The sequence below is a fragment of the Streptomyces sp. HUAS YS2 genome (assembly GCF_033343995.1).
Classification (GTDB): Bacteria; Actinomycetota; Actinomycetes; order Streptomycetales; family Streptomycetaceae; genus Streptomyces; species Streptomyces solicathayae.
This window is the reverse complement of sequence record NZ_CP137573.1, coordinates 846,321-903,486: the sequence shown is the minus strand read 5'-3', so window position 1 is coordinate 903,486 and position 57,166 is coordinate 846,321. Positions and strand designations below refer to the sequence as shown.

The 57,166-nt window shown below is 73.1% G+C and carries 50 protein-coding genes (2 of these 50 only partly in view); 28 read left to right on the top strand and 22 right to left on the bottom strand.

Features of this window, described 5'->3' with window-relative positions:
* Both R2D22_RS04270 and R2D22_RS04265 read left to right on the top strand, forming a co-directional pair.
* Positions 1–749, top strand: partial view of a PIG-L deacetylase family protein gene (locus R2D22_RS04270; RefSeq protein WP_318101329.1) — the 3' portion only. The gene continues 13 nt to the left of window position 1, outside the view; 749 of the gene's 762 nt are visible here — the last part of the coding sequence; its start codon lies beyond the left edge, outside the window; the stop codon is at positions 747–749.
* Positions 750–813: 64 nt separating this feature from the next.
* Positions 814–1,650 (top strand): enoyl-CoA hydratase/isomerase family protein, encoded by an 837-nt coding sequence (locus R2D22_RS04265; protein WP_318101328.1) that lies wholly within the window; start codon positions 814–816, stop codon positions 1,648–1,650.
* 42 nt (positions 1,651–1,692) lie between these two features.
* Here R2D22_RS04265 and R2D22_RS04260 read toward each other — a convergent pair whose 3' ends face one another.
* The 3 genes from R2D22_RS04260 to R2D22_RS04250 all read right to left on the bottom strand — a co-directional run bounded on the left by R2D22_RS04260 (position 1,693) and on the right by R2D22_RS04250 (position 4,522).
* Positions 1,693–2,472 carry a VOC family protein gene (locus tag R2D22_RS04260; RefSeq protein WP_318101326.1) on the bottom strand — a complete coding sequence of 260 codons (780 nt, stop codon included), beginning with the start codon at positions 2,470–2,472 and terminating at the stop codon, positions 1,693–1,695.
* A 134-nt stretch (positions 2,473–2,606) separates the two neighbouring features.
* A complete protein-coding gene (locus R2D22_RS04255) occupies positions 2,607–3,521 on the bottom strand; it encodes an SDR family oxidoreductase (protein WP_318101324.1) in 915 nt (304 codons plus the stop codon).
* A 41-nt stretch (positions 3,522–3,562) separates the two neighbouring features.
* Positions 3,563–4,522 (bottom strand): NAD(P)/FAD-dependent oxidoreductase, encoded by a 960-nt coding sequence (locus tag R2D22_RS04250; protein ID WP_318101323.1) that lies wholly within the window; start codon positions 4,520–4,522, stop codon positions 3,563–3,565.
* Between the two features lie 79 nt (positions 4,523–4,601).
* On the opposite strand from R2D22_RS04250, the gene R2D22_RS04245 reads away from it, so the two are divergent.
* The 17 genes from R2D22_RS04245 (at position 4,602) to R2D22_RS04160 (ending at position 24,504) form a co-directional block, all read left to right on the top strand.
* Positions 4,602–5,198, top strand: a complete 597-nt coding sequence (locus R2D22_RS04245) for a helix-turn-helix domain-containing protein (RefSeq protein WP_318101322.1) — start codon at positions 4,602–4,604, stop codon at positions 5,196–5,198.
* Between the two features lie 80 nt (positions 5,199–5,278).
* A complete protein-coding gene (locus R2D22_RS04240) occupies positions 5,279–6,247 on the top strand; it encodes an NADPH:quinone oxidoreductase family protein (RefSeq protein ID WP_318101320.1) in 969 nt (322 codons plus the stop codon).
* Positions 6,244–7,443, top strand: coding sequence for an acyl-CoA dehydrogenase family protein (locus R2D22_RS04235; protein WP_318101318.1), 1,200 nt, complete (start codon positions 6,244–6,246; stop codon positions 7,441–7,443). The genes R2D22_RS04240 and R2D22_RS04235 overlap by 4 nt, the downstream gene beginning before the upstream one ends.
* A complete protein-coding gene (locus R2D22_RS04230; RefSeq protein WP_318101317.1) occupies positions 7,440–8,525 on the top strand; it encodes an acyl-CoA dehydrogenase family protein in 1,086 nt (361 codons plus the stop codon). The genes R2D22_RS04235 and R2D22_RS04230 overlap by 4 nt, the downstream gene beginning before the upstream one ends.
* 90 nt (positions 8,526–8,615) lie before the next feature.
* Positions 8,616–10,223: an ABC transporter substrate-binding protein gene (locus tag R2D22_RS04225; protein ID WP_318101316.1), complete on the top strand. Its 1,608-nt coding sequence runs from the start codon at positions 8,616–8,618 to the stop codon at positions 10,221–10,223.
* Positions 10,224–10,258: 35 nt separating this feature from the next.
* A complete protein-coding gene (locus tag R2D22_RS04220; protein WP_318109568.1) occupies positions 10,259–11,224 on the top strand; it encodes an ABC transporter permease in 966 nt (321 codons plus the stop codon).
* Complete coding sequence (locus R2D22_RS04215) at positions 11,217–12,053, top strand: ABC transporter permease (protein ID WP_318101315.1); 837 nt, start codon at positions 11,217–11,219, stop codon at positions 12,051–12,053. Before R2D22_RS04220 ends, R2D22_RS04215 begins: the two co-directional genes overlap by 8 nt.
* Positions 12,054–12,145: 92 nt before the next feature.
* Entirely contained in the window at positions 12,146–13,153 is a 1,008-nt protein-coding gene (locus tag R2D22_RS04210) for an ABC transporter ATP-binding protein (protein WP_318109567.1), read from the top strand.
* Positions 13,146–13,805 carry an ABC transporter ATP-binding protein gene (locus tag R2D22_RS04205; protein WP_318101314.1) on the top strand — a complete coding sequence of 220 codons (660 nt, stop codon included), beginning with the start codon at positions 13,146–13,148 and terminating at the stop codon, positions 13,803–13,805. Before R2D22_RS04210 ends, R2D22_RS04205 begins: the two co-directional genes overlap by 8 nt.
* Before the next feature lie 639 nt (positions 13,806–14,444).
* Complete coding sequence (locus tag R2D22_RS04195; protein ID WP_411977122.1) at positions 14,445–15,800, top strand: hypothetical protein; 1,356 nt, start codon at positions 14,445–14,447, stop codon at positions 15,798–15,800.
* Complete coding sequence (locus R2D22_RS04190; RefSeq protein WP_411976971.1) at positions 15,797–17,116, top strand: VWA domain-containing protein; 1,320 nt, start codon at positions 15,797–15,799, stop codon at positions 17,114–17,116. Before R2D22_RS04195 ends, R2D22_RS04190 begins: the two co-directional genes overlap by 4 nt.
* Positions 17,117–17,128: 12 nt before the next feature.
* Positions 17,129–18,253 (top strand): ATP-binding protein, encoded by a 1,125-nt coding sequence (locus R2D22_RS04185; protein WP_318101312.1) that lies wholly within the window; start codon positions 17,129–17,131, stop codon positions 18,251–18,253.
* On the top strand, positions 18,250–21,060 hold the full coding sequence (locus tag R2D22_RS04180) for a DUF5682 family protein (RefSeq protein ID WP_318101311.1): 2,811 nt from the start codon (positions 18,250–18,252) through the stop codon (positions 21,058–21,060). The genes R2D22_RS04185 and R2D22_RS04180 overlap by 4 nt, the downstream gene beginning before the upstream one ends.
* A gap of 162 nt (positions 21,061–21,222) precedes the next feature.
* Positions 21,223–22,074, top strand: coding sequence for a phosphatidylinositol-specific phospholipase C/glycerophosphodiester phosphodiesterase family protein (locus R2D22_RS04175; protein WP_318101310.1), 852 nt, complete (start codon positions 21,223–21,225; stop codon positions 22,072–22,074).
* Positions 22,075–22,256: 182 nt separating this feature from the next.
* Positions 22,257–22,451 carry a hypothetical protein gene (locus R2D22_RS04170; RefSeq protein ID WP_318101309.1) on the top strand — a complete coding sequence of 65 codons (195 nt, stop codon included), beginning with the start codon at positions 22,257–22,259 and terminating at the stop codon, positions 22,449–22,451.
* 138 nt (positions 22,452–22,589) lie between these two features.
* Positions 22,590–24,173 carry a hypothetical protein gene (locus R2D22_RS04165; RefSeq protein ID WP_318101307.1) on the top strand — a complete coding sequence of 528 codons (1,584 nt, stop codon included), beginning with the start codon at positions 22,590–22,592 and terminating at the stop codon, positions 24,171–24,173.
* 106 nt (positions 24,174–24,279) lie between these two features.
* Complete coding sequence (locus R2D22_RS04160) at positions 24,280–24,504, top strand: hypothetical protein (RefSeq protein WP_318101305.1); 225 nt, start codon at positions 24,280–24,282, stop codon at positions 24,502–24,504.
* Positions 24,505–24,591: 87 nt separating this feature from the next.
* Here the strand turns inward: R2D22_RS04160 and R2D22_RS04155 are convergent, their stop codons facing one another.
* From R2D22_RS04155 to R2D22_RS04135, 5 genes are all read right to left on the bottom strand, one after another.
* Positions 24,592–25,389, bottom strand: a complete 798-nt coding sequence (locus tag R2D22_RS04155) for a VOC family protein (protein WP_318101304.1) — start codon at positions 25,387–25,389, stop codon at positions 24,592–24,594.
* Positions 25,390–25,486: 97 nt separating this feature from the next.
* A complete protein-coding gene (locus R2D22_RS04150; protein ID WP_318101303.1) occupies positions 25,487–26,755 on the bottom strand; it encodes a phosphodiester glycosidase family protein in 1,269 nt (422 codons plus the stop codon).
* A gap of 61 nt (positions 26,756–26,816) precedes the next feature.
* Positions 26,817–27,182, bottom strand: coding sequence for a DUF779 domain-containing protein (locus R2D22_RS04145; RefSeq protein WP_318101302.1), 366 nt, complete (start codon positions 27,180–27,182; stop codon positions 26,817–26,819).
* A gap of 68 nt (positions 27,183–27,250) precedes the next feature.
* Positions 27,251–28,558 (bottom strand): phosphoribosyltransferase family protein, encoded by a 1,308-nt coding sequence (locus tag R2D22_RS04140; protein WP_318101300.1) that lies wholly within the window; start codon positions 28,556–28,558, stop codon positions 27,251–27,253.
* Positions 28,507–29,703 (bottom strand): CapA family protein, encoded by a 1,197-nt coding sequence (locus R2D22_RS04135; RefSeq protein ID WP_318101299.1) that lies wholly within the window; start codon positions 29,701–29,703, stop codon positions 28,507–28,509. The genes R2D22_RS04140 and R2D22_RS04135 overlap by 52 nt, the downstream gene beginning before the upstream one ends.
* 92 nt (positions 29,704–29,795) lie before the next feature.
* Between R2D22_RS04135 and R2D22_RS04130 the strand changes: the two genes are divergently transcribed.
* Both R2D22_RS04130 and R2D22_RS04125 read left to right on the top strand, forming a co-directional pair.
* Positions 29,796–30,173: a PadR family transcriptional regulator gene (locus R2D22_RS04130; protein ID WP_318101297.1), complete on the top strand. Its 378-nt coding sequence runs from the start codon at positions 29,796–29,798 to the stop codon at positions 30,171–30,173.
* Positions 30,170–30,802 (top strand): hypothetical protein, encoded by a 633-nt coding sequence (locus R2D22_RS04125; RefSeq protein ID WP_318101296.1) that lies wholly within the window; start codon positions 30,170–30,172, stop codon positions 30,800–30,802. Before R2D22_RS04130 ends, R2D22_RS04125 begins: the two co-directional genes overlap by 4 nt.
* A 6-nt stretch (positions 30,803–30,808) precedes the next feature.
* Here the strand turns inward: R2D22_RS04125 and R2D22_RS04120 are convergent, their stop codons facing one another.
* Together R2D22_RS04120 and R2D22_RS04115 are read right to left on the bottom strand one after the other, a co-directional pair.
* The gene (locus R2D22_RS04120) at positions 30,809–31,474 is read right to left on the bottom strand and encodes a response regulator transcription factor (RefSeq protein ID WP_318101295.1); all 666 of its coding nucleotides are present in this window, start codon (positions 31,472–31,474) and stop codon (positions 30,809–30,811) included.
* The gene (locus tag R2D22_RS04115; protein ID WP_318101293.1) at positions 31,465–32,622 is read right to left on the bottom strand and encodes a sensor histidine kinase; all 1,158 of its coding nucleotides are present in this window, start codon (positions 32,620–32,622) and stop codon (positions 31,465–31,467) included. Before R2D22_RS04115 ends, R2D22_RS04120 begins: the two co-directional genes overlap by 10 nt.
* Positions 32,623–32,777: 155 nt before the next feature.
* Between R2D22_RS04115 and R2D22_RS04110 the strand changes: the two genes are divergently transcribed.
* From R2D22_RS04110 to R2D22_RS04100, 3 genes are all read left to right on the top strand, one after another.
* Positions 32,778–34,025 carry a serine hydrolase domain-containing protein gene (locus R2D22_RS04110; RefSeq protein WP_318101292.1) on the top strand — a complete coding sequence of 416 codons (1,248 nt, stop codon included), beginning with the start codon at positions 32,778–32,780 and terminating at the stop codon, positions 34,023–34,025.
* Between the two features lie 104 nt (positions 34,026–34,129).
* Entirely contained in the window at positions 34,130–34,300 is a 171-nt protein-coding gene (locus R2D22_RS04105) for a hypothetical protein (protein WP_318101290.1), read from the top strand.
* A gap of 237 nt (positions 34,301–34,537) precedes the next feature.
* Positions 34,538–36,931, top strand: a complete 2,394-nt coding sequence (locus R2D22_RS04100; protein WP_318101289.1) for an excinuclease ABC subunit UvrA — start codon at positions 34,538–34,540, stop codon at positions 36,929–36,931.
* 30 nt (positions 36,932–36,961) lie between these two features.
* Here the strand turns inward: R2D22_RS04100 and R2D22_RS04095 are convergent, their stop codons facing one another.
* From R2D22_RS04095 to R2D22_RS04055, 9 genes are all read right to left on the bottom strand, one after another.
* On the bottom strand, positions 36,962–37,324 hold the full coding sequence (locus tag R2D22_RS04095) for a YrdB family protein (RefSeq protein ID WP_318101288.1): 363 nt from the start codon (positions 37,322–37,324) through the stop codon (positions 36,962–36,964).
* Positions 37,325–37,400: 76 nt separating this feature from the next.
* A complete protein-coding gene (locus R2D22_RS04090) occupies positions 37,401–38,984 on the bottom strand; it encodes a GMC family oxidoreductase (protein ID WP_318101287.1) in 1,584 nt (527 codons plus the stop codon).
* A complete protein-coding gene (locus tag R2D22_RS04085) occupies positions 38,984–40,546 on the bottom strand; it encodes an APC family permease (protein WP_318101286.1) in 1,563 nt (520 codons plus the stop codon). Before R2D22_RS04085 ends, R2D22_RS04090 begins: the two co-directional genes overlap by 1 nt.
* A 42-nt stretch (positions 40,547–40,588) precedes the next feature.
* The gene (locus tag R2D22_RS04080) at positions 40,589–42,061 is read right to left on the bottom strand and encodes an aldehyde dehydrogenase family protein (RefSeq protein WP_318101284.1); all 1,473 of its coding nucleotides are present in this window, start codon (positions 42,059–42,061) and stop codon (positions 40,589–40,591) included.
* Between the two features lie 96 nt (positions 42,062–42,157).
* Complete coding sequence (locus R2D22_RS04075; protein ID WP_318101283.1) at positions 42,158–43,294, bottom strand: aromatic ring-hydroxylating oxygenase subunit alpha; 1,137 nt, start codon at positions 43,292–43,294, stop codon at positions 42,158–42,160.
* A gap of 10 nt (positions 43,295–43,304) precedes the next feature.
* Positions 43,305–44,459 carry an N-methyl-L-tryptophan oxidase gene (solA, locus tag R2D22_RS04070; RefSeq protein ID WP_318101282.1) on the bottom strand — a complete coding sequence of 385 codons (1,155 nt, stop codon included), beginning with the start codon at positions 44,457–44,459 and terminating at the stop codon, positions 43,305–43,307.
* A 23-nt stretch (positions 44,460–44,482) separates the two neighbouring features.
* Positions 44,483–46,927: a GcvT family protein gene (locus tag R2D22_RS04065; RefSeq protein ID WP_318101281.1), complete on the bottom strand. Its 2,445-nt coding sequence runs from the start codon at positions 46,925–46,927 to the stop codon at positions 44,483–44,485.
* On the bottom strand, positions 46,924–48,009 hold the full coding sequence (locus tag R2D22_RS04060) for an S-(hydroxymethyl)mycothiol dehydrogenase (protein WP_318101280.1): 1,086 nt from the start codon (positions 48,007–48,009) through the stop codon (positions 46,924–46,926). Before R2D22_RS04060 ends, R2D22_RS04065 begins: the two co-directional genes overlap by 4 nt.
* Positions 48,010–48,221: 212 nt before the next feature.
* Positions 48,222–48,965 (bottom strand): IclR family transcriptional regulator, encoded by a 744-nt coding sequence (locus R2D22_RS04055; RefSeq protein ID WP_318109566.1) that lies wholly within the window; start codon positions 48,963–48,965, stop codon positions 48,222–48,224.
* A gap of 266 nt (positions 48,966–49,231) precedes the next feature.
* On the opposite strand from R2D22_RS04055, the gene R2D22_RS04050 reads away from it, so the two are divergent.
* Positions 49,232–49,552 (top strand): bifunctional 3-phenylpropionate/cinnamic acid dioxygenase ferredoxin subunit, encoded by a 321-nt coding sequence (locus tag R2D22_RS04050; protein ID WP_318101279.1) that lies wholly within the window; start codon positions 49,232–49,234, stop codon positions 49,550–49,552.
* A complete protein-coding gene (locus R2D22_RS04045) occupies positions 49,549–50,718 on the top strand; it encodes an NAD(P)/FAD-dependent oxidoreductase (RefSeq protein WP_318101278.1) in 1,170 nt (389 codons plus the stop codon). The genes R2D22_RS04050 and R2D22_RS04045 overlap by 4 nt, the downstream gene beginning before the upstream one ends.
* A gap of 30 nt (positions 50,719–50,748) precedes the next feature.
* Here R2D22_RS04045 and R2D22_RS04040 read toward each other — a convergent pair whose 3' ends face one another.
* Positions 50,749–52,383, bottom strand: a complete 1,635-nt coding sequence (locus tag R2D22_RS04040) for an amidohydrolase (protein WP_318101276.1) — start codon at positions 52,381–52,383, stop codon at positions 50,749–50,751.
* A gap of 42 nt (positions 52,384–52,425) precedes the next feature.
* On the bottom strand, positions 52,426–53,910 hold the full coding sequence (locus tag R2D22_RS04035) for an APC family permease (protein ID WP_318101275.1): 1,485 nt from the start codon (positions 53,908–53,910) through the stop codon (positions 52,426–52,428).
* A gap of 173 nt (positions 53,911–54,083) precedes the next feature.
* Here R2D22_RS04035 and R2D22_RS04030 point away from each other — a divergent pair, with 173 nt between their 5' ends.
* On the top strand, positions 54,084–54,797 hold the full coding sequence (locus tag R2D22_RS04030) for a TetR/AcrR family transcriptional regulator (protein ID WP_318101274.1): 714 nt from the start codon (positions 54,084–54,086) through the stop codon (positions 54,795–54,797).
* A gap of 67 nt (positions 54,798–54,864) precedes the next feature.
* On the opposite strand, the gene R2D22_RS04025 is transcribed toward R2D22_RS04030, so the two are convergent.
* Positions 54,865–55,782: an esterase/lipase family protein gene (locus R2D22_RS04025; protein ID WP_318101273.1), complete on the bottom strand. Its 918-nt coding sequence runs from the start codon at positions 55,780–55,782 to the stop codon at positions 54,865–54,867.
* 258 nt (positions 55,783–56,040) lie between these two features.
* Here R2D22_RS04025 and R2D22_RS04020 point away from each other — a divergent pair, with 258 nt between their 5' ends.
* A protein-coding gene (locus tag R2D22_RS04020) for a PucR-like N-terminal domain-containing protein (RefSeq protein ID WP_318101272.1) crosses the window boundary here: on the top strand, positions 56,041–57,166 show its 5' portion. 95 nt of this gene lie beyond the right edge of the window; only the first 1,126 of its 1,221 coding nucleotides appear in the window; it begins with the start codon at positions 56,041–56,043; the stop codon falls past the right edge of the window.

Here is a 57,166-nt window from a genome sequence, read left to right as displayed (position 1 = left end):
CCGAAGCGACCCCGCCCGCGCTCGACCCGATGCCCGGCGACTGGCGACGCGCGCTCGCCGTCGTCGCCCACCCCGACGACCTGGAGTACGGCTGCGCCGCGGCGATCGCGGACTGGACGGACGGCGGCCGGGAGGTCGTCTACCTGCTCGCCACCCGGGGCGAGGCGGGCATCGACACCCTCGACCCGGCCGAATGCGCCGCGGTCCGCGAGCAGGAGCAGCGCGCGAGCGCGGCGGTCGTGGGCGTGGACACGGTGGAGTTCCTCGACCACCGGGACGGCGTGATCGAGTACGGGCTCGGCCTGCGCCGGGACATCGCGGCGGCGATCCGCCGGCACCGCCCGGAACTCGTGATCACGCTCAACCACCGCGACACCTGGACCCCAGGGCCCGGCGGCCCCTGGAACACCCCCGACCACGTGGCCGTCGGCCGCGCCACGCTGGACGCGGCGGCCGACGCGGGCAACCGCTGGATCTTCCCGGAGTTGACGGAGCAGGGCCTGGAGCCGTGGAACGGCGTCCGCTGGGTGGCCGTCGCGGGTTCCACCACCCCCACGCACGCCACGTCCGCCGCTCCCGGCATGGAGCGCGCGGTCGAATCCCTGCTGTGCCACCGCGCCTACATAGAGGCGCTGACCGACCAGGCGCCGGAGGAGTACGTCCGCGAGTTCCTCACCGGCATCGCGGAGCGCACGGCCGCCCGCTTCGACGGCGTCCCGGCCGTGTCGTTCGAGCTCTTCGCCCGCTGATCCCGTTGCCGTGCGCGCCCCGCACCCCTAACCTGACGCTCCATCAGGAGGGGGGTGGGGCGCGGTGATCGACACGCTGGACCGGGAGATCCCGGCGGGGGAGGAGCGGCTCCGGTTCGAAGTGACCGAGGGCGGCGTCGGGGTGCTCACGCTGTGCCGGCCCGAGAAGCTCAACGGGTGGAGCTGGGAGGCGAGTCGGCAGCTCGGTGTGTTCGCCGACCGGATCCGGTTCGACCCGTCCGTGCGGGTCGTCCTGCTCCGGGCTGAGGGGCGGGCGTTCTGCGCCGGGATCGACGTCACCGCGCCCGGCGGGGCGATCACCGGTGATTCGGCCGCCGAGCGGACGCACCGCTACGACGAGGGCATCCGCTGGGTCCACGAGCGCTTCGCCGCCTTCGCCCGGCTGCCGCAGCCGATCGTGGCGGCCGTGCAGGGCTACTGCCTCGGCTTCGGGTTCGAACTGGCGCTGATGGCGGACGTCAGGATCGCCGCCGACGACGCGAGGTTCGCGCTGCCCGAGGCCGGGATCGGCGTGGCCGTCGACGCCGGCGGAGACCTGCGGATCGCCCGCGACGCGGGGGCCGGCTGGGCCAAGTACCTGGCCCTCACCGGCCGTCGCGTCGACGCCGCCACCGCCGAACGGCTCGGCCTCGTCCAGCTCGTCACGCCGCCCGACGGCCTCGACACGGCCGCCCGGGACACCGCCGCGGCCATCGCCGCGAACGCGCCGCTCGCCGTCCGTGCGATCAAGCGGAACATCGACGCCTTCGCCGACCACGGCATGGCCGCCGCCCTCGACCGCGCCGCCCTCGCCGCGGCGCTCACCCTCACCTCGGACGACGCGAGGGAGGGCTACGCGGCGAAGGCGGCCCGGCGCCCGCCCGGATTCACCGGCGCCTGAGGGGCCAGGGGTGTCTTCCGGCGTGATCCGGAAGACACCCCCTTACATCCGCGGGTCCGGCTTCAGGACGGCGAAGGGGGCGCCGAACGGGTCGGCGAACCAGGCGATCCGACCCACCTCCGGCACGTCCGCCGCGGGCATCAGCACCGTCCCGCCGTTGCCCTGGACCGCCTCGGCCGTCCGGTCCGGGTCCATCACCGTGAAGTACGGGATCCAGCTCGGCTTCATCCCCTCGCCCTGGAGCTCGGCCGCCCCGCCGAACGACGTGTCCTCCTGGTCGCCCTCGGCGGTCGAGATCACCCGGTACGTCATCCCCGGCGCCGCCATCTCCGACCAGCGCCAGCCGAACAGGCCGCGGTAGAAGGACAGCGCGGCCTGGGGGTCGGGGACGTGCAGCTCGACCCAGAGCAGCGTGTTGTTCTCGGAGGTCCGGTCCAGGCCCTTGACGGCGCCCGGCTGCCAGACCGCGAACTCGGCGCCGGCCGGGTCGGTCATCGCGGCCATCCGGCCCGCGTCCATCACGTCCATGGCGGGGACGCGCACCTTGCCGCCGCCCTTCTCGGTCGCCTGCGCCGTGGCCTCCGCGTCGGGTGTCTGGAAGTACACCGTCCAGGCCGAACTCGCGCCCTCGTCGGTCAGCGGCCCGAGCGCGGCGACCGTCTTCCCGTCCTGCTGGAAGAACCCGTAGCCGCCCGCGTCCGGGCCGGCGGACGTGAAGTCCCAGCCGAAGACGGCGGTGTAGAACGCGGCGGCCGCGTCCGTGTCCGGGCTGCCGAGATCGATCCAGCTGGGGGAGCCGGTGCTGAAGTCCGTACCGAGCATGTGGTGCGCCCTGCCTTCCGCTGTCGTGTCGTGTGGTGTCGTGCTCTGTCCCGCCGCCCCCGGCGAATCCTTTCCGCCGCAGCCCGCTCGCGCAGCCCCGGCGTCCCGCATTCACACGCACGGCCGAGCGCGCGTCAGTCCCCGTCCCGCCCCCGCCCCAGCTGTTCACGGAGGGGGACCACCGGGTCGTTGACGATCGTCCGGCGCTGCCAGTTCGCCCCGTCCACGACCATCGTGTGGCCGCTGACGAACCGGGCGTACGGCGATGCCAGGAACGTCGCGGCCCACCCCAGCTCGCGCGGCAGGCCCACCCGCAGCGCGGGCTGCCTGCGGCCCGGGTCCGGCGCCCGGTCCAGGCCCGCGCGGATGTCCGGCGTCATGTCCTCGTGCGGCATCAGCCCGGGCACTAGTCCGTTGACCTGGATCCCGTACGGGCCCCACTCCACGGCCAGCGTCTCCACCAGGCTCTTCACGCCCGCCTTGGCCGACGCCGAGTGCACGAAGCCGGGCCCGCCGGTCCACGCGTACGACGCGCCGACGGCGATCACCGACGCCGGTGTCCCGGCGGCCAGGTGCCGGCGGGCGAACTCGCGGGTCGTGAACCAGGCGCCGGTCAGCGTGATGTCCACGACCGCCCGCCAGCCGTTCGGCGTCAAGTCCTCCGCCGGGACAGGGAAGTTCGCGGCGGCGTTGCTCACCAGTACGTCCGGCCGCCCGACCCCGGCCTCGCAGGCGTCGAGGGCCGCCGCGACCCGCTCCGGATCACGGACGTCGCACACGGCCGTCGCCACCCGCGTCCTGCCGACCGCCGCCAGCTCCGCACGGGCCCGGGCCAGCCGGTCCGCTGAGCGGCCCACGATCATCAGGTCCGCCCCCAGCCGGGCGAACTCCGCGGCGATCGCCTTTCCGAGGCCGGAGCCGCCCCCGGTCACCAGCACGGTCCGCCCCTCGTACGTCCCCGCCGGGAGCGCGCTCGCCCCGGGCGGGGGAGGGGCGGGCAGGCCGGGCAGGTCGTTCGGTTCGCTCGTCTCACCCGATGCGCTCGTCATGGCGCATCGATAGCGCGGACGGCCGGAGATCTGAAGAGCCGTCAGCCCACCACCGCCGTCTTCCGGTCCAGGTCCTCCTCCAGCAGGTCCATGTTGACCGCCACGCCCGCCCGGTACCCGCCGCTCGCCGCGTTGACGACCTGCTCCGCGGCCCCGACCGCGTTCCCCGCCGCCCACACGCCCGTCACACTGGTCCGACCGGTCGCGTCCACGGCCGTGAACGTTCCCATCGGCGTGTCCTCGGTCGCCGCGCCGAGCGCCCGCAGCAGCCCGTCGCGCGGCACGAAGGCCGGTCCGACGAACACCACGGAGCGCTCCACCACCCGGCCGTCCGCCAGCCGCACCCCGGTCAGCCGGTCGTCGGCGACGACCAGCCCGGACACCTCGCCCTCCACCGTCCGCACCCCCGCCGCCGCGAGCCGCCGCCGGTCCTCCTCGCCGACCGAGTCGTACGTGTGCGGGAAGAAGACCACGTCGTCGGACCACTGCGTCACGAGCAGCGCCTGGTGCGCGCCGAGCACCGGATGCGCGATCACACCGAACGCCCGGTCCCGCACCTCCCAGCCGTGGCAGTACGGGCAGTGCAGTACGTCCCGGCCCCAGCGCTCCGCGACCCCGTCGAACGGCGGCAGCTCGTCCACCAGGCCCGTCGTCACCACCAGCCGCCGGGTAGGGACCGTCCGGCCGTCGGCGAGCGACACGACGAACCCGCCCGCCCCGTCCGGCACCGCGCCGACCGCTTCGCCGGCCGTCCACTCCACCCCGTACGCGGCGATCTCCCGCCGCCCGGCGGCCAGGAACTCGGCCGGGCTCATTCCGTCCCGGGACAGGTACCCCTGCATGTGCGCGGCCGGGGCGTTGCGCGGCGCGCCGGCGTCGATCACCAGGGTCGTACGCCGGGACCGCCCGAGGACCAGGGCCGCGCTCAGGCCGGCGGCCCCGCCGCCGACGACCACGACGTCGTACCGCTCACCTGCCGCATGTGCGTTGTCTGCGTTCATGCCCCCGAGCCTGCGCCCGGGGCTATCGAGATGACAAAGAATGTTGCCGTTTCCGCAAGTGTCCCTGCACCATGGACCCATGACCGACACCCCCCGCGAGGACCCCCGTATCGACGACGTGCTCACGGAGGTCGGCCCGCGGCTGCGCCGCATCCGGCGTGCCCGGGGTGCCACCCTCGCCGATCTCTCCACCTCCACCGGCATCTCGGTGAGCACCCTCTCCCGCCTGGAGTCCGGGCAGCGTAGACCCAGCCTGGAGCTGCTGCTCCCGATCGCCCGCGCCCACCAGGTGCCGCTGGACGAACTGGTCGGCGCGCCGCCGGTGGGCGACCCCCGGGTGCGCGCCGAGCCGATCGTGCGGCACGGGCGCACGATGTACCCGCTGACCCGGCAGCCCGGCGGCCTCCAGGCGTACAAGGTGGTCCAGGAGAAGGCGACGGAGAAGCCGGATCCGCGGGTCCACGAGGGGTACGAATGGCTCTATGTGCTCTCCGGGAGGCTGCGGCTGGTGCTCGGCGAGCACGATGTCGTGCTGGCCGCCGGCGAGGCGGCAGAGTTCGACACGCGGGTGCCGCACTGGTTCGGGCCGACGCCGGACGGGCCGGTGGAGTTCCTGTCGCTGTTCGGTCCGCAGGGCGAGCGGATGCATGTGCGGGCGCGTCCGAAGAAGTCCTGAGCGGCATGTTCCATGACTGGCAAGCGACCGCTTAGTATGCGATCGACCGCGTAGTACGGACGACCGCCCGGAGGATCCCGATGCAGGCATGGCGAGTGCACGAGAACGGCGAGCCGGGCGAGGTGATGCAGCGGGACGAAGTCGACCGCCCCACCCCCGGTCCGGGGCAGGTCCTGCTCCGGGTGCTCGCCGCCGACGTCAACTTCCCCGACGCGCTGCTCTGTCGGGGCCTGTACCAGATCCGCCCGCCGCTGCCCTTCACCCCCGGGGTGGAGGTCTGCGCCGAGACCGAGGACGGCCGCCGGGTCATCGCCACGCCGGCCCTGCCGTACGGCGGCTTCGCCGAGTACACCGTCGCCGACGCGGCGGCGGTGCTCCCGGCCCCCGAGGCCCTCGACGACGCCGAGGCGGCCGCCCTGCACATCGGCTACCAGACCGCCGTCTTCGGACTGCACCGCCGCGCCGCGCTCCAGGAGGGCGAGACGCTGCTGGTGCACGCCGCCGCCGGCGGCGTGGGCAGCGCGGCCGTGCAGATCGGCAAGGCCACCGGCGCGACCGTGATCGGCGTGGTCGGCGGGCCGGAGAAGGCCGCCGTCGCCCGTGCGCTCGGCTGTGACGTGGTGGTGGACCGGCGTACCGAGGACGTCGTCGCCGCGGTCAAGGAGGCCACCGGCGGGCGCGGCGCGGACGTGGTCTTCGACCCGGTCGGCGGCGAGGCCTACACGCAGTCCACGAAGGTCGTGGCCTTCGAGGGCAGGATCGTGGTCGTCGGCTTCGCGAGCGGCTCGATCCCGTCGCCCGCCCTCAACCACGCCCTCGTGAAGAACTACTCGATCCTCGGCCTGCATTGGGGCCTGTACAACATCAAGGACCCGGCCGCCGTGCTGCGCTGCCACGAGACGCTCACCGAGTACGCCGCGAAGGGCCTGGTGAAGCCGCTGGTCAGCGAGCGGGTGCCGTTCGCCGGGGCCGCCGACGCCGTGCAGCGCGTCGCCGACGGCGTCACCACCGGCCGCCTCGTCGTCCTGCCGGACGGAGCCGCCCGATGATCCCTGCCGCGCCCGACGCCACCGAACTGATCGCCCGTGCCCGGAAGTTGCTCGCTGAGCACTCCCCGGCCACCACCTCGCGGATCGACTTCCTCCGAGCCCGCTTCGACGCCGGACTCGCGTGGGTGCACTACCCCGTGGGCCTCGGCGGCCTTGGCGCCCCGCGCGCGCTGCAGGCCGTCGTCGACGCCGAACTCACCGCCGCCGGCGCCCCCGACAACGACCCGCGCCGGATCGGCATCGGCCTCGGCATGGCCGCGCCGACCGTCCTCGCGTACGGCTCCGAGGACGTCAAGGCGCGGTTCCTCAGGCCGCTGTGGACCGGCGAGGAGGTGTGGTGCCAGCTGTTCAGCGAGCCCGGCGCCGGCTCCGACCTGGCCGCGCTCGGCACCCGCGCCGTACGGGACGAGCAGTCCGGCGACTGGATCGTCGACGGGCAGAAGGTGTGGACCTCCAGCGCGCACACCGCCCGCTGGGCGATCCTCATCGCCCGCACCGACCCGGACCTGCCCAAGCACCGCGGCATCACCTACTTCGTCTGCGACATGACCGACCCCGGCGTCGAGGTCCGGCCGCTGCGCCAGATCACCGGCGAGGCCGAGTTCAACGAGGTCTTCCTGACGGGCGTGCGGATCCCCGACGCACACCGCCTCGGCGAGGTCGGCGACGGCTGGCGGGTCGCCCAGACCACCTTGATGAACGAGCGGGTCTCCATCGGCGGCGGCCGCCTCCCGCGCGAGGGCGGCATGATCGGGAAGGCGGCGGCGACCTGGCGCGAGCGCCCCGAACTGCGCACCCACGACCTGCACCAGCGGCTGCTCGACCTCTGGGTGGACGCCGAGGTCGCCCGCCTCACCGGCGAACGGCTGCGCCAGCAGCTCGTCGCCGGCCAGCCGGGTCCCGAGGGCAGCGCCATGAAGCTCGGCTTCGCCCGGCTCAACCAGCTGATCAGCGGCCTGGAGGTGGAACTCCTCGGCGAGGAGGGCCTGTTGTACTCCGACTGGACGATGGTCCGACCGGAACTCGTCGACTTCACCGGGCGCGACGCCGGCTACCGCTATCTCCGCGCCAAGGGCAACTCGATCGAGGGCGGCACGACCGAGGTGCTCCTCAACATCGTGGCCGAGCGCGTGCTCGGCCTGCCCGCCGAGCCCCGCAACGACAAGGACGTCCCGTGGAAGGAGCTCGCGCGATGACGGACCTGCTGTACTCCGACACCGAGGACGACCTGAGGGCCGCGGTCCGCGCGCTGCTCACCGACCGGGCCGGGCCGGACGTGCTGCTCGGCCGGATCGAGACCGGCAGCCCGTACGTCCCCGGACTGTGGCGGGCCCTCGCCGCCGACATGGGCGCCGCCGGACTCCTCGTACCGGAGAAGCTGGGCGGCCAGGGTGCGAGCCACCGCGAGGCGGCCGTCGTCCTGGAGGAGCTGGGCCGCGCGGTGACCCCCGTCCCGTACCTGACCTCCTCCGTCGTCGCGACCGAGACGCTGCTCGCGATCGAGGACCCGCGCGAGCGGGTCACCGGGCTGCTCGCCGACCTGGCCGCCGGCCGGACCGTCGCGGTGCTCGCCGTCCCGCTGTCCGCCGCCCCGGACGCCCGGCCGGCGACCGGCGGCCGGGTCACCGGCGTCGCTGACGCCGCCGTCGCTGACGTCCTGCTCGTGCCGCGCGCCGACGGTCTGTACGCGGTCCCCGCCGCCGAGGCCGTGATCGAACCGCAGACCCCGCTGGACCTGACCCGCCCGCTGGCCGCCGTGGACGCCGACGCGGCGTCCGGGGTCCGGCTCGCGGACCGGGCGGCCGCCGACACGGCGATCCGGCGCGGACTGCTGGCCGGCGCCGGGCTGCTCGCCTCCGAACAGCTGGGCCTCGCCGCCTGGTGCCTGGAGGAGACCGTCCGGCACACCAAGGAGCGGTTCCAGTTCAACCGGCCGGTCGGCTCCTTCCAGGCGCTCAAGCACCGGATGGCGCAGCTCTGGCTGGAGATCGTGAACGCTCGGGCCGCCGCCCGGGCCGCCGCGGACGCGCTGGCCACCGGCAGCCCGGACGCCCCGCTCACGGTGGCCGTCGCCCAGGCGTACTGCTCGAAGGTCGCGGTGCATGCGGCCGAGGAGTGCGTCCAGCTGCACGGCGGCATCGGCATGACCTGGGAGCACCCGGCGCATCTGGCGCTCAAGCGGGCCAAGTCCGACCAGATCGCGCTCGGTTCCGCGGGCAGCCATCGGGCCGTGATCGCCGAGCTGGCGGAGCTGCCGGCGCCGGTGCCCTCGCCGTAAGGGGCCCGGTCCGAGCGCACCCCTCTACATGCTGTTTAATTGCGACCTATTCGCAATAACAGTTGATCTTCAATTAGGGGTGTGGCGCGCATGACCGCCCGATCCATACGCGGCACGGCCGCCGCGGTGCTGGCCGGAACCCTGGCCCTGACCGCGGCGGCCTGCTCGAACCCGGGCGGGTCCGCCGCCGGTTCCGGCGGACGCCAGGACTCCGTGGTCGTCGGCATCGCGTACGAGCCCGAATCGCTCAGCCCGCTCCTCGGCTACGGCAAGGACGGCAACTCCAAGATCTTCGACGGGCTGCTCGCCCTCGACGCCGACATGAAGCTCCGGCCGGCGCTCGCCGAAGCCCTGCCGCGAGTGAGCGCCGACGGCCTCACGTACACGTACCGGCTCCGCAAGGGCGTCACCTTCAGCGACGGCGCGCCGTTCACGGCGAGGGACGTCGTCTTCACGTACAGGACGGTGCTCGACCCGAAGACCAACTACGCGTCGCGCGCCGAGCTGGACGCCCTCGAGGACGTCCGGGCGATCGGTGACGACACCGTCGTGCTCACCCTCAAGTACCCCTACGCGCCCTTCGCGCAGCGCACCGTCCTCGGCATCGTGCCCGAGCACATCGCGGGCCGGCAGGACGTCAACACCGGGCCGTTCACCACCAGGCCCGTCGGCACCGGCCCGTACGTCCTCGCCGGCTGGTCCAGGGGCGAGAAGATCAGCTTCAGGGCCAACCCCCGGTACTGGGGCGGCGAGCCCGCCGTGAAGAACTTCACCATGGCGATCGTCAAGGACGACGACGTGCGCGCCACCCGGCTGCGCTCCGGCGACCTCGACGGCGCGATCCTGCCGCCGAACCTCGCCGAGGGCTTCGCGGGCGACCGTACGAAGAAGACGTACACGGCCAGGACCTACGACTACCGCACCGTCACGCTGCCGACCCACAACAAGGTCGCCGGCGACATCGCGATCCGCCGTGCCCTGGACATCGCCGTCGACCGCCGGGCCATGGTCGACTCCCTCCTCCAGGGCGCCGGCAAGCCCGCCTTCGGGCCGGTCCCCACCGACAGCGAGTGGTTCGCCAAGGGCACCGAGCGGCCCCACGACCTCGCCGGAGCGCGGAAGATCCTCGACGAGGCGGGCTGGAAGCCCGGCCCGGACGGCATCCGCGTGAAGAACGGCGTGCGCGCCGCGTTCCCGCTCTGGTACCTCTCCGGCGACAAGCTCCGCCAGGACCACGCCCTCGCCTACGCCTCCGACGCCAAGAAGGCCGGCATCGAGATCAGGACCCAGTCCGGCACCTGGGAGGTCATCGAGCCGCGGATGAAGGACGACGCCGTCCTCGCCGGCGGCGGCGCCCCCGGCGACCCCGACTTCGACCAGTACCCGCTGCTCACCTCCACCCTCGCCGGCGACGGCTTCAACAACATGGCCCGGTACGACAACCCCGTCGTCGACAAGGCCCTCGTCGACGGGCGCCGGACCGACGACCCGGTGCGGCGGAAGGCCGCGTACGACACCGTCCAGCGCGAACTGGTCAAGAACCCCGGCTACACCTTCCTCACCCACGTCGACCACGTCTACGTCATCGACGACGCCTGGCGCGGCCTCACCACCCAGGTCGAGCCGCACGACCACGGCCTGGCCTCCGGCCCCTGGTGGAACGTCGAGGACTGGACCCCGAAGAGCGCCGAGAAGTGAGCTCCCGTCACCTCGGGCGACTGCCCTGGGCGGCGATGGCGCGCATGACGGGACGGCGGGCCCTGTTCGCCGTCCCCGTCCTCGGCGCGGTCACCTTCGCCGTCTTCGCCGTCGCCGCCGCCTCGCCCTTCGATCCCGTCAAGGCGTACGCCGGCACCGCCGGACTCACCGCCTCCCAGGAGAACCTCGACCAGCTGCGCGCCAACCTCGGCGTCGACCGGCCGCTCCTCGCCCGCTGGTGGGACTGGCTCACCTCCGCCCTCGCGGGCGACCTCGGCGACTCGGCCGTGCTGCGCCAGCCCGTCGCCGACGTCATCGGCGAGCGCGTCGGCTGGTCCGTGCTCCTCGCCGCCACCGCCTTCCTCGTCGCGATCCTGCTCGGCACCGCCCTCGGCGTCCTCGCCGCGCGCCGCCCCGGCGGCCTCCTCGACCGGTCCGTCGGCTCCCTGGCCTACACCCTGGAGGCCGCGCCCGCGTTCTGGCTCGGCCTGCTCGCCATCTGGTTCTTCTCCCTCAAGCTCGGCGCGCTGCCGGCCGGCGGACTCACCGACACCGCGAGCGACACCGTCACCGCCGGCCAGGTCGCCCGTCACCTGGTCCTGCCCGCGGGCGTCCTCGGCCTCGCCCAACTGCCCTGGTTCTTCCTGTACGTCCGGCAGGGCGTCAGCGACGCGCTCGCCGAGGACCCCGTGCGTGGCGCCCGCGCCCGCGGCCTGTCCGAGCGGACCGTGCTCCTCGGGCACGCGCTGCGCTCCGGGATGCTCCCCATGCTGACCCTCGTCGGCTCCCGTGTGCCCGAACTGATCACCGGGGCGCTGCTCGTCGAGACCGTGTTCAGCTGGCCCGGGATCGCCGCCGCGACCGTCCAGGCCGCGGTCTCCGTCGACTTCGCGCTGCTCGCCGCGCTGACCGTCATCGCGACGGCCGCCGTGCTGGCCGGGAACCTGCTCTCCGACCTGTTGTACGGGCTCGCCGACCCGAGGGTGGGCTTCGATGGCTGACACGCATCGGCACCGGGCGCGGCTGTGGACCTCCGCCGGCGTCGTCGGCGCGGCGGTCCTCGCCGTGGTGTTCGTACCCCTGCTCGTCCCGCTCGACGAACAGGCCGTCGACCTGGCCCGGCGGCTGCGACCGCCGTCCTGGCAGCACCCGTTCGGCACCGACGACGTGGGCCGCGACCTGCTGCTGCGCTGCGTCCACGGACTGCGCGTCTCGCTGCTCGTCGGCGTCGTCGCGGCACTCGTCGCGACCGTCGTCGGCACGGCCGTCGGCACCGCCGCAGGCGCGCTCGGCGGCTGGACCGACCGGATCGTCATGCGGATCGTCGACGCCTTCTCGTCCGTGCCGCACCTGCTGCTCGGGATCTTCGTGGTGGCCATGTTCCGGCCGGGAGTGTGGCCGGTGATCGTCTCCGTCGCCCTGACCCACTGGCTGTCCACCGCCCGGATCGTCCGCTCCGAGGTGCTGTCGCTGCGAGCCCGGCCGTTCGTCGACGCGGCGATCTCCGGCGGCGCGAGCCGGTGGCGGGTCGCCGTCCGGCACCTGTTGCCGGGCGTACTGCCGCAGGCCGGGCTCGCCGCCGTGCTGATGGTGCCGCACGCCATGTGGCACGAGTCCGCGCTGTCCTTCCTCGGCCTCGGCCTGCCCAGCCACCGCGCCAGCCTCGGCGGCCTGGTGCAGAGCGGGCGCTCCTCGCTGCTCGCCGGCGACTGGTGGCCCACCCTGTTCCCCGGACTGTTCCTGGTCGTACCCACGCTCGCCGTCGCCGGACTCGCCGGGGTCTGGCGCGACCGGCTCAACCCGCGCCGTCGATCGGAGCTGATGCTGTGAACCCCCGTTTCGCGCGTGCCCTGGAGGCGGTCGCCGAGGAGCGCGCCACCGGCGCGCTGCTCCGTGTGCGCGGGCTGACCGTGCGGTTCCGGATGCCCGGCGGGCGGCACGTCGCCGCCGTCACCGACGCCGACTTCGACCTGGCGCCGGGGGAGTGCCTCGCCCTCGTCGGCGAGAGCGGCTGCGGCAAGTCCGTCCTCGCATCGGCTCTGCTCGGCCTGCTGCCGGGCAACGCCGAGGCGAGCGGGTCCGCGCTGCTCGACGGGGTCGACCTGCTCGCCGCCGACGAACGGACCCTGGCCCGCACGGTACGCGGGCGCCGCGTCGGCCTCGTCCCGCAGAGCCCGGCGGCGCACCTGACTCCCGTCCGGACGGTCCGGGCGCAACTGGAGGAGACCGTACGGGCGTTGACAACTGTACGGAGGGGCGGGCGCCGCGCGGCGGCGGAGGCGGCCGTACGGAGGTGGGGCCCGCGGCGGCGGGACGGGCGCGTGGCTGCAGAGGCGGCCGTGCGGGAGCCGAACTTCGTCCCGCGCCCGGACCGGCCCGCGGCAGCGGAGGCTGCCGCCGGGCGGGCGGCGTTTCCTCTCGACCATCTCGACCGGTATCCACACGAGTTGTCCGGTGGGCTCGCCCAACGGGCCGCGCTCGCGCTCGCCCTGGTCGGCGGCGCGCCGCTGCTGCTCGCCGACGAGCCGACGACCGGCCTCGACCGGGACCTGGTCGACCGCACCGTCGACGAACTGCGCCGGCACGCCGATGACGGCCGCGGGCTGCTCCTCATCACCCACGACCTCGCGGCGGCGGAACGGATCGCCGACCGGGTCGCGGTCATGTACGCCGGCCGGATCGTCGAAACAGCCGACGCGCGACGCTTCTTCGGCGCGCCCGGCCCCCGGCACCCGTACGCCCGCGGCCTCCTCGACGCCCTCCCGGACCGTGCGTTCACCCCCGTCCCCGGACTCCCGCCGGAACTGTCCGCCCTGCCCGACGGCTGTGCCTTCGCCCCGCGCTGCGACCGGGCCACCGACACCTGCGCCACCCGGCCCGCCCTGCGCGCGGGCGTGGCCTGCCACCACGCGGAGACGACCCATGCTTGAGCTGGACGGCGTGACCGCCGGCCACGACCGCCGGACGCCGGTCTTCCGGGACGTCTCGCTGCGGATCGAGGCCGGGGAGGCGGTCGGGCTCCTCGGCCCCAGCGGCTGCGGCAAGTCGACCCTGGCGAGGGTCGCGGCGCTGCTGCACCGCCCGTACGAGGGCCGGGTCGTGCTGGCCGGCGAGGAGGTACGCGGCTGGCGGCATCGCGCCCCGCGCGACCTGCGCACCGCCGTCGGCGTGATCTTCCAGCAGCCCCGTCAGGCCGCCGACCCCCGACTGCGCCTGACCGACCTGATCGCTGAACCGTTGCGTGCGACGGGCCGCCGCACGGAGGCGCCGGCGAGGCTCGCCGAGTTGACCCCGGCCGTCGGTCTCACGCCCGACCTCCTCACCCGCCGCCCCCACGAGGTGAGCGACGGCCAACTCCAACGCGCCTGCCTGGCCCGCGCCCTGGTACTCCGCCCCCGCCTGCTGATCTGCGACGAGATGACCGCGATGCTCGACGCCTCGACGACCGCCGCGCTCGTCGGCGCGGTCGAGTCCTACCGCGCCCGGACCGGCGCCGCCCTCCTGGCCGTGGGCCACGACCGCACCCTCCTGACCCGCTGGTGCGACCGTACGACGGACTGGGGCCCCGCGGGCCCGCGGTAGGCGGGACCAGGGCGTTGTCAGTGGGCGGGGCTAGGTTCGATCTCGTTCCGTTCGCGCCGACTTCGGGTCGTGGCGCGGGCATTCCCCTGCGCATGAGGAGATGGTCCCTTGTCGGACTGGGAGAGGTCGAGCACCGTACGGGTGCTGCCGCCCGCGCGGCCCCGGAAGCTCGCCAAGGTTCCGTTCGTCGAGCTGGCCGACGGGCGACTGCAGGGCGTCGTGTCCAGCGGATCGGACATCGGCCGGGTCTATGTCTCGTCGGTCGCCGCCGGCAGCTTCGCGTTCGCGTGCAGCACCAACAACAACCGGCCCTGCGGCGGCGCGCGGGGATCGTTCTGCAACCACATCCGGGCCCTGGTCACCGAGGCGGTGCTGCAGTACGGCGCGGAGCGCGTCGCCCGGTACCTGAAGGCCGAGCCCGCCGACGGCGAGCCGACCGCCCCGGGCATCACGGACACGATGACCGCCGCCCGCCCTCCGCAGGGCGACACCAAGGCCGCCGCTCAGGTGTTCAGCCGGTTCCTGCGCCACCTCGCGTACCTGGAACTCGCCCCGACCACGGCGCCGTTGCCGGAGATGCAGTGGTTCCCGGCGACCGCGGCGGGGGCCGGTGCGCCGGTCGTCACGGAGACCGACGGCCTGCTCGGCGACGCCCTCGCGGCCGTCGACGCGTTCGACCGGGTGCTCGTCACCGGGCTGCTCCGGCCGCAGCCCGCCCAGGCCGCCGGCCTGACGGAGCTCGCCCAGGCGCTCGCGTCCTCGCCACTGGCGGCGCGCGTCGCCGAGGCCGCCGAGAAGGCGGCGGCCGGCACCGCCGACGAGGACCACCTCGTCGCCCTCGCCGCCGCCCGCACCGCCCTGCTCGGCTCCGTCCACGACGCGGTCGCGGAGGAGCTCGTCGCGACCACCGGCCGCACCCGCACCGGCGACACCGCCCCGACCGCCGACGCCGACCGGCCCGCCAACCTCCTTGCCGCTGCCCGCTCCTGGCTCGCCGACCTGACTCGTGCCGGCTGGCGCGGCCTCGACCACGACACCGTCTCCGGCGCCGCCCAGGTCGTCTCCGCGATGCTTCCCGACCCGGCCCTGCGCCGCCTGGCCGCGCTCCTCGACGGCTTCGCCGCCGAACTCGCCGCGTCCTGTCCGGGCGCCACCCTGGAGCGCATACCGGTACGCCGCTGGGCCGACCTGTGGGCCCGCGCGATGCTCCTGACCGTGCCCGGCGCCCTCGGCGCGCCCGCCACCGCCGCGGCCACCGGCCGGCTGCTGCCGCTCGGCGTCGATCTGCACGAACACGCCACCGCCGCCCAGGCCCAGGTGCACGCCGTGTTCGAACCGGCCGACGGCACCCCGCCCCGGCTGGTGCGGGCGAGCGTGTCGGTGCCCAAGCCCGACACCGTCGTCGGCGCCGGCGTCTGGCAGCTGCTCCGCCCGCACCTGTCGCTGCTCGAGGCCGTGAGCGAGGGGCGCGCGATGGAACTCGACGGCATGCCGCTCACCATCGAGGGCGACCTCGTCTGGGACGACGCGCACGCCCGCACCGGCGAACCCGCCGACGCCTTCGCCACCGCGCGCGTCGCCCTGTCCACCGCCGCCGACCCGGCCACCGCGCCGCTCGACCGGCACCCGGCCCGCCTCGCCGTCCCCGTCCTCCTGGAGGGCTACGCCGCCGAGGAGGCGGACGGCGCGCTGACGTTCACCGTCGCCGGGCAGCCGTTCGCCGTCGACACCGACCGTGTCCCGGCCGCCGGTCCCCTCACCCCGGAGGCCGTCGCCGCCTCCGGTGCCTGCATCGGGCTGCTGCGCTGGGACGCCGGGACGTACCGGATCCAGCCCCTGGCCGTCGAGACGACCGTGCGCAAGAAGACCGTCGCGGTGCACGCGGGCGCGTGGGCGGGCGGCACGACCGACAAGGCCGGCGTCAGGGCCGAGAAGGCCGCCACCGACGCCGTGACCGTACTGCGCGAGCGCGCCGGAAAGCTGCTGCGGAAATGACCGAGTCGATGAGCGAACCGATCACAGCCGATCTCCACGACAACCGTCGCCAGGTCCTCTACTGGCGGCTCCTCGCCCGGCTCTTCGACCCCGAGGAGCAGCCCGCGCTGGAGACCGCGAGCCTCGCCGTCGTCGAGGACATCGGCCTGCCGTCCGGGCTCCTCGCCCCGCAGACCTCGGTCGACTCCATCGTGCAGCGCCACCCTGAACTGGCCGCTGAGATCGACGGCCTGATGGCCCCCGAGCCCGACGCGGACGCCGCCCGCGACCGCGCGGCCGAGGTCCGCCGCGCCGCGCTCGCCTCCAAGGTGCTGCTCAACGTCTTCGCCACCGGCTCCGGCACGGTCAGCGCCGGGCAGCTGGCCCGCTGGCAGTCCGACGCCGGGTGGCTGGAGCGGGCGCTCGGCGAGAACCCCGGCGGCGGACGCCGCGACCCTGAACTCGCCGGCATCGAGGCCGAGCTGGTCAAGCGGATGCACCTGCGCGAGGTCCTGGCCGATCCCGAGCTCGCCGCCAAGCTCACGCCCAGCATGTCGCTGATCGAGCAGCTGCTCCGGGACAAGAGCAACCTCTCGGGCGTCGCCCTCGCCAACGCCAAGGCGCTGATCCGCCGCTACGTCGAGGAGGTCGCCGACGTCCTGCGCACCCAGGTCGAGAAGAGCACCGTCGGCGAACCGGACCGCTCCGTCCCACCGAAGCGGGTGTTCCGCAACCTCGACCTCGACCGCACGATCTGGAAGAACCTCACCAACTGGAGCCCGGAAGAGGAGCGGCTCTACGTCGACCGCCTCTACTACCGGCACACGGCCCGCCGTACGACGCCCCAGCGGCTCGTCGTGGTCGTGGACCAGTCCGGCTCGATGGTCGACTCCATGGTCAACTGCACCATCCTGGCGTCCATCTTCGCCGGGCTCTCGAAGGTCGACGTCCACCTCATCGCGTACGACACCCGTGCCATCGACCTCACGCCCTGGGTGAACGACCCGTTCGAGGCGCTGCTGCGCACGAACCTCGGCGGCGGCAACGACGGCCCCGTCGCGATGGCCATGGCCCGGCCGAAGATCACCGATCCCAAGGACACCGTGATGGTGTGGATCTCGGACTTCTACGAGTTCGACCGCTCGCAGCCGCTGTTCGAGGGCATCGAGGCCGTCCACCGCTCCGGCGTGAAGTTCATCCCGGTCGGCTCGGTGACCAGCTCCGGCCGCCAGGAGGTCAACCCCTGGTTCCGCGAGCGGTTCAAGGCGCTCGGCACCCCGGTGATCTCCGGCCACATCGACAAGCTCGTCCACGAACTCAAGAAGTTCCTGGCTTAGAAAGGCTCTTTCATGTCCGACCTGTTGCGCGCCCCCGCCGAGATCAAGTACGCCGAGGAACTGGACTGGCTGGAGTCGATCGACGACGCCCCCAAGCCGTTCTCCTGGCGGCTCTCCCCCAAGATGGTCCGGTTGTTCGTGCTGGGCTCCGAGCGGGCCGACGGCCTCGACCGGGAGATCCCGCAGAAGTGGTTCGGCGACCGCTCCTTCGTCGAGCGTTCCATCGTCACGCTCGCCTCCGACCGCGGCCTGCTGCTCATCGGCGACCCCGGCACCGGCAAGAGCTGGCTGGCCGAGCTGCTGTCCGCCGCGATCAGCCGGAACTCCACGCAGGTGGTGCAGGGCACGGCCGGCACCACCGAGGACCACATCAAGTACTCGTGGAACGTGTCCATGGTCATCGCCAAGGGCCAGTCCCGCGAGTCGATGATCCCCTCGCCGATCATGACGGCGATGGAGACCGGCACCATCGGCCGCTTCGAGGAGCTGACCCGCTCCACCAGCGACGTCCAGGACGCGCTGATCTCGATCCTGTCGGAGAAGTACATCTCGGTCCCCGAGCTGGACGGCGGTGACGGCGGCGAGAACATCGTCTTCGCGAAGCCCGGATTCTCGATCATCGCCACGGCCAACAGCCGCGACCGGGGCGTCAACGACCTGTCCTCGGCGCTCAAGCGCCGCTTCAACTTCGTCCGCATCCCGGTCGTGACGAACAAGAAGAGCGAGGCGGAGATCGTCCGTTTCCGCACCGAGGAACTGCTGCGCCGCCACCGGATCGAGCTGGACGTGCCGCCGACCCTGCTCGACGTGCTGCTGCAGAGCTTCGCCGACCTGCGGGCATCGGCGGCCGCCGCCGGCAGCGACGAGGAGAAGCTGGAGTCCGCGCTGTCCACCGCCGAGCAGATCGGTGTCCTCGAGGACGCGATCCTGCACGGCAACTTCTTCGGCGAGCGCGCCCTGACCGCCCGCACCCTGGCCTCCTCGCTCGTCGGCTCGCTGGCCCGGCGCGAGCCCGAGGACCTGGCCATCCTCAACAAGTACCTGCACGGCGTCGTCGAGCCGCGCAGCAAGGAGGACGGCGGCTCCTGGCCCGAGTTCCTGGAGGGCGGTCGCGACGCGATCGCCACCCTGTCATGAGCGGCTCCCACCAGGGAACCTTCGAGGCGCTCCGCGCCCAGCTCCAGGAGGCCGCCACGACGTTCGCGGACGGGCCCGACGCGCTGGAGGGCATCCTTCTCGGCCTCGTCGACGACGTCGACCGCGCGGTGCGCGAGCCGCTGGAGATCTTCCCGGTCTGCCACCACTCCCCGGCCTCCGCGCTCGCGATGGCCCGCCGGCTGCGCGAGAAGCAGCCGAAGGTGGTGTACCTGGAGCTGTGCGAGGACATGGCGCCGCTGCTGACCGAACTGCGCAACTGCCGCCTGCCGGTCGCCGTCCAGGCCTTCGCCACCGAGATCGACGGCTTCCCGGCCGACTGGTCGCCGCTGTCGGTGGTCGCCCCGATCACCGAGGCGTCGGCCGAGTACCAGGCGATCGCCTACGCCCTGGACACCCCCGGTGTCGAACTGGTCCTCGTCGACCGATCCTCGGACCACGTCTTCCAGTGGGACGCCCGTGGCAAGCAGGCCGACCCGCCCGGCACGGACGAGGAGCCGTCCGAGACGCCGCCCGTCGAGGAGGAGTCGGGACTGCACGGCGACGCGGTCGGCGTGGAGATCGGCGACCTCCGGCCGCGCTTCGCCGAGCTGGAGGAGCATCTGCTGCGGCACGGCCGGGTGCGGCACTGGTCCGAGTGGTGGCACCAGTACGTCGAACTGCCGCTGGGCGACAGCGACCACGACACCTACCGCCAGGCCATGTTCCTCATCGGCAGCCTCTTCCGGCGCCTCGCCCCCGGCGACCCGCACCGCCTGCGGGTCGACGAGGACCGCGAGCGCCACATGTGGACGCGGATGCGTGAGCACCTGGCCGCCACTGGTGCCGACCCCGCCGACTGCCTGTACGTCTGCGGCGCGTTCCACGCGGCCAGCCGCGTCGAGGAGTTCGGCGTCGACGGCACCGACACCTTCGAGATCGGCCCGCGCACCGCCACGGCCTGGCAGCACGGTCTGATCCCGTCCAGCCACGCCGCGATCGAGGCGCAGTTCGGCCTCGAGGCCGGCTCGGTGTCGATCGCCGCCACCGTCTGGGCGAAGAACCTCCGGCGCACCCGCGTGGAGCCGTACCGCCTGGAAGGCCAGGCGGGCGCGAAGAAGCCGAAGGCGAGGAAGACCGCGCCGGCCCCCGTCACGGACGCCGAACCCGCGGACATGCTGACGGGCTTCCTCCGCAGGCCGCCGGTCCTGGACGGGCTGGACGAGGCCGAACTCCTCGGCTGGTCGGTGGACATCGTCCGTGCCGCCCGCCGCAACGGCTACCTCGCCTCCACGGCCGACGCCATCGCCGTGTTCGAGACGTCGATCCTGCTGGCCGGGATGCGGGAACGGGCCAGGCCCACCCCGTACGACTTCATGGACGCGGCCGTCACCTGCATCGAGAAGGACTCGGTGCCCGGCCGGCGGGATGTGCGCCGGCTCGTCGAGATCATGATGGGCGGCGACCGGATCGGCCAGGTCGGCTACGACGCCCTGCCGCCCCTCGCCCGCGACGTGCACGACCGGCTTGCCGCGCTGGAGCTGCGACTGGAGCAGCGCGGCGTCCAGCGGGCGCTCCTCGACATCGCGTCCCGGCCGGAACTGGAACGCTGCTCCGACGTGCTGTGGATGCTGCGGTACCTGCTGCCGCACGGCGCCGCCCGCCCGATCATGGGCGAGCGGAAGCTGGGGGAGCGGCCCATCCAGGAGTCCTGGGACCTCGCCCTCGGCACCCACCAGCGCGCGCTGATCGAGCTCGGCTACGAGGGCGTCAGCATCGAGCAGGTCCTGGAACAGCGGCTGCGCCGCCGGGCGTACGACATCCAGGCCACCGCCGCGACGGTCCTGGAGACCGTCGAGGACGCCACGCTGTACCTGCGCAGCCGGCGCCTCGCCGACGAGCTGGGCGCCCGTGCCCTGGAGGTGCTGGCGGCCGAGCGCACCGTCGACGGCGCGCCGGAGGTGCTCCGCCGGGTGCGCCGGCTCCTCGCGTACTACCGCACCGGCGAGCCGGTGCTGCCGTCCTGGATCGAGTCCTTCGTGAAGGCCGGGTATGCGCACTACTGCACGCTGCTCCCGACGGCGTTCACCGACGAGGAGGCGGGCGTCCGCCATGTCGCGGCCATGCTCGGCTTCCTGTTCGGCATGGAGTCGCTGGCGCTGTCCCTGGGCTGCGACCGGACCCAGCTGGAGCTGGCCGTCGCCCAGTCGCACCCGCAGGACCCGTCGAGGACGGCCCTGCTGTGGGCGGCGCAGACCCGACTCGGCGGCCTGACGCGCGCGGAGCTGCGGGCCCGGTGCGACGACCTCCTCGCCAACCCGATGGTGGTGCCCGCCTATCCGCGCTACCTCAGCGGCTTCCTGCACGCGTTGGAACCCGTCCCGGCCCTCACCGACTTCGTCGTCGAGGCCGTGTCGAACGCCTTCGGCCGGCTGCCGGACCATGTGCTCCTGCCGTGGCTGCCGTCGCTGATCACCACCCTGCGCAAGGACGGCGCCGAACTGGCCCCGCTGCTGATCCGCGAGGCCGGCCGGATCTTCCCCGGCCGGCTCACCGAACTGGACAGCTGGACACCGCCGTGGCGGGCGCAGCCGGCCCCGCCGGCCGCTCTCACCGCCGACGGGCCGGACACCGGTCGCGGCGACGCCCTGCTCGCCGCGCACCCCGCGACCTGCGACGCACTGGCGGACCTGCTGGGCTGCCCGGGCGGCTGGGCGGCACCGCAGGGATCCGGCCATCCGGCCGGGGCGCTGCTCGACCGCCACCCGGAGTCCGTCCGAGCCCTGGAGGCGCTGCTGGCGGGGCGCTGACGGCGCGCCCGCCGACGCCGACCACGACCGCGAACTCCCGGCGACCTCCGCCGGGATGTTCGGCCAACTCTGCGTGCTCCAGGGTCACTTGAGGGACCTAGGTGCGCATACTCGGAGCCGTCCGGCCGTCCCGTCCGCCTCCGACGCACCCGGGAGACCCTCATGGCGCAGTTGTCCCGCCGCACCGCAGTCGTCTCGCTCGCCGCCGCCGCGGCCGGGCTCGCCGTGCCCGCAGCGCGGGCCGCGACGCCGCCGGTCACGCCGCTGCCGCAGGCCCACGCGCACAACGACTACCTGCACACCCGACCCCTCCTCGACGCCCTCGACCAGGGCTTCACCAGCGTCGAGGCGGACGTCTTCCTGGTCGACGGCGAGCTGCTCGTGGCCCACGAGCCCGCGCAGCTCGACCCCACCCGCACCCTCCGTAGGCTCTACCTCGACCCGCTGCTCGACCGGGTCCGCGCCCACCACGGCTCCGTGTACCCCCGGTACCGGCGGCCGGTCCAGCTGCTGATCGACATCAAGGCCGACGGGGTCGCCGCGTACGAGGAGCTGCACCGCCAACTCCGCCCGTACCGGCGGATGCTGACCACCGTCACCGACGACCGGGTGCACCCCGGCGCCGTCACCCCCGTCATCTCCGGCGACCGGGCCGCCCGTACGCCCATGGAGGCGCAGCCGGTCCGGTACGCCTGCTACGACGGCCGCTTCGACGACCTGACCGCCCCGGCCCCCACGCCCGCCTCGTTCATCCCGCTGGTCAGCGGCAACTGGACCCAGTTCTTCGGCTGGACCGGCGACGGCCCCTTCCCCGCCGCCGAACGCGCCCGGCTGCGGACCCTCGTCGACACGGCGCACGCCCAGGGTCGGCGGGTCCGCTTCTGGGCCACCCCCGACCGGCCCGGCCCGGCGCGCGAGGCCGTCTGGACCGAACTGCTCGCCGCCGGCGTCGACCACCTCAACACCGACGACCTCGCCGGTCTGCGCCGCTTCCTGACCGCCCGGGCCCGCTAGCCGGGCCCGCCGGCCCCCGGAGATCACCCGCGCATCCCCGGCCAATCAGGCGCGAATGCCTGGCGAATCAGCCGCGAATCACCCGTACGGCCGCCACGCCGTACGGCCGGACGCGTCGCCCGTTCCGCCACACTGGCCGCCGAACGCCGCAATTCCGGCGCGGCGCAAGGAGGGTGTGGGCGATGGCGGTCTCCATTTCCGTGGTGCTTCTTCTGCTGATCCTGGCGGTGATCTTCCTCCGCAACGGCGGGCTGAAGGTCACCCACGCGCTGGTCTGCGCCCTGCTCGGGTTCTTCCTCGCGGGCACGAGCATGGCGCCCAGCATCCACAACGGAGTCGCCGCCACCGCCGACGTGGTCAGCAGCCTCAAGCCCTGACGCGACCCGGCTGCCCCAGGCTTTCGTTTCACGATCATGAAGTGCCCGTGAAACGCGGGGCAGTTCCATGTACATCTCACACACTCGGGCCTAACGTCGGCCGCCGGCGCGACCCACGTACGCACCCGAGGAGCCGTGATGTCCCCCTTCCCGAGGCGAGCCCGCGCCCGCGCGCTCGCCGTCGTCGCCGCGCTCTGCGCGACCGTCCTGGTCGGCGCGACACCCCCCGCCTTCGCCGACGAGATACCCCTGGCCCCCGGCCACCGCCTCGTCGACCACTACGACGGCGCGCCCGCGACCGCCCGCCCGGTCCCCGCGGACGCGCCGCCCCAGCACCCGTACCTCGCCCCCAACGGCCGCAGCGGCATGCACGCCGACGCCGCCGGAAGCGGCACCCACCCGTACTCGGGACCGCTCGGCCGCAGCCCCCGGGTCACCAGCGAGAAGATCGCCGCGCTCGGCGGGGAGTGCGCCACCGCCACCTTCGACTCCGGCGGCCGGCTGCTCACCGTCTGCGGCACGTTCTCCGGGTTCCTGCTGAAGCTGCTCGACCCGCGCACGCTCGCCACCCTCGCCGAGTACCAGCTGCCGCAGCGCTCCTCCACCGTCGAGGCCATCACCCGGCTCGACTTCGAGAAGATCTTCAAGGACACCTCCGGCGGCGCGTACTTCTACCTCGACAACATGGACCGCGTCGTCCTCGCCGACTCGCGTCAGCACGTCCTGCGGATCGCGCACGGCCAGAACCCCGACGGCAGCTGGAATTTCACCGTCGAGAACGACTGGGACCTCACCTCCCACGTTCCGCACGACTGCGTCAGCTGGACCAACCTCTTCCCCAGCGGCGTCTGCGACCCCGTCACCTCCGTCATGCCGGACTGGCAGGGCCGCATCTGGTGGGTGACCCGGCTCGGCCGCGTCGGCACCGTCGACCCGGCCACCGGCGTCCTGAAGTCGATCCGGCTCGCCGGCGAGGAGATCCAGAACTCGTTCTCGGTCGCAGAGGACGGCGTCTCGATCGTCTCCGACCACGCGCTGTACAGCTTCCGCGCAGCCGCCGACGGCACCCCGGCGATCCAGTGGCGGCAGACCTACGACCGGGGCACGGGCACCAAGCCCGGCTCCGTCAACCAGGGTTCCGGCACCACCCCCGACCTCTTCGGGGACGACTACGTCGCCATCACCGACAACGCGGACGACCGGATGCACGTCCTCGTCTACCGACGCGGCACGGACGTCCCGGCCGACCGGCGCCTGGTCTGCGAGGTCCCGGTCTTCGGCGCGGGCGCCTCCACCACCGACAACTCCCTGATCAGCTGGGGCAACAGCCTCGTCGTCGAGAACAACTACGGCTACGAGAACCCGACCACCCTCACCCTCGGCCGCAGCGTCGTCGGCGGGGCGACCCGGATCGACGTCCGCCCCGACGGCAGCGGCTGCGACACCGTCTGGGAGAGCGACGTCCGCTCCCCGTCCACCGTGCCCAAGCTCTCCACCGCGAACGGCCTGCTCTACTTCTACGAGAAGCAGCCCAACGCCCTCGGCATCGACGCCTGGTACCTCACCGCCGTCGACTTCCGCACCGGCAAGCGCGTCTGGAAGCAGCTCACCGGCACCGGTCTCGCCTATGACAACAACTGGGCGCCGATCACCATCGGCCCCGACGGCACCGCGTACGTCGGCGTCTTCAACGGCATCGTCGCCGTCCGCGACAGGGCCTGAGCGGCAGCCGACCGGGCGGGTGCGGCCGCCCGGTCACGGGGCCGGAGTATCGAATGCGTGTTCGACACTAGGGTTATTCGTGCTGTGAGCCGCATACTGGCTCTCAATGACGAAAGAATCCGCGCCCCGGCGCCATCTGCCCACGAGCCCCTTCAAGGCCCGCCCCCTTCGCGAAGTCGAGGACTTCGCCCTCGGAGACCGTGTTTCGCACGACCGGTACGGCCTCGGCACGATCACCGCTGTGGAGCTCGCCGGCGGGGCGGTGCTCGCCGACTTCGGCACGGTCGAGACCCGCGTCGTCAGCCCCTACTACGGCCTGCACAAGCTCTGAGTCCCGCCGGCGGGCCGCAGGCCGAGGCGCCCGGGACCGTGACCGGTCCCGGGCGCCCTGCGTCCGCGGGTATGACCCTGCCCGGGCTCACACCATCTCGGGCATCTCGCCCTCGGTGGTCGACATGTCGATGACCGCGAACGCCGCGCCCTGCGGGTCGACGATCGCCGCGAACCGCCCGAACGGGCTGCCCATCGGCCCGAACACCTTCTTGCCGCCCAGCTTCTCCGCCTTCGCGACGGCCGCGTCGCAGTCGTCCACCGCGAAGTAGATCTGGATGTACGGCGGGATCTCGGCCGGGAAGTCCTCGGCCGTCATCTTCATCCGGCCCAGGACCGGCATCTCGCCGCCGAGGTCGAAGACCTTGTAGTCGACGTGCTCGTCCGCCATCTTCTTGGCGTTGTAGCCGAAGACGGAGGTGAGGAACGCGTCCGACTTCGCCGGGTCCCGGGTGAAGACCTCGGCCCAGGCGTAGGAGCCGGTCTTGCCCTCCAGCTCGAAGCCCTCGTGGGCCCCGCCCTGCCAGGCGCCGAAGACCACACCGGTGGGGTCCTGGCCGAGCACCATGGAGCCGAAGTCGCCGACCTGCATCGGCTCCATCAGCACCTTGCCGCCCGCCGCTGTGATCTTCTGCGCGGTCGCGTTCACGTCGTCCGACGCGAAGTACAGACACCAGGCCGACACCGGGTCGCCCTGGCCGGGCATCGGCGGAACGACGGCCGCGACCGCCTTCCCGTCCTTGTACGCCTGCGTGTAGTTGCCGAACTCGGTCGACTCCTCGCCGAAGGTCCAGCCCAGCACCTCGCCGTAGAAGGTCTTCGCCCCATTGACGTCCGTGAACATCGCGTCGGTCCAGACGGGGGTGCCTTCAGGTCGTGCTGCCATGACGGTGACTCTCTTCCGATCGATGGTCGCTGCTCCGAGCCACGCTAGCCACGGCCCGCGCGCCCCGCACGGTGACGGGACGTGTCGGCCCGGCGTGTCAGCCGCCGGCGAAGACCCCGATGCCGTTCGCCACCGGCCGCTCCGCGCCGCCGCTCGGATGGTTGCGCACCGTGACGGCGCCGTCCCCCGGGGACCGCGTCACCAGCGTCGACGAACCGCCGCCGTCCAGGCTCAACGCGTCCGTCGTGCCCAGCGACGCCATGAGGTCCGCCACCTCGGCGACCGTGAGGCCGCTGCGGAAGCCAGGGGCGCCGTCCAGTGCCATCAGCACCAGCCACCGCCCGTCGAAGCCGATCCCGGCCGCCGAGCGGACCGCGAACGCCACCGAGTCGAGACCGTCCAGCGGAGCACCGTCCCGCAGCACCGGGAACCCGCCGACCGCGAAGCGGTACGGCACCCGCGCACGCTCCGCGACCAGCCGGTGCCGTACGGAGACCGGGTCGCCGACCGCGAGCCGGCGCAGCTCCCGGGCCCCCGCCTCCCGGCCCACCAGGACCTCCGTGTCCTCGGCGATCCTGCCCCGGCCGGGCTGCTCGGCGACCGCCGTCACACGGCCCGCCCGCACCGTGACCTCGTACGTCTCCGAGCTGCACGGCGCCGACCTGCTGGTGTCCGTGCCGCAGGTCGCCCGCAGCCGGGACGCCTCGCCCCAGTCGGAGGTGAACACGCCGACCGAGCCGACGGGCAGCGCGTACTGGTTCAGCCCGCCGAGCGGCAGCTGGTCACCGTGCGCCGTCACCGTCCCGTCCAGCTCCAGCGCGCCGAGGCGCGCCCGGTCGTCCGCACCCACGCCCAGCACGTCGCGGGTGCTGGTGCCGGGCGGTAGCGCCGGACCGAACCGCTGCCCGTTCGGCACCGCGGACTTGAGCGCCCGACCTTCGGCGACCGCCGGGCCGACGGCTGCGCCGGTCGCCTCCACGCCCGGGTGCTGGGTCTCGGAGATGTGGAAGAAGTCGCCGTTGACCCCGCCGACGGCCGCCTGCGCGTCCGCGAGCGCGGACAGCGGGGCCCGGGCGGCGACTTCACCCGGGTGGAGCAGGCCGATCGAGACCTTCGGCTCGGTCAGGTCGACGGAGAGCAGGTGTGCGCGGACGGGACCCTTCTCCGCGGTCAGGTCCAGCGTCGCGTACCCGACTCCCGGAGCCAGCTCGCTCCAGGACGCCGGCCGCGCCGACGCGGGGGCCGGCGGGGCGGCGAGCGGGGCCGCGGCGGCCGGGGTGCTCCCGGCCAGCCCGCCGCCCAACAGGGCGCACCAAGCGAGGAATACGGACAGTACGTTCGTCGTACGGGGCCGAGACGGCGCCACGGAACCTCCTGATGCCCGGTCAACTCTGGAGAACAAAGATGAGTTGACCAGACCCGGAAGGCTAGGCCCCGATCACCCGGGAACGGATGAGGAAACGCACCCCTTCGGGTGCCTCCAGCGAGAAGCCGCTGCCCCGGCCGGGCACGACGTCGACGATCAGCCGGGTGTGCCGCCACACCTCGTACTGCGCCTTCGACATCCAGAACGACACCGGCTCGGCGACCCCGGGCACGGCCAGCGACTCCAGGAGCACGTCGGAGTCACCGGTGCGGAACTCGCCGTCCGGATAGCACATCGGCGCGCTGCCGTCGCAGCAGCCGCCTGACTGATGGAACATCAGCGGTCCGTGCAGCGCGTGCAGTCGCCGCAGCAGTGCGGCCGCCGCGGGCGTGAGTTCCACCCGCGGGGCCGCGGTCGCGTCGTCCATGCCCCGCCCCCTTCTCCCGGCTCCGAGGGGTCCAGGAGACACGGGAGGAGGTTGCAGTCAGGTTGCGATCAGAAGTGGTCGGCGAACCAGGCGGCGGCCAGTTCGCCCACCTTCTCGAGCGTCCCGGCCTCCTCGAAGAGATGCGTGGCACCGGGGACGATCTCGAGCCGGTTCTCGCAGCGCAGCCGGGCCTGGGCCGCGCGGTTGAGGTCGAGGACCAGGTCGTCCCGGCCGCCGACGATCAGCAGCGTCGGCGCCCGCACCTCGGCGAGCCGCGCGTCCGCGAGGTCCGGCCGCCCGCCCCGGGAGACCACGGCGGCCACCGTCGCGGCCGGATCCGCCGCCGCCCACAGCGCGGCGGCCGCTCCGGTGCTCGCCCCGAAGAACCCGGTGCGCAGGCGCCGCGTGTCGTCCCGGCCGCCGACCCAGGCGGCGGCCTCCGCCAGCCGCCCGGCGAGCAGCTCGGTGTCGAAGACGTTGGCCCGGTCCGCCGCCTCCGCGTCGGTGAGCAGGTCGAACAGCAGCGTGCCGAGACCCGCCCTGTTGAGCGCGGCGGCCACGGCCCGGTTGCGCGGACTGTGCCGGCTGCTGCCGCTGCCGTGCGCGAACAGCACGATCCCCGCCGCGCCCGGCGGCAGGGTCAGCTCCCCGCCGACCTCGGCGCCGCCCACGGGCAGCCGGACCTCCGTGGGGGGCAGCCCGGCCGCGCCGTCGGCGGAGCCGTCGCCGGAGCCGTACGCCGCCCGGTTGCGGTCCAGGCAGGCGATGACCTCCTCGTCCGGGGTCTGCGAGAAGTCCGCGTAGAACTGGCCGATCGCCCGGAAGAACACGGGCTCGTGCACACAGACGGTGTCGTCGGCGTTGCTGCCCACCCGCTCGGCCCGCCAGCCGCCGGGCGCGACCGGCACCGCGAGGACGATCCGGGCGGCGCCCCGCGCCCGGACCACCTGGCAGGCCGCCAGCGCGGTCGCCCCCGTCGCCAGGCCGTCGTCCACCACCACGACGGTGCGGCCCCGGAGCGGTACGGGCTGCCGGGCCCCGCGATAGCGTGCGGCCCGCTCCGCCAGGAGCGCCAGCTCGCGCTCCTCCACGGCGGCCAGGTCGCCGGCCGAGACGCCGCCCCGGCCGATCACGTCCTCGTTCAGCACCCGCACCCCGCCCTCGCCGACCGCGCCCATCGCCAGCTCGGGCTGGTAGGGCACGCCCAGCTTGCGGACGAGGCAGATGTCGAGCGGCGCCGCGAGCGCCTCGGCGACCTGTTCGGCCACCGGCACGCCGCCCCGGGGCAGGCCCAGGACCACCGCGTCGCTGTCCTTGAGATGCGTCAGCAGGGCGGCGAGCTGCCGGCCTGCGTCGATGCGGTCGGTGAAGTACATGTCGGGCTCCTCCGGGTGGCCGGACCGGGCGGCCCGACCGGGTGCGCGGTGAGGGTCCCGTCCGGCGCGAGACCGACCCGCACCCCGTACGGCCGGCTGATCCGGCCGAGTACCTCGTGCAGCCACTGCCCGTCCCGCGGCGGGGCATGCTCCAGGCGCATGCGGCGAGCACGCAGCGCGGTCATCCGTACCGACCGGAGCGACCCGTCCGCGGCGGCCACGTCCACGAGGAAGAGCAGCCGCAGGTCGTCCCGGTACCGTTCGTAGCCGGAGATGCCCTCGTAGTCGTTGATCAGGTCCCCGCAGCCGTGCAGGATCAGCCGGCCCCGGTACGCCTCCACGGGGCGCGGGTGGTGCGAGGAGTGGCCGTGCACGAGGTCCGCGCCGGCGTCGATCAGCGCGTGCCCGAGGGCCAGCTCGGCGCGCGGCACGGTGTAGCCCCAGTTGGAGCCCCAGTGCACCGACACCACGACGAGGTCCCCGGGCGTCCTGGCGGCGCGGATCGAGGCGACGAGCCGGGCCACGGCCTCGTCCGCCTGCCCGGCCGCGTAGTGGACCCCGCTCCGGCGGGCGGTCGCGGCCCAGTCGCGCGGGATGCCGCTGGAGGCCAGGCCCAGGCCGAAGACCAGCACCCGGCCGCCGTGCGGCAGCGGTACGACGGCCGGCCGCGCCGCCGCCCCGGCGTCGGGGCCGGCGCCGGCGGTGCGCAGCCCGGCGGAGGCGAGTGCGGCGAGGGTCTCGTCGAGGCCGCCCCGCCCGTGGTCGAGGACGTGGTTGTTGGCCAGCACGCAGACGTCGGGACGGGCGGCGACGAGCGCGGGCAGCTGGGCGGGGTGCATGCGGTAGTGCAGCCCCTTGTCCGGTGCCCGCTCCTCGGAGGTCGTCACCGACGTCTCCAGATTGACGATCCGGACGTCGGGCGCCGCGCCGGCCAGCACGTCGAGCGCGTCGCCCCACGGGTAGGAGAAGTCCACCGGCCGGGGAATCGGCCCGTTGGCCGCCTCCGCCAGCGTCACGTAGTCCCGTGCGTCGTGCACGTACGGCTCGGCCAGGGCCGGATCGACGGGGTGCGGAAGGATCTGGTCGATCCCCCGGCCGAGCATCACGTCCCCGCACAGGAACAGCCGGACCTGTGCGCTGCCCACCCCTCCAGGGTAGGCCGCGCCCTCATCTCTCCACGGTGCTCCCGGAACGACTGTCTTGCTGTGCAAGGCAGTCGGCGACTATCTTGTACAGCATGACAATGGAGCTGTCCGAGGCCGGTGACCAACGGCGCAGCCAGCTCCTGCGCGGGGTGCTCGACGTCTGCCTGCTCGCGCTGATCGCCGAACGCCCGCGGTACGGATTCGAGTTCACCCAGGCGCTCGCCGACAGCGGCCTCGACCTGGTCCGGGAGGGCAGCATCTACCCGCTGCTGTCCCGGCTGGAGCGCGGCGGGCTCGTCGACTCCTACCGGGCCCCGTCCGCCAGCGGCGGCGCCCCGCGCAAGTACTACCGGCTCACCGACGCGGGCCGCGCGGCGCTCGCCGAGGGGCGGGCGGCGTGGCGGGCCTTCGCCGGACCCGTGAGCCGGATCCTCACCGACACCGAACCCACGGGGGACAACGCGCCATGACCGACGACGGCATCCTGAGCGACCGGACCGATACGACGGGCGACGTCGGGACCGACGGGCGGGCCGACCACGACCGGATCCTCGCCGTCTGCCGCAGCAACTGGGAGTACCGGGGCGTCGACGACGCCTCCGTGCGCGAGATGATCGAGGAACTCTCGGCCCATCTGCGCGACGCCGAGGCCGCCGGCCGTACCGCGCGGGACGTCGTCGGCGACGACGTCCCCGCCTTCGCCGCCGCCTGGGCGCGCGGCCGGGCGCCGCTGCACCGCCGGGCCCTCCGGCTCGCTGCCATGGCCCTGTTCGCGGTCGGGTTGCTGTGGCTGCTGCGCCATCTGATCCGGTGGACGACCGAACTGCCCGTCGACGCGGCCGACCTGGCGTTCTGGGGCGTGATCGCCACGGTCACCGTCGCCTGGGAAATGCGGCGCGGCAGCCTCGGACTGGGCAAGAGCTGGCTGCTCGCCTTCGCCGTCGGTCTCCCGACGGCGCTGCTGACCCGGTTCGTCGCGGGGGAGGGGACCCTGTTCACCCTGCCTCTCTGGGCGGCCCCGCTGCTGATCCTGCCGGCGCTGCCGTACATCGTCGCCGACGAGCGGGCCCGCAGGGCCGAGGCCCCCGCCGGGGCCTGAGGCCCGTCAGAGGCCGGTTCCTCCGGCGCCGCCGTGGCGGCGGAGGTAGGCCAGGACGGCGCGGACCCGGCGGTGGCCGCTGTCGCCGGCCGACAGGCCGAGCTTGAGGAAGACGCTGCCGATGTGTTTGTGGACGGCGTTGTCGGTGACGAAGAGCCGCTGGGCGATGGTCGCGTTGTCGTGCCCTTCGGCCATCAGGGCCAGGACCTCGCGTTCGCGGGGGGTGAGGGCCTCCACGGGATCGCCGCGGACGGCCAGGAGCTGGGCGATGACCTCGGGGTCCATGGCGGTGCCGCCGGCGGCCACCCGGCGCAGCGCCTCGGTGAACTCCGCGATCCGGCTCACCCGGTCCTTGAGCAGGTAGCCGATCCCGCCGCGGGTGTCCGAGAGGAGGCGGCCGGCGTACTCCTGCTCGACGTACTGGGACAGCACCAGGACGGGGAGCCCGGGACGGTCGCGGCGGGCCCGGAGGGCGGCGCGGATGCCCTCGTCGCGGAAGGTAGGGGGCAGCCGTACGTCGACGATGGTGACGTCCGGGCGGTGGGTCTCGACGGCGGCGAGGAAGCCGGGGGCGTCGTCCGCGATCGCGGCGACCTCGAAACCCTGGGAACCCAGCAGGAGTTCGAGCCCGGAGGACAGCAGGACGTTGTCCTCGGCGATGACTACGCGCACGGCAGCTCCACGGTGACGACGGTCGGCCCGCCCGGCGGGCTGCTGATCTTCATGGTGCCGTCCAGCGCGGCGGCGCGGCGGCCGATTCCGTCCAGGCCGCTGCCCCGGGACGCGTCGGCCCCGCCGGTCCCGTCGTCGGTGATCCGCGCGGACAGCATCGCGCCCTCGCGGGAGACGTGGACGGCGGCCTCCTCGGCCCGGCTGTGCCGGGCGACGTTCGCCAGCGCCTCGGTGACGGCGAACCAGGCGACCGCCTCGACCGCGGCAGGGACCTCACCGAGCTCTCCGATGTCGATGCGGGTCGGCACGCCGGCCCGGGTGGACAGGGTGTCGAGCGCGCCGACGAGGCCCAGGTCGGCGAGGACCGGAGGGTAGATGGTGCGGATCACGGAGCGCAGCTCGGTCATGGCCTCCTCGGTCTCGGCCTGGGCCTGTCGTACGAGCGCGGCAGCCGTCTCCGGGTCCTGGGGGAGGCTCGCACCGGCGACGGCGAGCCGCATGGCGATGGCCACCAGGCGGGCCTGGGTGCCGTCGTGCAGGTCGCGTTCGATCCGACGGAGTTCCGCGCCGTGCGCCTGCAGGACGTCCGCGCGTGTCCGGGTGAGTGTCGTGACGCGCGCGGCCAGTCGTTCCGCGGGCGACGGTGCCAGGACGGCCAGGCAGCACCGAGCGTGCGCCCCGGCCAGTGGTGGCAGGACGACGGCCGCGAGCGCCGCGAGGAGCAGCAGTTGCGCCAGGTTGATCGTCAGCGCGGAGGCCCAGCTGTCGATCCGGACACCGAGCAGCAGCAACCGCGGCGGATCCGACGGCGGAAAGGCCCACCACCCCAGGGTGACGACAAGGGTGAGGAACAGGTTGCCCAGGCACAGCAGGGCGAGCGTGCCCGCGGGCAGACCGATGACCACATGGGTCACGAGCCACGCGAGCTCGCGACGGAGGGAGCGTGGGCGTGGCTCCACGGGCCGGTCCAGCAGCGCCCCGGCGCTCCGACGGTGGCGCTCCGCCCAGGAAGCCGCCGGCGACGGTAGCCACAGCAAGGGCGCCGCGACGAGCGTCACCGTCGCGGTCATCAGGGTGCCGAGCAGGTAGCGCCCGCTGCGCCCGGCTCGGACCGACCTTGCGCGGGCCTCGCCGATCACGCCGTGCACGGGTCCGCCTTCCTTCGTCGTACGGGCACCGGAGGCGGCCCTCGGACGCGCCACTGTACGGGCCCGGTGCCCCCACGGCACTACAGCAGGCTGTAGGTCTCAACCGGCCTCCTGGGGCACCGACTTGGCGTGTGCCGCTGCCTAGCGTGAGACGCATGAAATCCACCACCACAAGCACGGCCTCCGCGCCGCAGCACCGCCCGACCCAGCAGCGTCACCGCCGGATCCGCCGAGGATGGCCGCTCGTCGCGGCGGCCGTACTCGGCACGGTGGGAGCGGCCCTGGCCGCCCAGCCCTCGGACGGCGCGCCCGCGACGTCCGCGTCCGGCTACCGGGAGGACGACCTGCGCCGGGACACCGACGCCCTGCGGGCGCTGGGAATCACCGGCGTCCAGGCCCGGGTGACCACGGCCTCCGGCCGGGACCTGGTCGCCACCTCCGGCGTCGCCGTGGCGGGCACCCGGCGACCGGTGCCCCGCGACGGCTACTTCAGGATCGCCAGCACCGGCAAGGCGCCCATGGCCACGGTGGTCCTGCAGTTGGTCGACGAGGGCAAGCTGTCCCTGGACGACACGGTGGACCGCCGACTGCCCGGCCTTATCGACCAGAACGGCAACGACGGACGGAAAATGACCGTACGTCAGCTCCTGCAGAACACCAGCGGGCTCCACGACGACCTTCCCGGCTTCGACACCCCGCAGCAGTACTTCCAGCACCGCTACGACACGTACACGCCCGAGCAGATCGTCGCCCGGGCGCTGAAGCACCGCCCGGACTTCGAGCCGGGCACCGCCTGGGGCTACTCCAACACCGGCTACGTCGTCCTCGGCATGATCGTCGAGAAGACCGCCGGCCGTCCCTGGCAGAAGGAGGTCGAGAGCCGGATCCTGAAGCCGCTCGGCATGTATCACACCTATCTGCCGGGCTCCACGCCCACTCTTCGCCGCCCGCACGCCGACGGCTACCAGGTGTTCGCGTCGGGCGAGCGGACCGACGTCACCGAACAGATCGTTCCCGACCTCGGCGGCTACGTCTCCACCACGGCGGACGTCAACCGCTTCTTCCAGGGACTGCTGGGCGGCAGGCTGCTGTCCGCGCCGCGCCTGGCCGAGATGCGGGACACCGTGCCGGTCGACCGGCGGATCGAGGCGATCTGGCCCGGCGGACGCTACGGCCTCGGCCTGGTCAGCCGCCCCCTGACCTGCGGCGGAAGCTACTGGAGCCACGAAGGGGGAGAAGCCGGCTACATCACCCTGAACGGCGCCACCGCCGACGGCGGCCGTACCGTCACCGTCTCCATGACCACCAGCTTCAACGACTTCGACAAGACGCTCCGGCAGCACAGGGCGGCCAGCGACCTGGTCGACCGGGCGTTGTGCGACACCGGCCGCGTCGGTCGGTGACGATCGGCGCGGCAGCGCCACCACCATCTGAAATGCACCCTTTGCCCTGCTGTGTGAGGCTGGTGGTACCCCCTCGCCCGGGGTCCACCACAGGAGGGATGACCGTGGGCAAGAAACAGACGCGCCGCAACGCCGGCGCCCGCACCGGCGGCCACGCGGACCGCACCCCGCCGACGGAATCCAAGCCCGAGCCGAGGCGCTCCACCGCCGACGAGACCACGCGCGTGATCTCGGAACCGGCGCACCGCAAGGAGCGGAAGTTCGGCCACAACTAGCCCGACAACTGATCGACAACTGATCGAGAACGGATCGACGACCGATCGATCGCACGACCCGGTCGACCCTCCGACCCACGGCTCAGGCCGCGGGCCGGAGGGTCGACCGCGTTCCGGGTCACGAGGATCAGGAATCGAGAAGCGCGGGGCGCGGGCCGCAGCTAGCGTGGCGGTACCAGGCGGCGCCGAGCAGGACCGCGTACGCGGCGCCGCCCGACGGACGGAGACGGACACAGCATGAGCAGGGCGATGAAGGCGGGCGCACAGGCGGCCGCGGTGCACGAGGCCGACAGCCACGATCTGATCCGCGTGCACGGGGCGCGCGAGAACAACCTCAAGGACGTCAGCATCGAGATCCCGAAGCGCCGTCTCACGGTGTTCACCGGCGTCTCCGGCTCGGGCAAGAGCTCCCTGGTGTTCGACACCATCGCCGCCGAGTCGCAGCGGCTGATCAACGAGACGTACAGCTCCTTCGTGCAGGGCTTCATGCCGACGCTCGCGCGGCCCGAGGTCGACGTGCTCGACGGGCTGACCACCGCGATCAGCGTCGACCAGCAGCGGATGGGCTCCGACCCCCGCTCCACGGTCGGCACCGCCACCGACGCCAACGCGATGCTCCGCATCCTGTTCAGCCGGCTGGGCAAGCCGCACATCGGCCCGCCCAGCGCGTACTCCTTCAACGTCGCCTCGGTCTCGGCGAGCGGCGGGTTCACGGTCGACCGGGGCGCGGAGAAGACCAAGACCGAGAAGGTCAGCTTCAACCGCACCGGCGGCATGTGCACGCACTGCGAGGGCCGGGGCACCGTCACCGACATCGACCTCACCCAGCTCTACGACGACTCCAAGTCGCTGAACGAGGACCCGTTCACCATCCCCACCTACACCGGCGGCGGCTGGGTCGTGCGGATCATCTCCGAGTCGGGTTTCCTCGACCCGGACAAGCCGATCCGCAAGTACACCAAGCAGGAGCGGCACGACTTCCTGTACCGCGAGCCGACCAAGGTGAAGGTCAACGGCATCAACCTCACTTACGAGGGGCTGATCCCCAAGCTCCAGAAGTCGATGCTGTCCAAGGACCCCGAGGCGATGCAGCCGCACATCCGGGCCTTCGTGGAGCGCGCGGTCACCTTCACGAGCTGCCCCGAGTGCGACGGCACCCGGCTCAGCGAGGGGGCCCGGGCGTCGAAGATCGGGAAGATCAGCATCGCCGACGCCTGCGCGATGGAGATCAGGGACCTGGCCGAATGGGTCCGCGGCCTGGACGAGCCCTCGGTCGCACCGCTGCTCGCCGCGCTCCGGCACAGCCTCGACTCTTTCGTGGAGATCGGCCTCGGCTACCTGTCGCTCGACCGCGCCGCGGGCACGCTGTCCGGCGGCGAGGCGCAGCGCGTCAAGATGATCCGCCACCTCGGCTCCTCGCTCACCGACGTCACGTACGTCTTCGACGAGCCCACCATCGGTCTGCACCCGCACGACATCCAGCGCATGAACGACCTGCTGCTGCGACTCCGGGACAAGGGCAACACGGTCCTCGTCGTCGAGCACAAGCCGGAGGCGATCGCCATCGCCGACCACGTCGTCGACCTCGGACCCGGCGCCGGCACGGCCGGTGGCACCATCTGCTTCGAGGGCACCGTCGAGGAGCTGCGCGCCAGCGACACCATCACCGGCCGTCATCTCGACGACCGGTCCACGCTCAAGGACTCGGTGCGCACGCCCACCGGAAAGCTGGCGATCCGCGGCGCCTCGGCGAACAACCTGCGCGAGGTCGACGTCGACATCCCGCTCGGGGTGCTCACCGTCGTCACCGGCGTCGCGGGCTCCGGCAAGAGCTCCCTGGTGCACGGCTCGATCCCGGTGGAGGAGGGTGTCGTCTCGGTCGACCAGGCTCCGATCCGCGGTTCGCGCCGGAGCAACCCGGCGACGTACACCGGCCTGCTCGAACCGATCCGCAAGGCCTTCGCCAAGGCCAACGGCGTCAAGCCGGCGCTGTTCAGCGCCAATTCGGAGGGGGCCTGCCCCGCCTGCAACGGCGCCGGAGTCATCTACACCGACCTCGGCATGATGGCGGGCGTCGCCACCACCTGCGAGGACTGCGAGGGGAAGCGGTTCCAGCCCTCGGTCCTCGAATACCACTTCGGCGGTCGCGACATCAGCGAGGTGCTCGCGATGTCGGTGACCGAGGCCGAGGCATTCTTCGCCGACGGCGAGGCCCGTACGCCGGCCGCGCACCGGATCCTCGAGCGGCTCGCCGACGTGGGTCTCGGCTACCTCACCCTCGGCCAGCCGCTCACCACGCTTTCCGGCGGCGAGCGGCAGCGGCTCAAGCTCGCCACGCACATGGGCGACAAGGGCGGCGTCTACGTCCTCGACGAGCCGACCACCGGCCTGCACCTCGCCGACGTCGAGCAGCTGCTCGGCCTGCTCGACCGGCTCGTCGACGCCGGCAAGTCGGTCATCGTCATCGAGCACCACCAGGCGGTCATGGCGCACGCGGACTGGATCGTCGACCTCGGCCCCGGCGCCGGCCACGACGGCGGCCGGGTCGTCTTCGAAGGCACCCCGGCCGAGCTGGTCGCCGCCCGCTCCACCCTCACCGGCGAGCACCTGGCGGAGTACGTCCGCGCCTGACCCGTCGCGCGCGGCCCCGGACCGCCGCCCTCACTTGTGCATGAGGGCGTTCCGGTCCAGGGTCGCGAGCACGGTGTTGACGGTGACCACGACGGCGAAGACGGCCGCCCAGCTGTGCCGGCCCAGAGCGTAGAGGGCCAGGGCCGCGGACCCGAAGACCAGCGCCTTCACGGCCAGTACGCCGGCGAGCGGCAGGACTATCGTCGCCTTGGGGGACGCGAACAGTCCCCAGACGACGGCGGCCGCCGCGGGAGCGGCGACGGCCACCAGCAGCCGCAGCACGGTGTTCTCCACGCTCTGCCAGCCCCACCAGGCGAGTACCGCCAGCGCGGCCAACTCCAGCAGGAATGCCAGTACTTCGTTGATCCAGTGCAGAGGACCGGGAAGCGTCATGGGGTGTCCGTCCTTCGTCGTGAACGTGATCGCGCCACGACAATAGGACAGATGATCACCGTCGGGACGGCATATGTCAGTGCCCGTGGAGCTTCCTGGCGTCCTCGCGGATCAGGTCCGCGCACTTCTCGCCGATCATCATCGTGGTGATGCACGGGTTCACCGTGACCAGGTCCGGCATCACCGAGCCGTCCGCCACCCGCAGCCCCGCCACGCCCTTCACCCGCAGCCGCGGGTCCAGCGGCGCCGTCGGGTCGTCGTCGGCGCCCATCTTCACCGTGCACGCCGGGTGGTACACGGTGTTGTGGGTGCGCTGGATGTAGTCCAGGAGCTCGTCGTCGGTGCGCACGTCCGGGCCCGGCGCGAGCTCCGCCCCCGCCCAGCCGGAGAGCGCCGGCTGCTCCGCGATACGGCGCGCCAGCTTCAGCCCGTACGTCATCACCCGAGCGTCGTGCTCGTGCGTGAAGTACCGCGGGTCGACCTTCGGCTTGTCCCGGAAGTCACGGGTCCGCAGCCGTACCGTGCCGCGGGAGCGGGCCCGGGTCACGTTCGGCGTGAGACAGAAGGCGTTCTCTGAGGTCGGGTAGCCGTACCGCGCCGTGTTCATGTCGAACGGCACCGAGCCGTAGTGGAACATCAGGTCCGGCCGGTCCAGGCCCGGTTCGGTGTCGTAGAAGATCCCCGCCTCCCACCACTGGCTCGACGTGGTGGGCATCGGCTGCTTCGCCTCCCACATGATCACGCCCTCCGGGTGGTCCTGGAGGTTCTCGCCGACCCCGGCCGCGTCGACCACCACGTCCACGCCGACCTCCCGCAGATGCGCCGCCGGGCCGATCCCGGAGAGCATCAACAGCTTCGGCGTGTCGATGGAGCCGCAGGACACGACGACCTCGCGCCGCGCGCGGACCGTCCGGGTGTGCACCATGTCCGGGTCCAGGAATTGGGCGCCGACGCACCGCCCGCCCTCCAGGACCAGCTTCTTCGCCCGTACCCCGGTGCGTATCTCCAGATTGGGCCGCTTGCCGAGGATCGGGTGCAGGTACGCCACCGAGGACGACTGACGGATGTTGTTCTCGTCCGAGTTGATCTGGAACCAGTTGGCCCCGCGCACCACCGTACGGCCCGTGTTGAACGGGGTCGTCGGGATGCCGGCCTGGGCGCACGCCTCCAGGAGCGCGCTGCCGCACGGGTCGTCGCCCTTCAGCGTGCGCAGTTTCACCGGGCCGGTGCGCCCGTGGTGCTCGCCGGGCGCGTCGTTGTTCTCCAGGCGCCGGTACAGCGGGAAGAGGTCCGCCGCGCTCCAGCCCGTGCAGCCGGCCGCCGCCCAGTCGTCGAGGTCCTCGGCCGGTGCCCAGAAGGCGATGCAGGAGTTGTGCGAGGAGCAGCCGCCGAGCACCTTGGCGCGGGCGTGCCGCATGAAACTGTTGCCGCTCGCCTGCGGTTCGACCGGGTAGTCCCAGTCGTAGCCGGACTCCAGGAGGCCCATCCAGCGTTCCAGCTTCAGCACGTCGTCGTCGCCGACGTCGCTCGGCCCCGCCTCCAGGACGCACACGGTGACGTCCGGGTCCTCGCTCAGCCGCGCGGCGACCACGTTGCCCGCGGTGCCGCCGCCGACGACGACGTAGTCGAAGGTGTCGAACTGCTCGGTGGTGTCGGTCATCAGAGGGTGGCCTCCTTCGGCGCGGCGGATTCCGGCGGCGTCGTCGCGACGGCCGCGTGGTCGGCCAGCACCCCCGTGCGGTGCCGCTGGACGAACCAGTAGTAGGCGAAGCCGCCGAGCGCGATCGCGCCCACGAACAGCACCGCGCCCCAGCGCAGGTACCAGTGGTAGGGAGCGGCCGCGTTGTAGACGGCGGCCCGCGGCCAGATCAGGTTGGCGGTCATGAAGCCGCCCCAGAGCACGGCCACGATGTTGACCGGCAGACCCCAGCGGCCGAGCGAGAACTTCCCCTCGGCGGGCTGCCACCTCCCGCGCAGTCGCGCCACCAGCATCGGGGCCGTGACCAGCAGATAGGCGATGTAGATCATGACGATGCCGATGCTGGTGACCACCGTGAAGATCTGCGGCTGGCGGATGTTGACCAGCAGGATCGCCAGCGCGAGGACGCCGATGATCACGGTCGGCAGCACCGGGGTGCCGAACCGGGGGCTCACCTTCGCGAGCCGCGCCGAGCCCGGCAGGTTGTTGTCCCGCGCCATGGCGAACGCCAGCCGGATGGCCGCGGTGTGCACGGCCAGCGCGCACACGGTGACCGCGATCAGCACGCACCACAGCATCGCCTTGCCGGCCGTCGGGCCGAGCACGTCGAGCACGATGTACTGCAGACCGTCTGTGGACAGCTTGTCGCCGCGCAGGCTGGACACGCTCATCAGCGCGAGCAGCAGCACCAGGCCGCCGAGCACGAACGAGGCGACGATGGCCCGGATGATCGCCCGCGGCGCGTTGCGAGAGGGATCGAGGGACTCCTCGCCGAGCGAGGCGGCGGTGTCGAAGCCGTACATGACGTACGCCGAGGCCAGCGAGGCCACCAGGAAGGCGCCGAGGTAGCCGTAGGGCTGGCCGGCGCCGGTGCCTTCGGTGTGCGTGACGACCTCGGGCCCGCGCACCACGTTCACCGCGAACAGCACGATCAGCACGACCGTGGCGATGAGCTCCAGGAAGACGCCCGCCGTGTTGATCCGCGCCATGAGCTTCACGCCGAAGGCGTTCACCACCGTGGTGAACAGGATCAGCACAGCCGCGAGCAGCACGGCGTTCGTCGCCACGTCGTACTTGCCCGTGCCGTCGCCGACGAACTGGAACAACGACGAGATCTGAGGCAGCGTCAACTGGTAGGCCAGGGCGACCGCCGCGATCGAGACGACCGAGGCGAGCAGCATCATCCAGCCGGCGAGCCAGCCCACATGCGGATTGCCGACCTTCTTCGCCCAGTTGTAGATCGAGCCGGCCACCGGATACCGCGCCGCCAGCTCCGCGAAGCACAGCGCCACCATGAACTGGCCGCCGAACACCAGCGGCCACGACCACCAGTACGCCGGCCCGCCGCTGGCGTAGCCGAAGTAGAACAGCTGGAAGGTGCCGGTCAGGATCGAGATGTACGAGATCCCCGCGGCGAAGGTGTGGAAGTTTCCGAGGGTGCGCTTGAGCTCCGGGCGGTAGCCGAACTCCGCCAGCTCGGCGTCGTCACCGGCCGTTCTCGGGCCGGGCGGGGCAGTGGTCATGGTCGTCTCCTGGAGGGTGAGAGGGGCGAACGGACTCGGGCGTCAGGCGAACCAGCCCTGCGGCTCCGGTGAGGTGTTGCGCCAGATGTGCTTGGCCTCGCGGTACTCGGCGAGGCCGGCCGGACCCAGTTCGCGTCCGGTGCCGGACTGCTTGAACCCGCCCCACTCCGCCTGCGGCAGGTAGGGGTGGTAGTCGTTGATCCACACCGTGCCGAGCCGGAGCCGGGACGCCATCCGCCGGGCCCGGGCCTCGTCCGAGGTCCACACCGCGCCCGCCAGGCCGTAGATCGTGTCGTTCGCGAGCCGTACCGCCTGGTCCTCGTCGCCGTCGCGGAACCGCTCGACGGTCAGCACCGGCCCGAAGGACTCCTCGCGCACCACCGACATCCCCGCACGGCACTCGTCGAGGACGGTCGGCCGGTAGTAGAAGCCCTCGTCGTACCCGGGCCCCTCCGGCCGTACGCCGCCGCAGCGCAGCACCGCGCCCTCCGCGACGCCGGCCGCCACGTAGGCCTCGACCTTGGCGCGGTGGGCCGCCGAGACCAGCGGCCCGGTCTGTGCCCGCTCGTCGAACGGGCCGCCCAGCCGGATCAGTTCGGCCCGGCGGACGACCTCGTCGACGAACCGGTCGTGCAGCGAGTCCTCGACGAGCAGCCGGGCTCCGGCCGAGCAGACCTGGCCCGAGTGCAGGAACACCGCGGTCAGCGCCATGTCCACGGCCGCCTCGAAGTCGGCGTCCGCGAAGACGATGTTGGGGTTCTTGCCGCCGAGTTCCAGCGCGACCTTCTTCACCGTGCCCGCCGCGGCGGCCATCAGCCGACGGCCCGTCAGGATGCCGCCGGTGAAGGACAGGAGGTCGACGTCGGGGTGGTCGGCGAGCGGCCCGCCCGCCTCCGGCCCGGCGCCGAGCACCAGGTTCGCCACGCCCGGCGGCAGCCCGGCCTCCTCCAGGAGGCGCATCAGGTGGATCGCGGTGTGCGGGGTCAGCTCGCTCGGCTTCAGGACGAAGGTGTTGCCCGCGGCCAGCGCCGGGGCCACCTTCCAGGCCGTCTGCAGCAGCGGATAGTTCCACGGCGTGATCAGGCCGCAGACCCCGACCGGCTCGTACACGACCCGGCTGTCCGCGGCGGCCGCACCCGCGTCGATAACCCGGCCGTTCTCGGTGGCCGCGAGCCGGCCGAAGTACCGGAAGCAGGCGGTCACGTCGTCGATGTCGTACGCGCTCTCCACCAGCCGCTTGCCGGTGTCCAGCGACTCGGCGCGGGCCAGCGCGTCCTTGTCGCGTACGAGCAGGTCGGCGACGCGCAGCAGCAGGTCGCCGCGGTCCGCGTCCGGCGTGCCGGGCCACGGGCCCTCGTCGAAGGCCCGGCGCGCGGCGGCGATCGCCTCGGCGGTGTCCTTGCCGCCGGCCTCGTCGACGACGGCGACCAGGCTGCCGTCGGCGGGGCAACGGATCTCGCGGGTCCGCCCGTCGAGCGCGGACCGCCATGCGCCGCCGATGAAGAGTTCGGGCATTATGTCTCGTTCCTCCTGGTCAGCGCCGTTCCGAAGGCGCCCTTGCGGCTGGTTGCCTCACCGGTAACCCGCGTTCCATGCCGAATGTGACGGTCGTCACGCCGGGCCGGAGGGGTGGTCCCGCAGCCGGTCGAGCAGCCAGGTGTGGAACAGCTCGATGTGGTGCTCCGTCGGCACCAGGACCCCGCCGGACCGGTAGACCCGCGACGCCATCGCCGGCTGGGTGCGCTCGCACGCCTCGAAGTCCTGCACGTTCACCCGGTGGAACAGCTCCACCGACCTCGACACGTCCGTGCCGGACTCCACGACCCCGGGCGCGTAGAGCCAGTCGCACTCCACCACCGTGCGGTCCTCCGCAAGCGGGAACATCCGGTGCAGGATCACGTGGTCGGGCACCAGGTTGACGAAGACCGTCGGCTTGACCGTGATCGCGTAGTACCGGCGGTCCTGCTCGTCGGCGACCTCCGGCAGCCGGTCGAAGCCGGCACTGCCGTCGACCGTGAACCCCTTGATGCCCGAGCCGAACTCCGCCCCGTGCCCCACGTAGTACTGCGCCGCGTACCCGTCCGCGAACTCCGGCAGCACCTCGGTGAGTTCGGGGTGGATGGTCGCGCAGTGATAGCACTCCATGAAGTTCTCGACGATCAGCTTCCAGTTCGCCTTCACGTCGTACGTGATCCGTCGGCCGAGCGCCAGGTCCTGCGTGCGGTACCGCTCGATGGACGCGGCGTCGCCGAGCCGCTCCACCGCCGCGCCGATCACCGTCTCCTCGAACGACGGCGGCTCGTCGGCCAGGCACACCCAGGCGTAGCCCAGCCACTCCCGCAGCGCCACCGTCACCAGGCCGTAGGCGGTGCGGTCGACGTCCGGCATCTTCACCAGGTTCGGCGCGGCGATCAGCTTCCCGTCGAGGTCGTACGTCCACGCGTGGTACGGGCACTGGAGATTGCGCCGCACCTCGCCGGACTCCTCGGTGCACAGCCGCGCGCCGCGGTGCCGGCAGACGTTCAGGAAGGCGCGCAGCTCGCCGGCCCGGTTGCGGGTGACGATCACGCTCTCGCGGCCGACCTGCACGGTCCGGAACGCGCCCGGTCCGTCGAGGTCGGCGCCGCGCACCGCGCAGATCCACATCGACTCGAAGATCCGCTCCTGTTCGAGCCGGAACACCTCCGGGTCGGTGTAGTAGGGGCCGGGAAGGGTCGCGATGAGGCTGGCGGGCAGGTGCGTCGTCATGGGGCACTCCTCAGGCGGGCGCGGCGGACAGCCGGCGAGGGTCGAAGAGCTCGATCGGGTGCGCGGTGGTGCCGGTCAGTGCCAGATCGGCGAGGATCTCGCCGACGACGGGCACGAACTTGAAGCCGTGCCCGGAGAACCCGCAGGCCACGGTCACCGACTCCGGGTGCCCGGGGTGGCGGGCGATGACGAAGTGTTCGTCGGGCGTGTTGGAGTACATGCAGGTTGCGGCCTTCAGGAAGCGGCCCGGCAGCGAGGGGAGGCAGCGGGACAGTTGGTCGGCCATCGCCGCGACCTCCGCGTCCCGCACGGTCCGGTCGATGGTCTCCGGGGTGCACGGCACGCCCCGGCGGAAGAACGCGACCTTCGCGCCGAGCTCCGGCCCGTCGATCGCCGGGAAGCCGTAGATCTGGACGCCGCCGGCGTCCTCCCAGATGTAGACCGGATGGTGCTCGGGCCGGAACGGCGCGGTGCCGCCGTCCGGCTGGAACCAGTACATGACCTGCCGCTCGATCGTGAACGGCACCCCCAGGTCGGTGAGCAGCTGCGGAGCCCACGCGCCCGGGCAGATCACCAGCTGGCCCGCCGTGTACGTGTTCTCGGCCGTGTGCACCCGGACACCGTCGCGATACGGCTCCCAGCGCAGCATCGGCTCCTCGAAGTGCAGGTCCGCCTCGTGCCGGGTGGCGAGCTGGAGGTGCGCGGCGACCGTGTTCTCCGGGCGGAGCAGGCCCGCCCGGGCCTCGTACAGCGCCACCTCGTCGTCGGCCGGGGTGAGCGTCGGGAAACGGCGCCGGATCTCCTTCGCGTCCAGCATCTCGTGCGGCAGGTCCCACTGCCGTGCCGAGCGCAGCGAGCCCGCGACCGTACGGGACTCCGGCGGGCCGACCATCACGCCGCCGCACAGCGTCGCGATGTCCCGGTCGGTGTCCCGCTCCAGCGACTCGTACAACTCGTACGCGCGCAGCAGCAGCGGCACGTACGCCGGGTCCTCGAAGTAGGACTGCCGGGTGATGCGCGAACCGCCGTGGCTGGAACCGCGGTTGTGGACCGGACCGAACTTCTCCAGGCCCAGCACGCGGGCCCCGCGCGCGGCGAGATGACAGGCGGCGGCGCTGCCCATCCCGCCCAGGCCGACCACGACGACGTCATAGGTGGGTGACACGGAAGGTCCTCCCTGGCATGCGTTCAGCGGCGGATACGGTGCATCTGCGGATCGAACAGGGGCTCCTCGGCGACCGTCGCCGGAACCTTCTCGCCGATGTACTCGACATGGACCTGCGTCCCGGCGGCCAGCGGCGGCAGCCACGCGTACGCCACGCAGCGCCCCAGCGTGTAGCCGTACGACGCGCTGGTCACGTACCCGGCCGACGCCCCGTCGAGGAACACCGGCTCCTTGCCGAGCACCACCGCCGCCGGGTCGTCGAGCAGCAGCGCGGTCAGCCGACGCCGCGGCTCCCCGGCCCGCTCCAGCGCCGCGCGCCCCCTGAAGTCGCCCTTGTCCATCCGGACGGCGAAGCCGAGCCCGGCCTCGTACGGGGTGTGCTCGGCGGTCATGTCATGGCCCCAGGAACGGTAACCCTTCTCCAAACGCAGGCTGTTGAACGCGGACCGGCCCGCGGCGACCACGCCGAGCTCCTGCCCCGCCTCCCACAGCGTGTCCCAGAGCCGCAGCCCGAGATCGGCGGAGGTGTACAGCTCCCAGCCCAGTTCGCCGACGTAGCTGAGCCGCATCGCCGTGACGGGGACGTGCCCGAGGTACGTCTCCCTGGCCCGGAAGTAGCCGAAGCCCTGGTGCGAGAAGTCGTCCCGGGTGAGCGGCTGCACCAGGTCCCGGGCGAGCGGCCCCCACACACCGATGCAGCAGGTGCCGGAGGTGATGTCGCGGATCCGGACGTCGTCAGGCGTATGCCGCAGCAGCCAGTCCTCGTCGGCCCGGGAGTTGGCGCCGATCTGGAACCGGTCGGGGGCGAGCCGCGCCACGGTCAGGTCGGACCGGACGCCGCCGGACTCGTCCAGGAGCAGGGTGTACGTGACCGCACCCGGCTTCTTGGCGAGGTTGTTCGTCGTCATCCGCTGCAGGTAGGCGAGCGCCCCGGGGCCGGTGACCTCCAGGCGGCGCAGCGGAGTCATGTCGTACAGGGCGACCTTCTCGCGCGTCGCCCGTGCCTCGGCGGCGGCGATCGGCGACCAGTGGCGGGCCGACCAGGCGTCCCGTTCCGGGAGTTCGAGCTCTTCCGCGAGCGGCGCGTTCGCCTCGTACCAGTGCGGCCGCTCCCAGCCGCCGCCCTCCAGGAAGTACGCGCCCAGCTCCTGCTGGCGCGCGTGGAACGGGCTCACGCGCAGCGGCCGGGGCCGTTCCATCGGCTGGAGCGGGTGCAGCACGTCGTACACCTCGACGAACTGCTGGGCGGCGCGCTCGGCGACGTACGCGGGGGAGCGCTGGGCGTCCTCGAAGCGGGTGAGGTCGCAGCCGTGCACGTCCGTCGCCGGCCGGCCGTCGACCATCCACTCGGCGACGGCCCGCGCGACGCCCGCGGAATGCGTGACCCAGACGGCCTCGGCCAGCCAGAAGCCGCGCAGTGCACGGGACTCGCCGAGCACCGGCATGCCGTCGGGCGTGAAGGAGAAGACCCCGTTGAAGCCATGCTCGATGTCGCCGTCGGCGAGCGCCGGCAGCAGCCATCGGCAGTCCTCCCAGCTGGGCGCGAAGTCCTCCGGGGTGAAGGGGTACGAGGACGGCATGACCGGGGCCTCGTCGTACACCGGGACGGTGAACGGGTCGACGGGCAGCGGCCGGTGCGCGTAGCTGCCGATGCCGATCCGGTCGGTGTGCTCGCGGAAGTACAGGTCGCGGTCCTGGAAGCGCAGGATCGGCCGGGAGGCCTCCGTACGCGGGTCGTTCACCCCTTCGAGCTCCGGCAGCGGGCCGGTCCTCGCGTACTGATGGGCCAGCGGGAGCAGGGGCACGTCCACGCCCGCCATGCGGCCGATCACCGGGCCCCAGAAGCCGGCCGCCGACACCACGTGGTCGGCGGGGAACGTGCCGCGGTCGGTGACGACGGCGGTCACCCGGCCGCCGTCCCGCTCGATGCCGGTGACGGTGTGCCGCCCCAGGAATCGGGCGCCGCGCTCCTCGGCGCGCGCCATCTGGGCGCGGCAGGCGAGGACGGCGCGGGCCAGCCCGTCGTCCGGGGTGTGGAAGCCGCCCAGGACCTTGCGCGCGTCGAGCAGCGGCCACAGCTCCTTGCAGCGCTCGGCGGAGACCAGCTCGCCGCGGATGCCCCAGGACGCGGCGTACCCGGCTCTGCGGTGCAGCTCGGCCCACCGTTCCTCGGTGGTGGCGAGTTCCAGGCCGCCGACGGGGTTGAAGCAGGGCAGCCCGTCGACCTCCAGGGAGCGGAACTTCTCGATGGTGTACCCGGCGAAGTCGCTGAGCGTCTTCGACGGGCTGGTGCGGAAGACGAGCCCGGGGGCGTGCGAGGTGGAGCCGCCCGGCGCGGGCAGCGGGCCCTGGTCGAGGACGGTGACGTCGGTCCAGCCGCGGGCGGTCAGCTCGTCGGCGAGCGAACAGCCGACGATGCCGGCCCCGATGACGACGACGCGCGGCGGCGGGGTGAGGGGGGCCGTCACAGGACCACCACCGAGCGCAGGACCTCCCCGCGGTGCATCTTCGCGAAGGCCGCCTCGACCTCGTCGAGGGAGATCGTCTCGGTGACGAAGGAGTTGAGGTCGAGCAGGCCGTAGAGGTACTGGTCGATCAGGATCGGGAAGTCGCGGCTCGGCAGGCAGTCTCCGTACCAGGACGACTTCAGCGCCCCGCCGCGCGAGAACAGGTCGATCAGCGGCAGGTCGATCCGCATCCCGGGGTCGGGGACGCCGACCTGGACCAGGGTGCCCGCGTGGTCGCGCATGTAGAACGCCTGCCTGTACGTCTCCGGGCGGCCGACCGCGTCGATGGCGATGTCCACCCCGAACCCGTCGGTGAGCGCACGGACGGCCTCGACGGGGTCCGTGCCGAGCGAGTTGACGGTGTGCGTCGCGCCGAACTTCTCGGCCAGGTTCAGCTTGTGGTCGTCGATGTCGACGGCGATGACCTTGCGCGCGCCGTTCAGACAGGCCCCGGCGATGGCCGCGTTGCCGACGCCGCCGCAGCCGATGACGGCGACGGTGTCGCCGTTGCCGACCTTTCCGGTGTTCACGGCCGCGCCGTACCCGGCCATCACACCGCAGCCGATGAGGCCGGCCGCCTCGGGCCGGGCCGCGGGGTCGATCTTCACGGCCTGGCCGGCGGCGACCAGGGTCTTCTCGGCGAACGCGCCGATGCCGAGCGCGGGCGTCAGCGGGGTCCCGTCGAGCAGCGTCATCGGCCGGGCGGCGTTGCGGGAGTCGAAGCAGTACCAGGGGCGGCCCCGGCGACAGGACCGGCAGGTGCCGCAGGGGGCGCGCCAGGCGAGGACGACGTAGTCGCCCGGGGCCAGGTCGGTGACACCGGCGCCGACGGCCTCGATCGTGCCGGCCGCCTCGTGGCCGAGCAGGAACGGGAAGTCGTCGTTGATCGCCCCTTCCCGGTAGTGCAGATCGGTGTGGCAGACCCCGCAGGCCTGGACGGAGACGAGCACCTCGCCGGGACCCGGATCGGGCACGACGATCGTCTGCACCTCGACGGGTGCGCCCTTCTTCACGGCAACGACGGCACGGACCTCATGCGGCACGATGGCTCCTCGCTGTTGCGCATTGCACGATGGGTTGCGCGATGGGGAACATAGTGGGAACGCCGACAACGGGCCGTCAAGAGGGCGGAGTTAACGGGCGGCAAAACCCGCCGGGGCCGTCGAAACACCCCGGACACACGACGACGCGGGGCCGGGTCTCCCCGGCCCCGCGTCGTCGTGGGCGCCGTGCGGACTCTGTGCCGCGGCAGCGGTCAGAAGCCGTAACCCATGCGCCGGGACAGCTCGTTGGCCGCGACCACGGTGCGCGCGGCCAGCTCCGGCAGGCGGTCCCGCTCCAGCCGGTACGCCGGCCCGGACACGCTGAGCGCCCCGATCACCCGGCCGTCGTGCGCGCGGACCGGCGCGGCCACCGCGTGCAGACCGAGCTCCAGCTCCTCCGCCGCGATCGCGAAGCCCTGCGCGCAGGTGGCGTCCAGCTCCGCGCGCAGCATGCCCGCGCTCGTCACGGTGTGCTCGGTGAACCGCGGCAGCGCGCGGGCGAGCAGCCCCTCCCGCAGGGTCATCGGCAGATGCGCGAGCAGCACCTTGCCGCTGGAGGTCGCGTGCAGCGGGGTGCGGCGGCCCAGCCAGTTCTGTGCGGTGACCGAGGCGGAGCCCCTGGCCTGCATGATGTTGACCGCGGCGTTGTCGTCCAGGACGGCGATGTTGACGGTCTCGCCCAGTTCGTCGGCGAGTTCCCGGCACACCGGGACGCCCTCCTGCGAGATGTCCAGGCGCACCGCCGCCGCGCCGGCCAGCCGCAGCACGCCGGCGCCCAGGAAGTACTTGCCGCGGTCCTGGGCCTGGGAGACCAGGCCGCGGTTCTCCAGGACGCCGAGCAGCCGGAACGCGGTGGACTTGTGCACCTCCAGCTCGTCCGCGATCTCGGTCACCCCGGCCTCGCCGAGCCGCGCGAGGATCTCGAGGACGCTGACCGCGCGGTCCACGGACTGGATCGCCCCGGCGCCCCCCTTGGAGGCTCTCTCGTGCGTCTCGTCGGCCGGGTCCGTCGCGCGGGGGGACTTCGTGGCCGGCGTGCCGCCTGCCTCTGACTGGTCGCGGGTCATAGCTCAACTCTCGCCGTCGTGCGGGGTGTCGGGCGGGTATCTGCGGGAAGCCCTTGACGCGATGGGCGGCCGCCCGGATTCTGTTGCGCATAGCGCTCCCTCATGCGCGATACGCAACGCCATGTTACCGAAGAGTCCTGGACCGAGGGGGGCCCGTGATTCCCGTCTGCCGCCTTGAAGACCTCCCTGCGGGCGAATCCGTCCGCATCGACACCAGCCCGCCCATCGCGGTGTTCAACGCCGACGGCGCCCTGTACGCCATCGACGACACGTGCAGCCACCAGGACGCCTCGCTCTCCGAGGGCTGGCTGGAAGGCTGTCTGGTCGAATGCCCGCTGCACGCCGCCTCATTCGACATTCGTACCGGGGAGCCGACCTGTCTGCCCGCCCGCCGCCCCGTCCGCACCCACGAGGTGGCCGTGATCGACGGCGTCGTCCACGTCCGTCCCGCCGCACAGGAAGGGAGCGCTGCATGAGGACCGTCACCGTGGTCGGTGCCTCTCTCGCCGGGCTGTACGCGGCCCGCGCGCTGCGCGCCCAGGGCTTCGACGGACGCCTGGTGATCGTGGGCGACGAGCCCCACCGGCCCTACGACCGGCCGCCGTTGTCGAAGGACTTCCTCACCGGCGCCACGACCGAGGCGGACCTCGCCCTCGCCGACGCCGAGGAGGAGACGGAACTCGCCGCGGAGTGGCTGCTGGGAACCCGCGCCCGGGGGCTCGACGCACGCGGCCGCACCCTCCTCCTGGACGACGGGCGCACCGTCGCCACGGACGGCATCGTCCTCGCCACCGGCGCCCGGGCCCGCACCCTGCCCGGCACCGAGGGCCTGGCCGGCGTCCACACCCTGCGCACCCTGGACGACGCGCGCGCCCTGCGGGCCGCGCTCGGCGGGCCCGCCCGCCGGGTCGTCGTCATCGGGGGCGGGTTCATCGGCGCAGAGACCGCGTCGTCCTGCGTAGGCCTCGGCCACGAGGTCACCGTCGTCGAGGCCGCCCCGTTGCCCCTCGTGCCCCAACTCGGCCCGGAGATGGCCGGGTTCTGCGCCTCGCTGCACGGCCGGGCCGGCGCCGCGCTGATCACCGGCGTCGGCGTGGCGGGCCTGCACGGCCGCGCCGCCGTCACCGCGGTCGAACTGGCCGACGGCCGGGTGCTCCCCGCCGACGTGGTCGTGGTCGGCATCGGGGCCGTCCCGCGCACCGGCTGGCTGGCGGGCTCCACGCTCCTCGTGAACGACGGCGTGCTCTGCGACGACGGCTGCGCCACGACCCTCCCGCAGGTCGTGGCCGTGGGTGATGTCGCGCGGGTGGGCGGCGTCCGGCACGAGCACTGGACCAGCGCGACCGAACAGCCCGCCGTCGCCGTCCGCAACCTGCTCGCCGGCCGCACCGTCGAACACGTGCGCCCCGCACCGTACTTCTGGTCCGACCAGTACGGGGCACGCATCCAGTTCGCCGGCCGCCGCCGCGACGGCGACACCCTCCGGATCGTCGAGGGCTCGCTGGAGGAGGGCAGCTTCCTCTGTCGCTACGAGCGCGGCGGGACCACCACCGCCCTCCTCGCGGTCGACCGCCCCCGCCCGTTCACCCGCGCCCGCCGTGAACTCGCGCGTCAGGCCGCGGGCCCCGTGCCCACGGCCTGACGCACCGCCTGATCCGCCCTCGCCGGCGGGTCAGGCGCCGAAGACGCGCTCCCCGCCGACGTACGTCGCCTCGACCCGCAGCGCGGCGAGGTCCGAGGACGGCACCGCCGCCGGGTCGCGGTCCAGGACGATCACGTCCGCGAGCAGGCCCGGGCGCAGCACGCCCGTGTCGTCGAGGCCGTTCACGTACGCCGAGCCCGAGGTGTACGCGGCGAGCGCGGTGTCCAGGGCGAGGCGCTGCTCCGGGAGGAACGCGGGCAGGTCGCCGTCGGGCACGATCCGGTTCACCGCGACGTGGATGCCCTCCAGCGGGTTCGCGGAGCTCACCGGCCAGTCGCTGCCCGCGGCCAGCGGCGCGCCGGCCCGGTGCAGGTCGCCGAAGGGGTACTGGCGGTCGGCGAGGCCCTCGCCGAGGAACGGCGTGGTCAGCTCGTCGAGCTGCGGTTCGTGCGCCGCCCACAGCGGCTGCAGGTTGGCGACCGCCTCCAGCGGTGCGAAGCGCGGCACGTCCGCCGGGTGCACGACCTGGAGGTGGGCGAGGTGGTGCCGGTTGCCGCGCGGCCCGTTGGCGTCCCGCGCGGCCTCGACCGCGTCCAGCGCCTCCCGCACCGCGCGGTCGCCCAGCGCGTGGAAGTGCACCTGGAAACCGAGCGCGTCGAGCGCGGTGACGTACCCGCGCAGCGCCGCGGGATCGACGAAGCTCAGCCCGGCGTTGGCGGTGGCGCAGCCGCAGGCGTCCTTGTACGGGGCGGTCATCGCCGCCGTGCCGTTCTCGGCGATGCCGTCCTGCATGATCTTCACGGTGTCCGCGCGGAACCGGCCGTGGCGCAGCGCCTCGCGGCGCGCGACGAGCCCCGGGATCTGCTCGGCGCCCGCGTCCCGGTCCCACCACAGGGAGCCGTTGACCCGGGCGGTCAGCAGGCCGCGTTCGGCCGCCGCGAGGTAGGCGGCGGAGACGTCGGGGTGGCCGCCGTACGAGCCGAGCAGGGCGTCCTGCCAGGCGGTGATCCCGTACGAGTGGAGCAGCGCCTGCGCCCGCAGCAGGCCCTCGACGAGGTCCTCCTCGGTCGGCCGGGGCGCCGCCCCGCCGACCAGCTCGACGGCCCCCTCCTGGAGCATGCCCGACGGCGTGCCGTCCGGCTCGCGCTCGATCCGCCCGTCCGCCGGGTCGGGCGTCGCCGCGGTCACCCCGGCCAGTTCCAGGGCCCGGGTGTTCACCCATGCGCCGTGGTGGTCGCGGTTGACCAGCAGCACCGGCCGGTCCGGCACCAGCTCGTCGAGCATCTGACGGGTCGGCAGGCCACCGGGGAAGCTCTCCATCGACCAGCCGCCGCCGGTGATCCACGGCCGCTCCGGGTGCTCGGCCGCGTAGGCGGTGATCCGCCGCCGGTACTCGTCGAGGTCCGTCGTCTCGGTCAGGTCGCAGGCCCCCAGCTCCAGGCCGCCGAACACGGCGTGGACGTGGGCGTCCTGGAATCCGGGCAGCAGCGCCCGGCCGGCCAGGTCGACCACGACCGTGTCCGGTCCGGCCAGGGCGCGCACCTCGTCGTCGCCGCCGACGGCGGTGATCCGTTCCCCGGTCACCGCGAGCGCCGTGGCACGCGGGCGTTCGGGGTCCATGGTGAGCACGGAGCCGGCGACGAAGACGAGATCTGCGGGGCGCATCAGGTGTGACTCCTCGAAAGGTCGGGTGCGGGGCGTGAACTGCTAACGGGTGCGGTCGAAGTACGGTGCCCGCCGGCCGTACTTGGCCCACAGCGCGGCCGGTACACCGGTGACGAGGATGACGGCGGGCACGAGCGTCAGGAAGCGGCCGTTGTCGGCGGCGAAGGCGAAGGAGTCGGACGAGGTCCACAGGCTGTACACCATGTAGCAGCCGAGGCCGAGCAGGGCCAGACCGCACAGCGTCGGCACCGCAACCGTGACCACGAACAGCCGCAGGTCGCGCCGCGCCTCGCCGGCGAAGGTGAGCGCGCAGGCCAGCGCCGCGAAGGCGTAGTACAGCGAGATCAGGATGCCCACCGAGGTGACCGCGCCGACGATGATGTCCTGCAGGCTGCCCAGACCGGACGACAGCAGGGCGAGCACCGCCGAGAGCGCGGCGATCCGCAGCGTCGACAGGTGCGGGGTGCGCCGACGGGAGTGCAGCGCGGCCCAGCCGGGGCCGAGCACGCCGTCGCGGCTCATCGCCAGGGTCTGCCGCGCGGAGCCGATCAGCACGGACTGCACGCACGCGACGATCGAGCAGAGCAGGACGACGGTCGTCATCGCCCGCCCGAAACCGCCCGCGGCCAGCTGCCCGAGGAACGGCAGGCCCTGCTCGCCGTTGGCGACCAGCTCCTCGGGGGTGAGGGCGCGCTGGAACGCCACCGCGGCGAAGAGGAACAGGCCGGCGACCGCGGCGAGCGACCACATGCCGGCCCGGGCGGAGGTGCGCGCGTCGGCGTTCTCCTCGGTCACCGAGAACGCGGTCTCCCAGCCCCAGTACATGAACACGGCCAGCAGGACGCCCGTGGCCAGCACCGAGGGCGAGGAGAACACGGTGGGGGAGAACCAGCTCAGGTCGAACGGCGCCGCGTCACCGGCCGCCACGGCCCACGCGCACACGGCGAGCAGCACGACGAACTCGGCCACGATCAGGACGGTCTGGAAGCGGGCCGCGACGTCGATGCCGAGCACCGCGAGTCCGGTGAGCCCGGCGAGCAGCAGCAGACCGACGGCCAGCGACACCGCGACGGGCGCGTCGGCCGTCCGTATGCCGGCCACCTGGTGCAGGCCCGCGGAGTCCGCCGTGAGGAGCGTGTACTGGCCCATGAGCGGGACGGCGTACGACAGGAACAGCACCTGGGTGACGACGGTGACCCAGCCGCTCAGGTAGCCCGGGAGCGGCCCGACGGCCCGGCCGATCCACACGTACGCGGTGCCGCAGTTGGCCTCGCGCTGGTTCAGCTTCGTGTACGCGAGCGCGATGCCGAGGATCGGCAGCAGGCCGAGCAGGAACGCGGCCGGGATGCCGACGCCGACGGAGGCACCGATGACGCCCAGGCCCACGCCGATGCTGAAGGTCGGGCTGATGTTGGACAGCGAGAGCACGACGCCCTCGCGGACGCCGAGGACCTTCGGCAGCTCGGCGTCCCGGCCGGGCGACGGCTCGGCGACGGCGGGGTCGGGTGCGGTGTCGGCGCTGGTCATGGGGCTCCTTCGCGGCTCTGCGGGGAGGGGGAGGTGGCGGCAGCGTGCCAGCATCCCCGGCCTTGAGTCAACAGCGTTGACAACTTCGTTGACCGGGGGGATCGTGGCAGGGCGTTCCGAGCCGGAACCGGCGGCGGCACAATGGGGCCGACCGGAGCGAGGGGAGTGCGCGGGTGGCGTCACGTACGGGGAAACAGGCCGCGTCGCGGCCCGGGGAGAGGACGGCCGGCCCGGGCAGGCCGCGGCCGTCGCTCAGTCCGCGGTCGATCGTCGACGCCTGCCTCGAGCTGCTCGACGCCGACGGCGCGGACGCGCTCACCTTCCGCCGGATCGGGGCGCGCCTCGGCGCCGACCCGACCGCGCTCTACCGGCACTTCCGCAACAAGGACGATCTGCTGCTGGCCGTGGCGGACCGGCTCCTGGAAGTGAGCCTGGAGGGCTTCGAGCCCGCCGAGGACTGGCGGGAGACGCTGCGCGGCCTCTTCCTGCGGGTCCGCACCGTCTACCTCTCGCACCCGCGCGCCGCCGTCCTCGCCACCGTGCGCATCACCCGCCGCCCGGCCGAGATGCGGGTGATCGAGATGATCCTCGCGGCACTCGCCCGCGCCGGATTCCCGCCCGAGCAGGCCGTCCCGCACTACCGCGCCCTGGTGGACTTCATGCTCTCCTGGTCCTGCATGGACGCCACGTACGCCTCCCTCGACCCCGCCGCACGCGCGGGCGACGAGTCCGCCTGGACCGGCGCGTACGCGGCCGTCCCCGCCGCCACGCACCCGCACATCGCGGCGGCGGCGCCGTACCTCGCCGAGGTGGAGGACGACGCCAACTTCCACTTCGCGCTGGACCTGATGCTGACCGCGATCGCCGCCCACGCGCCGTCCTCCTGATGGCGAGGGACGCGGCGCGGCCCCCGGACCGAAGGCGGTCGCCCGGGGGTCGCGGTGGTCCGGCGGTTCAGCAGGAGGGGCGCTGGGCGTGGGCGGGGTCGAGGGCGTTGAACACCAGCCGGTCGGCCACGTCGTTGTAGCTGATGCCGAGGTGCTCGGTGAACTCCAGCGGGCAGAAGTCCTGGACCTTCTGGTTGGTGACGTTCGGAGCGACCGAGAGATAGCCGGACGTGTACGGCGTGACGACCTCGTCGTACCAGGTCGTGATCACCGTGTACGTGACGTCCGGGTGGGTCTCGGAGCCCGCGTTGAGCCGCTGGACGAAGTCCGAGCCGGTGATCTGCTGGCTGCACGCCGCGCACGTGGCGCCGACGAGTTCGTCGCCGCCGGGGAAGGCCCGGGCGAGCAGGCCCATGCCCCACAGCGACGTGCCGTGGTTGGTCGGGGCCACGGCGACCAGCTTGTCCACCGCGGCGGAGCCGCCCAGGAACTTGATGTAGTGGCGCGGCATCATGCCGCCCTGCGAGTGGCCGACCAGGTCGACCTTCGCCGCGCCGGTGGCGGCCCGCACACGGTCGACGAACGCCGCCAGCTCGCGGGCCGAGGCGGCGATGTCGCCGGTGCCGACGAACGGTCCGGTGGCGCCGCCGTAGTCGAGCGCGAAGACGCAGTACCCCGCCCGCTTCAACTTCGGTGCGAGACCGGCCCAGTTGGCGTACCGGTTCTCGAAGGTGCCGTGCACCAGCACGACCGGGCGCGGATGCGCGGTGCCGGGGCGGCAGTTCCAGTCGTCGGCGCCGGTGGGGACGGCGGTCGGGTGGAGCACCGAGTACCCGAAGGCCGACATGAAGTCGTCCTGCGGCGGGCCGACCGGGTCGGCCCCGGTGGTGGCGTGGGCGGGGGCGGCCGGGCCGGCGAGGCCGAGACACGCGGCGGCGGCGAGGCCGGTGAGGGCCGAGGTCAGTCTGGTCCTGAGGCTGCGCATGAGGTGAACTCCTCCGGCTGTGCTCTCGTGGGGGTGCGCCGGCGGCCCCGCGGTTCCTCGTGACAGGGGAGAGACAGGGAAGCTACCGGCGCGTAACGTCTGGTCCACACTGGAGCCGTGTGCGAGAGCCGTAACAGGGTGAGCGGTGGTGGGGCCGAGAAAATGTCATGGGCGTGACACCTTTCCGGTGCGCCGCCTCACCCTGCGCAGCCCTCCGCGCCGGCCCCGCCCGCCGCCACCGAGACGGAGCCCGCAGCCATGGCGTCACCGGCCGAGAGGTTCACGCGTCAGCCCTGGCACGAGCTGCCCCCGGTCCTCGCCACGCTCATCCGCCCCCGGATCGAGACGATCGTCGCCGAGATGGTCGAGGCGATCCGCGGCGAGGTGGCCCCGTACCGGCGGCCCACGGACTCCGCCGTCGGCCGGGACCTCGTCGAGTCGATCCGGCGCGCCCTGCGCCAGTTCGCCGAACTCATCGAGAACCCCGACAGCCCGCAGGAACACCACTTCCAGCACTTCCGGCAGCTCGGCCGCATCGAGTTCCTCAACGGCCGCACCACCGACGGCATCCAGGCCGCCTTCCGGGTCGGCGCGCGCGTCGGCAGCCGCCGCTACGCCGAGATCGTGCAGGAGGCCGCTCTCCCGCCCGAGATCGTCCTCCCGCTCCACGAGGCCGTGCTCATCCACATCAACGCCCTGTCCAACGAGGCGGTCAAGGGCTTCCTCGCGGCCCGGCTGCGCTCCGAGGGAGAGGTGAAACGGGCCCGCCGCGCCCTGACGGACCGGCTCCTCGAACAGCCCCGACCCCAGGACCAGGCGCCGCCGCTCGCCGTGCTCGCCGAACGCGCCCACTGGCCGCTGCCGCGCACGGCCGCCTGCGTCGTCGTACGCGCGGCCGGCCGGCTCGACGTCCCCGGCGCGGACGCCGGACTGCTCACCGCGCACCGCGGCAACGACGCGATCCTGATCGTCCCCGAACCGGACGACGGCGGACCGCTCGACCGGGTGCGGGCCGCGACCCGGGGCCGCGTCGCCGTCGTCGGACCGGTCGTCGGCGTCCACGAGACGTGGCTGTCCCTCCAGTGCGCCCGGCTCGCCCTGGAGCGCCGCGCGGAGTCCGGACCGGGCACGGCGGCCGGGGACGAGCTGTTCCTGCGCGTCGACGACGAACTCGCCGAACTCCACCTGGTGCGCGGCGCGCACATCGGCCGGCTCCTCGGCCGCCGGATCCTCGCCGACTTCGACCGGTTGCCGAAGGGCCGCGCCGTCCGGCTGGCCGAGACCCTCGACGCCCTGCTGATGTCCTGGGGCCGCACCGCCCCCGAGGTCGCCCGGGCCCTCGGCATCCACCCCCAGACCGCCCGCAAGCGGCTGCGTCAGCTCG

Coding starts and splice junctions, on each gene's coding strand:
- R2D22_RS04260 (WP_318101326.1), bottom strand. CDS start 2,472: ATGCTCGGTACGGACTTCAGCACCGGCTCCCCCAGCTGGATCGATCTC.
- R2D22_RS04255 (WP_318101324.1), bottom strand. CDS start 3,521: ATGACGAGCGCATCGGGTGAGACGAGCGAACCGAACGACCTGCCCGGC.
- R2D22_RS04250 (WP_318101323.1), bottom strand. CDS start 4,522: ATGAACGCAGACAACGCACATGCGGCAGGTGAGCGGTACGACGTCGTG.
- R2D22_RS04245 (WP_318101322.1), top strand. CDS start 4,602: ATGACCGACACCCCCCGCGAGGACCCCCGTATCGACGACGTGCTCACG.
- R2D22_RS04240 (WP_318101320.1), top strand. CDS start 5,279: ATGCAGGCATGGCGAGTGCACGAGAACGGCGAGCCGGGCGAGGTGATG.
- R2D22_RS04235 (WP_318101318.1), top strand. CDS start 6,244: ATGATCCCTGCCGCGCCCGACGCCACCGAACTGATCGCCCGTGCCCGG.
- R2D22_RS04230 (WP_318101317.1), top strand. CDS start 7,440: ATGACGGACCTGCTGTACTCCGACACCGAGGACGACCTGAGGGCCGCG.
- R2D22_RS04225 (WP_318101316.1), top strand. CDS start 8,616: ATGACCGCCCGATCCATACGCGGCACGGCCGCCGCGGTGCTGGCCGGA.
- R2D22_RS04220 (WP_318109568.1), top strand. CDS start 10,259: ATGGCGCGCATGACGGGACGGCGGGCCCTGTTCGCCGTCCCCGTCCTC.
- R2D22_RS04215 (WP_318101315.1), top strand. CDS start 11,217: ATGGCTGACACGCATCGGCACCGGGCGCGGCTGTGGACCTCCGCCGGC.
- R2D22_RS04210 (WP_318109567.1), top strand. CDS start 12,146: ATGCCCGGCGGGCGGCACGTCGCCGCCGTCACCGACGCCGACTTCGAC.
- R2D22_RS04205 (WP_318101314.1), top strand. CDS start 13,146: ATGCTTGAGCTGGACGGCGTGACCGCCGGCCACGACCGCCGGACGCCG.
- R2D22_RS04190 (WP_411976971.1), top strand. CDS start 15,797: ATGACCGAGTCGATGAGCGAACCGATCACAGCCGATCTCCACGACAAC.
- R2D22_RS04185 (WP_318101312.1), top strand. CDS start 17,129: ATGTCCGACCTGTTGCGCGCCCCCGCCGAGATCAAGTACGCCGAGGAA.
- R2D22_RS04180 (WP_318101311.1), top strand. CDS start 18,250: ATGAGCGGCTCCCACCAGGGAACCTTCGAGGCGCTCCGCGCCCAGCTC.
- R2D22_RS04175 (WP_318101310.1), top strand. CDS start 21,223: ATGGCGCAGTTGTCCCGCCGCACCGCAGTCGTCTCGCTCGCCGCCGCC.
- R2D22_RS04170 (WP_318101309.1), top strand. CDS start 22,257: ATGGCGGTCTCCATTTCCGTGGTGCTTCTTCTGCTGATCCTGGCGGTG.
- R2D22_RS04165 (WP_318101307.1), top strand. CDS start 22,590: ATGTCCCCCTTCCCGAGGCGAGCCCGCGCCCGCGCGCTCGCCGTCGTC.
- R2D22_RS04160 (WP_318101305.1), top strand. CDS start 24,280: ATGACGAAAGAATCCGCGCCCCGGCGCCATCTGCCCACGAGCCCCTTC.
- R2D22_RS04155 (WP_318101304.1), bottom strand. CDS start 25,389: ATGGCAGCACGACCTGAAGGCACCCCCGTCTGGACCGACGCGATGTTC.
- R2D22_RS04145 (WP_318101302.1), bottom strand. CDS start 27,182: ATGGACGACGCGACCGCGGCCCCGCGGGTGGAACTCACGCCCGCGGCG.
- R2D22_RS04140 (WP_318101300.1), bottom strand. CDS start 28,558: ATGTACTTCACCGACCGCATCGACGCAGGCCGGCAGCTCGCCGCCCTG.
- R2D22_RS04130 (WP_318101297.1), top strand. CDS start 29,796: ATGACAATGGAGCTGTCCGAGGCCGGTGACCAACGGCGCAGCCAGCTC.
- R2D22_RS04125 (WP_318101296.1), top strand. CDS start 30,170: ATGACCGACGACGGCATCCTGAGCGACCGGACCGATACGACGGGCGAC.
- R2D22_RS04110 (WP_318101292.1), top strand. CDS start 32,778: ATGAAATCCACCACCACAAGCACGGCCTCCGCGCCGCAGCACCGCCCG.
- R2D22_RS04100 (WP_318101289.1), top strand. CDS start 34,538: ATGAGCAGGGCGATGAAGGCGGGCGCACAGGCGGCCGCGGTGCACGAG.
- R2D22_RS04095 (WP_318101288.1), bottom strand. CDS start 37,324: ATGACGCTTCCCGGTCCTCTGCACTGGATCAACGAAGTACTGGCATTC.
- R2D22_RS04090 (WP_318101287.1), bottom strand. CDS start 38,984: ATGACCGACACCACCGAGCAGTTCGACACCTTCGACTACGTCGTCGTC.
- R2D22_RS04085 (WP_318101286.1), bottom strand. CDS start 40,546: ATGACCACTGCCCCGCCCGGCCCGAGAACGGCCGGTGACGACGCCGAG.
- R2D22_RS04080 (WP_318101284.1), bottom strand. CDS start 42,061: ATGCCCGAACTCTTCATCGGCGGCGCATGGCGGTCCGCGCTCGACGGG.
- R2D22_RS04075 (WP_318101283.1), bottom strand. CDS start 43,294: ATGACGACGCACCTGCCCGCCAGCCTCATCGCGACCCTTCCCGGCCCC.
- R2D22_RS04045 (WP_318101278.1), top strand. CDS start 49,549: ATGAGGACCGTCACCGTGGTCGGTGCCTCTCTCGCCGGGCTGTACGCG.
- R2D22_RS04040 (WP_318101276.1), bottom strand. CDS start 52,383: ATGCGCCCCGCAGATCTCGTCTTCGTCGCCGGCTCCGTGCTCACCATG.
- R2D22_RS04035 (WP_318101275.1), bottom strand. CDS start 53,910: ATGACCAGCGCCGACACCGCACCCGACCCCGCCGTCGCCGAGCCGTCG.
- R2D22_RS04025 (WP_318101273.1), bottom strand. CDS start 55,782: ATGCGCAGCCTCAGGACCAGACTGACCTCGGCCCTCACCGGCCTCGCC.